Here is a 55,052-nt window from a genome sequence, read left to right as displayed (position 1 = left end):
AATCCCGTTGTGGACCACAGCCACCGGTCCCGACTTATGCGGATGCGCATTCTCGACCGAGGGCACCCCGTGCGTCGCCCAGCGAGTATGCCCGATGCCGCTTTTGCCGCGCAGCGGGTTGTGGACCAGCTCGTCCGAGAGGTTCACCAGCTTGCCAACGGCGCGGCGGCGGTCCAACTCGCCCCCGTTGACCGTCGCGATCCCGGCGCTGTCATAGCCGCGATATTCCAGCCGCCGCAGCGCATCGACAAGGATCGGCGCGACTTCATTCTTTCCCAGAATGCCTACAATTCCGCACATTACTTTTTCTCCTTGAGCGCACGCAGCCGGGCGAACAGCTTGGTCGCCATGCCGGTTTTATTCTCCTGACGGGCGCGGGAGAGGGCGATATCCCCCTCCGGCACATCCCGTGTGATCACGGAACCGGAACCGACCAGCGCGCCCGCGCCAATCGTGACCGGGGCGACCAGCGCCGAGTTGGACCCGATGAACGCCTCATCGCCGATCTCGGTGTGGTGCTTGAACACGCCGTCATAATTGCAGGTGATCGTGCCCGCGCCGATATTGGCCTTTTTGCCGACCCGCGCATCGCCGATATAGGTGAGGTGATTGACCTTCGCGCCCTGGTCGATCTGCGCGTTCTTCACCTCGCAGAAATTGCCGACCTTGGAATCCTCCGCCAGTTCCGCACCGGGGCGCAGGCGGGCGAAGGGCCCGACCGTCGCACCGCGCGAGATATGGCATCCTTCGAGATGGCAGAAGGGCAGGATCGTTGCGCCGCTCTCGACGGTCACATCGGGGCCGAAAACGACATTCGGGCCGATCTCCACATCGCGGCCAATCACGGTGTCATAGGCGAAAAAGACGCTGGCCGGGTCCGTCAGCGTGGTGCCGTTCACCATCGCCTCGCGGCGCGCCTGATCCTGAAACGCGGCTTCGGCGGCGGCGAGATCGAGACGGGAATTCACCCCCATCGTCTCCGCCTCATCGCAGCGCACGGCGGCGCAGCTAAGGCCCTGCTCGCCGGCGAGGCCCACAATATCGGTCAGGTAATATTCGCCCTTGGCGTTCTCGTTCCCCACCTTGTCGATCAGCTCGAAAAGCAGCGGCGCAGGTGCGCAGATCACGCCGGAATTACAGAGACTTACGGCGAGTTCTTCAGGCGTCGCTTCCTTCGCCTCGACGATGCGGGTGAGCGCATCGCCTTCCATAATCAAACGGCCATAGCCGCCCGGCTCCGCCGCCTCGAACCCCAGAACCACCACGGACGCACCCGCCGCGCGGGCTTCGGTCATCGCGTCAATCGTCTCCGGGCGGATAAAGGGCGTGTCGCCATAAAGCACAATCGCATCGCCCTCGAACCCGTCGAGCGCCGCACGCGCCTGCGCGACCGCATGGGCCGTGCCAAGCTGCTCGTCCTGCCGGGCGATCCCGACGCCCTCGTCAAACGCCTTGGCCGAGGCTTCCACCCGGTCACCGCCATGGCCCACAACCACGACCGAGCGCGCCGCATCCTTGCCGCGCATCGCGTGCCAGAGCATCGGCGCGCCCGCGACCTTGTGCAGCACCTTCGGCAGATCCGACTGCATCCGGCTGCCTTGCCCTGCGGCGAGAATGATAAGTGCCCGTTCCATAACCACCTGCTTTATCGTTTCGGCTGCTATAGCAATGTGGCGATGATGCGGGAAGAGCGCTCACGCTCATATCATGTTTCGGTTTGTTGCGGGCTGTGGCATGAGGGTGGGATGAAAACCATTCTCTTCGATCTCGACGGCACGCTGGCCGACACCTCCGCCGATCTCATCGCCGCCGCCAATCACTGCTTTATCACCGAAGGGTTCGATGCGCCGCTCGATCCGGTGGCCGATGCGCTGACCGGCATGCGCGGCAGCTATGCGATGCTGAAACTCGGGAGCGAACGGGTCGGCGCGGACCTGACCGGCAAGCGCGGGCTGCTGCTGGAATATTACGACGCCAATATCGCCAATGAGACGCGGCTTTTCGACGGGGTCGAAGCCGCACTGAGCCAGCTTGGCGGCGCGGGCTACAAACTCGGGGTCGCGACCAACAAACCCGAAGGGCTGGCCGAAAAGCTGATCGGCCTTCTCGGGATCGACCACCATTTCGGCGCGCTTGTCGGGGCGGACACGCTGCCCGTCAACAAGCCGGACCCGCAGCATCTGTTCGAGACGGTCCGCCGCGTCTCCGGCGATCTGTCGCAATCCATGCTGGTTGGCGACACCGATACGGATGTGAAGGCCGCGCGCAATGCGGCGATGCCTGTGGTGCTGGTCGGATTTGGCCCGGAAGGTCAGGGGCTTGCGCGGCTGGAGCCGGACGCACTCTTTGACCATTACGACGCCCTGCCGGAACTCGTCGAAAAAATCCTTCCCTGAATCGCAACTTTGCGCTACCTTCACAACTGAACAGTCGTTCATAAGAACGCGATGAGGGAGTGAAGATGTTTACGCAAAGCCTGAAATTTCCGCTCGATGAAGAGACCGAAGCCCTGCGCGAGATGGTGCATCGCTGGGCGCAGGAGCGGGTGAAGCCGATCGCCGCCGAAGTCGATAAGACCAACGAGTTTCCCCATGAGCTGTGGAAGGAAATGGGCGATCTGGGCCTTCTCGGCATCACGGTGAAGGAAGAAGATGGCGGGGCCGGGATGAGCTATCTCGCCCACACCATCGCGGTGGAGGAAATCGCGCGGGCGTCGGCCTCGGTCTCGCTTTCCTATGGCGCGCACTCCAATCTCTGCGTCAACCAGATCAAGCTGAATGCGAATGCCGAGCAGAAAGAGAAATATCTACCGGGGCTGATCTCGGGCGAGCATGTCGGCGCGCTCGCCATGTCCGAAGCGGGGTCCGGCTCCGATGTCGTCTCGATGAAGCTGCGGGCGGAGAAGAAAAACGACCGCTATGTGCTGAACGGCACGAAATACTGGATCACCAACGGCCCCGATGCGGACACGCTGGTCGTCTACGCCAAGACCGACCCCGAAGCCGGCCCGAAAGGCATCACCGCCTTTATCATCGAGAAAAGCATGACCGGCTTCTCGACCTCGCCCCATTTCGACAAGCTGGGGATGCGCGGCTCGAACACGGCGGAGCTGATTTTCGAGGATGTCGAAGTGCCCTTCGAGAATGTCCTCGGCGAAGAGGGCAAGGGCGTGAATGTCCTCATGTCCGGTCTCGATTACGAGCGCGTCGTGCTGTCGGGCATCGGCGTCGGGATCATGAATGCCTGCCTCGACGAGTTGATGCCTTATCTCCACGAGCGCAAGCAATTCGGCAAACCCATCGGGGATTTCCAGCTTATGCAGGGCAAAATCGCCGATATGTATGTCGCGATGAACACCGCGCGGGCCTATGTCTACGCCGTCGCCGCGTCCTGCGATCGGGGCGAAGTCACCCGTCAGGATGCGGCGGGCTGCGTCCTCTACGCGTCCGAGCAGGCGATGTTCCAGGCGGTGCAGGCCGTGCAGGCCATGGGCGGCGCGGGCTACATGAACGAGACCCCGGTGAGCCGCCTCATGCGCGACGCCAAGCTGATGGAAATCGGCGCGGGCACCTCGGAAATCCGCCGGATGCTGATCGGCCGCGAGCTGATGAAGGTCACCGGTTAATGCGCCATTGGCTGGCACTCCTTGCGATCTGCGCCTCGCCCGCGGCTTTTGCCCAAGGCGATGCGCCGGTCGAGGGCTTTGATCCGAAAATCGCCGAGATTTGCGCGGATCAGGGCGGGGAGGACTGTGTCGGCCTCGCGGCCAGCCATTGTATCGAGACCTCGGAGATCGGGTTTTCCAATGTCGGCATGGGCTTTTGCGTCGGTGCGGAACTGGACTGGTGGGACACGCGGCTCAATGCCGTTTACCGCGAGTTGAGCGAAGCCGAGGCGAAAAGCGACGCCGAGATCGCCGAATTGGGCGGCGCGCTGGCTCCGAGTTCTGCGCCCGACCTCAAAGCGATGCAGCGCGCCTGGATCGCCTATCGCGACGCGCTTTGCGAGAAATACGAGGCGTCCCAATGGGGCGGCGGCTCCGGCACCTATCTCGGCGTTGCCAATTGCATGCTGCACGAGACCGCGCGGCAGGTGCGTGTTCTAGAAGGTTATATGAGGCAGAAAGATGAGCGGTGAGGGTAGAACCACGAAACGGAGCTTGGGCCAGCGCTTTTCAGGCTTCGCTTGCCCGAATTGCGGGTATTTGATGACCTTCTTCATGCTGCTTTCAACTCTGCGAACCGCGCCCTTCCCGCGATCTAAAGAGGCGATAACCTGCCCGCAATGCGCGAGCCATGTGCGTCTTTCGCACCGCTTTCCGTGGATATTAAAGTCTCTCATGCTGGGCCTGCTCTTGATGGTGATCTTCTTTCTCATGTTCACGCCATTCATGATGTCAGGCACAGCACCGCCTCCATTGCTCATCCCTCTAGCGCCAATTGTCGCGTTCATTGCGCTGCTGTTCGTCATGAGCGTCATCCGTAACCGCCTCTACAAAGTGGAGCTTTTGCCATGAAACTCAAATCTTCCCTCTCCCCGCAATCGGATGATTTCGCGGCCAATCGCGACGCGCATCTCAAGGCGATGGAGCCGATCCGCGCGGCGGCGGAGCTGGTCATGGCGGGCGGCGACGAGAAGGCGCGGGAGCGGCACCTTTCGCGCGGCAAAATGCTGCCGCGCGACCGGGTGACGGCGCTGCTCGATGCCGGATCGCCCTTCCTTGAGGTCGGCATGACAGCGGCCCATGCGATGTATGACGGCGCGGCCCCCGGTGCGGGGGTGATCGCGGGGATCGGCGTGGTGCATGGTCAGCAGGTCATGATCGTGTGCAACGACGCGACGGTGAAGGGCGGCACCTATTACCCGATGACGGTGAAAAAGCACCTCCGCGCACAGGAGATCGCCGAAGAGAACCGTCTGCCTTGCATCTATCTCGTGGATAGCGGCGGCGCGAACCTGCCCAATCAGGACGAGGTCTTCCCGGATCGCGACCATTTCGGGCGGATCTTTTTCAATCAGGCGCAGATGTCGGCCAAGGGCATCCCGCAGATCGCGGTGGTCATGGGCTCTTGCACCGCGGGCGGCGCTTATGTGCCCGCCATGTCCGATGTGACGATCATCGTGAAAGAGCAGGGGACGATCTTCCTTGCCGGTCCGCCGTTGGTCAAAGCCGCGACGGGCGAGGATGTGAGCGCCGAGGATCTGGGCGGCGGCGATGTGCATACGCGCCTCTCGGGCGTAGCTGACTACCTTGCCGATAATGACGCCCATGCCATCGCGCTTGCCCGCGACGCGGTGCGCAATCTCAATTTCCAGCCAGCACATGGCCCGCTGCTCGCCAGCCCCGAGGACCCCGCTTACGACCCCGATGAGCTGCTTGGCGTGGTCCCGGCCAGCCTCTCGACACCTTACGATATTCGCGAGGTGATCGCCCGGATCGTGGACGGCTCGCGCTTTGACGAGTTTAAGGCGCGTTATGGCGAAACGCTGGTCTGCGGCTTTGCCCATGTCGGCGGCATCCCGGTGGGGATCGTGGCCAATAACGGCGTTCTTTTCTCGGAAAGCGCCACCAAGGGCGCGCATTTCGTCGAGCTGTGCAGCCAGCGCAAAATCCCGCTGGTGTTCCTGCAAAACATCACCGGCTTCATGGTGGGCCGCAAATATGAGAGCGAAGGGATCGCCCGCCACGGCGCGAAAATGGTGACGGCGGTGGCGACGACTTCGGTGCCGAAAATCACCATGCTGGTCGGCGGCTCTTTCGGGGCGGGCAATTATGGCATGGCCGGGCGCGCCTACAGCCCGCGCTTCCTATGGACATGGCCGAACAGCCGCATCTCCGTCATGGGCGGCGCGCAGGCGGCGGGGGTTCTCGCCACGGTTCGCCGCGCCGGGATCGAGCGTAAGGGCGAGAGCTGGAGCGCCGAGGAGGAGGCCCAGTTCAAAAAGCCCATTCTCGACCAGTTCGAGGAGCAGGCGCATCCGCTCTACGCCTCGGCCCGGCTCTGGGATGACGGGGTGATCGACCCGCGCAAAACCCGTTCGGTGCTGATCCTCTCGCTCCGCGCCGCGCTGAACGCCCCGATTGAGGAGACACGCTTCGGCGTGTTCCGGATGTGATGGAGCGAAACGGGTTCATTCTGGGCGACTCGCGGGCGCTCAACACCGCGCTGCTGGAGCAGATCCGCACGGGCGCGAAAACCGCAAGCTGCGGTGCCTTGCGCGATTTCGAGGAAGATGGCGAGGCGCTGCCCGAGGTCGGGCGGCGGGATATGGCGCTCGATTGGGATGCGGAGCCCGCGCTGGTCGTGGAGACGACAGCCGTGGAGATCCTGCCGTTCAGTGCCGTCATCGAGGATTTCGCCAAAGCCGAAGGGGCGGCGGATCTCGCAAGCTGGCAGGCCGACCACCGCGCCTATTTCGAACGCAATGGCGGGTTTGCGCCCGACATGAAGGTGGTTTGCGAGCGGTTCAAGCTGGTGGAGGTGTTCTCATGATCGAGATCATCACCGCCGACATCACGGGCCTTGAGGTCGATGCCATCGTCAATGCCGCCAATGAAAGCCTGCTCGGCGGGGGCGGTGTGGACGGGGCGATCCACCGCGCTGCCGGGCCGGAATTGCTGGAGGCTTGCCGCAAGCTGAATGGCTGCGCCACGGGGGACGCGAAGGCGACGCCGGGGTTCAACCTGCCCGCCAAATGGGTGATCCACACGGTCGGCCCGGTCTGGAAGGGCGGCGATCAGGGGGAGGCGGATCTGCTCGCCTCCTGCTATCGCCGGTCACTGGAGGAGGCGGAGGCGCTTTGCGCGCAATCGGTCGCTTTTCCCGCGATCTCGACCGGGGTCTATGGTTACCCTGCGGACGAGGCCGCGCGGGTGGCGGTGCGCGCCGTGCAGGATGCAAACCCCACCCAACACATCATTTTCTGCTGCTTTTCCGAAGACAGTGCGAAGGCGCATCGCGCCGCGCTGGAGGAGGTCTGAATGTTTACGAAAATCCTGATTGCCAACCGGGGCGAGATTGCCTGCCGCGTGATCGAAACCGCCCGCGACATGGGTGTGCGGACGGTCGCGGTTTATTCCGATGCGGATGCGCGGGCGCGCCATGTGGAGCTGGCCGACGAGGCCGTGCGCCTTGGTCCGCCGCCGGTGGGCGAGAGTTACCTCAAGGGCGATCGCATCATTCAGGCGGCCAAGGACACCGGCGCGCAGGCGATCCATCCGGGCTATGGGTTCCTCTCGGAAAACCCCGAATTTATCGCGGCGGTCGAGGCGGCGGGTCTACGCTTCATCGGTCCGTCGGCGGATTCGGTCCGTAAAATGGGCCTCAAGGACGCGGCGAAAAAGCTGATGGAAGAGGCCGGGGTGCCGGTGGTGCCGGGCTATCACGGGACCGAGCAGGACGCGGATTTTCTGGCCAAAGAGGCGGAGCAGATCGGCTATCCGGTGCTCATCAAGGCCCGCGCGGGCGGCGGCGGCAAAGGGATGCGGCTCGTTGAAAATTCGAAGGATTTCAAGGCCGCGCTTGACGGTGCGCAGCGCGAGGGTGAGGCGAGTTTCGGCGATGGCCGGGTGCTGATCGAGAAATTCATCACCTCGCCGCGCCATATCGAAATTCAGGTTTTCGGCGACGATCATGGCAATGTGGTGCATCTTTTCGAGCGCGATTGCTCGCTCCAGCGCCGCCACCAAAAGGTGATTGAGGAAGCGCCCGCACCCGGCATGACCGAAGAGATGCGCGCCGCCATGGGCGATGCGGCGGTGAAGGCCGCGCAGGCGATTAACTATTCCGGGGCCGGGACGATTGAATTCATCGTGGACGGCTCGGACGGGCTGCACCCGGATAAATTCTGGTTCATGGAGATGAACACGCGCCTGCAGGTCGAGCATCCGGTGACCGAGGCGATCACCGGGCAGGATCTGGTGGAATGGCAGCTTCGGGTCGCGAGCGGGGAGGAATTGCCGCTGGCGCAGGAGGAACTGGCCATTGACGGGCACGCCTTCGAGGCGCGGCTTTATGCGGAGGATGCGGCCGCCGGGTTCCTGCCCGCGATTGGCCGCCTCGATCGGCTGGAATTTCCGTGGGATGCGCGGATCGACACGGGCGTGGATGAGGGCGACAGCGTGACGCCGCATTACGACCCGATGATCGCGAAGGTCATCACCCATGGCGCGGACCGGACCGCCGCGCTCGATGCGCTCGCCCGTGCGCTGGCGGAAACGCGGGTCGCGGGGCTGACGACGAACAAGGCGTTTCTCCATGCGCTCACGCAGCATGGGGGCTTCCGCGCGGGCGAGGTCGATACGGGGCTGATTGGCCGCGAGCTGGACGCGCTGACGGCGGAGGATGATGCGAGCGATGCGGCGATTGCGCTGGCGCTTCTCGTCGCGCGCGGCCATGCCCATGCGGGCTATCATGATGGTGGATTGGACGGGCAATTGGCGGGCTTCCGCCTCTGGTCCCGCCCGCGAGAATTGGTGCGGATCCGCCGGGGCGAGGCCGTGATTGACGGGTTCATCCGCCAGACTGGTCCGCATGATTATGTGGCGATGTGGGAGGACAAGGAGGTCGCGCTCTCCATGCCGCAGTATCAGGAGCGTGGGCAGGTTTGGGTCGCCGGGCGCGCCCATGATGATGCGTTTTTCGCCCGCGAAGGCGGGGATATCACGACCTTTCTGGAAGGTGTGACGACGGTGTTCCACTGGGTCGATCCGCTGGAGCGCGAGGATGAAGCGGGCGGCGGTGACCGTGTGATCGCGCCGATGCCGGGGCTGGTGAAGCTGGTTGCCAAAAGCGGCGGTGAGACGGTCGAGGAGGGCGATCTGGTGATGGTGCTGGAGGCGATGAAGATGGAGCATTCCATGACCGCGCCGCGCGCCGGAACGCTTGGCGCGCTGCCGGTGAAGGAAGGCGCGCAGGTGACCGCCGGGGATCTGCTCTTCGAGATGGAGCCGGAAGATGGCTGATATCCGCATCTTCGAAATGAGCCCGCGGGACGGGCTTCAGAACGAGAAAAAGCAGATCGCGACGGCGGATAAGATCAAGCTGGTCGATCTGCTGTCCGGCTGCGGGTTCAGCCATATTGAGGTGACGAGTTTCGTCTCGCCCAAAGCGGTGCCGCAAATGTCGGACGCGGCGGAGGTGATGGCCGGGATCGCGCGCCACCCCGACGTGACCTATGCGGTGCTGACGCCGAATATGCGCGGGTTTGACGGCGCGCGGGCGGCGATTGCCGACGAGATCGCGGTGTTTGCGAGTGCGTCCGAAGGGTTCAGTAAGGCCAATATCAACGCGACGATTGCCGAGAGTCTGGAGCGGTTTCGGCCTGTGATGGCGCGCGCGAAAGAGGAGGGGCTCAAGGTGCGCGGCTATGTGTCTTGCGTGACCGATTGCCCTTATGACGGGCCGGTCGCGCCCGCGCAGGTGGCCAAGGTGGCCAGTGATTTGCATGAGATGGGCTGCTACGAGATCAGCCTTGGTGATACGATTGGGGCGGGCACGCCGGAGACGATTGGCGCGATGCTGGACGCGGTCACGCAAGCCGTGCCGCCGGCGGCGCTGGCCGGGCATTACCATGATACCGGCGGGCGCGCGCTGGAGAATATCGCGGTGTCGCTGGAGCATGGTTTGACGGTGTTTGACAGCTCGGCGGGGGGTCTTGGCGGCTGTCCCTATGCGCCGGGGGCGAAGGGGAATGTGGCCACGGAAGCCGTGGTCGCGATGCTGGAAGAGCGCGGGCTAAGCGCCGGGATTGACCGCGAGAAACTGAACGTGGCCGCGCAATTTGCGCGCGGTTTGCGAAGCTGAAGGGCGAAGCGCCGTCCCCGGCGTCGAGCCTGGACGGCGCTGCCCGGCGAGCCGGGCGCGAAAGGGGAGAGGTCTCATGAGGTATCAAACGATTACGCTGGATGTGGACGGGCGCGGCGTCGCGCTGCTGACGCTCGACAATCCGGAGAAGCATAACGCGCTCAGCCCGCAGATGATTGCGGAGCTGACGGAGGTTGCGGGCGAGATTGGCGGGCGCGAGGATATTCGCGTCGTGGTGCTGACCGGCGCGGGCAAGAGTTTTTGCGCGGGCGGGGATCTGGCGTGGATGAAGACGCAGATGACCGCGTCCCGTGCGCAGCGGATGAGCGAGGCGCGCAAGCTGGCGGATATGCTCGGCGCGCTCAACCGGTTGCCGAAACCGCTGATCGGCAAGGTGCAGGGGCAGGCCTTTGGCGGCGGGATCGGGATGATGTCGGTCTGCGATGTGGTGATTGCCGCCGAGGGGCTGAAATTCGGGCTGACGGAAGTGCGGCTCGGGATCATTCCGGCGACGATTTCGCCCTATGTGCTGGCCCGGATGGGCGAGGGTCACGCGCGGGCGGTGATGCTCTCGGGCGGGCTCTTTGACACGGCGCGGGCGCAGGAATTGGGGCTGGTGGCCAAGATGGTGGCGCCGGACGCGCTGGACGCGGCGATCGAGGCGGAGATCAAACCGTATCTTTCGGCCTCGCCCGTGGCGGTGGCGGCGACGAAAAAGCTGATCCGCGATGTGGGCTATCAGGTGCGCGAGGCGGAAATCGACGCGTCGATTGAAGCGCTTGCGGATGTTTGGGAGACCGACGACGCGATGGAAGGCGTCTCTGCGTTTTTCGAGAAACGCAAGGCGCGCTGGATGCCGGAGTAAGGTTACTCCGCCTTCGGGGCGAGGGCTTTGAAGGCGGCGGGATCGGCGGGCAGGATGTCGCGCAGGGTCTTGTCGTTCAGCTTGGCGATGAAGGCGCTGCGGGCGTCGACAAGATGGTGGCGAAGACCGCAAATCTCGGTGATGCGGCAGCCATTGCTCTTTTCATCGAAACATTCCACGAGATGAAAATCCGGCTCAAGCTGCGACACAATGTCGCCGACCGGGCGGTCGAGCGTCCCTTTGGCGAGCATGATGCCGCCGCCTTTTCCGCGCGATGTGACAACCAGACCGGACAGCGAGAGCTGATGCACGACCTTCACGATATGGTTGTAGGAAATTGAATAATAAGCGGAAATCTCGCGCGCGCTGCAACGGCGCTCGGCATGGATGGCGAGATAGATCAGGCTGCGCAGCCCATAATCAGTAAAATTCGTCAAACGCATAGGTTCAGCCATAACGGCATCGCCTCGTGGTTGTAAGGGGGAAACAGGGCTGCTATTGAATATGTATTAAGAATGCAGATTAAGGAATCTCCCGATGCTGAGCCAAGAGACAATCGCCACAGTGAAATCGACCGCGCCGGTTCTGGAAGCGCATGGGGAGACGCTGACGCGACATTTCTATGCGCGGATGTTTACCGAGAACCCGGAGGTGGCGCCGTTTTTCAACCGCGCGAACCAGCAAGCGGGCACGCAGCAGCGGGCGCTGGCCGCCGCGATTACCGCCTATGCGGCGCATATTGATGATCTGGAGGCGCTTGGCGGGGCGGTGGAGCTGATCGCGCAGAAACATGCCTCGCTGATGATCAAGCCGGAGCATTATCCGATTGTGGGCGCGAATCTGCTGGCGTCGATCCGGGAGGTTCTGGGGGAGGCGGCGACGGATGAGATTGTGGACGCCTGGGCCGAAGCATACGGATTTCTTGCCGATATTCTGATCGCGCGGGAGGCGCAGATTTACGCGGACACGGCGGCGGTGCCGGGCGGATGGGAAGGGTTTCGGCCCTTTACCGTGGCGCGCAAGGTGCCGGAAAGCGCGAATATCACGTCGTTTTATCTTCAGCCCGCAGATGGCGGGGCGCTGCCGGAATTTGCGCCGGGCCAGTATATTACGGTGCGGGTGCCCACGGCGGACGGGTTGACGACGATGCGGAATTATTCGCTGTCGGACCGGCCGGGGCAGGCGCATTTGCGCATATCGGTGAAGCGGGAGGAGGGCGCGCCGGATGGCTATGTCTCCACGCATCTGCACGACTCGGTGGGAGAGGGCGACCAGATCGAGGTGGGGCCGCCTTGCGGGGAGTTTGTGCTCAAGAACCCGGAGGGCGACTCGCCGTTGGTGCTGATGGCGGGGGGTGTCGGGATTACCCCTCTGATGAGCATGATGCTGAGCGCGCTGAAGGCGCAGCCGGATCGCGAGATCGTTTTCCTCCATGCGGTGCGCAACCCTGAGGTGCAGGCGTTTGCTCCGGAGATCGCCGCATTGGCCGCGCGCCATGACGGTTTGAAGGTGGTTTTTCAGTATAGCGAGGCGATGCCGGCGACGCTGCCGGGGGCGGTCGAGATGGGAAAGGGCTTTGTTAACGATGCGTTAATTCGCCGCATCGCGCCGGAGACAGAAGCAGATTACTACTTTTGTGGCCCTAAACCATTCATGAGCGACGTTCACCAGTGCCTCGCGGCGCGCAGCCTCCCCCCCGAACGCGTTCACTTCGAATTTTTCGGGCCGAAAGAGGGTCTTGAGCGGCTTTAGTGAGCTGGCCGCTCTGGATAATGGGCGCGGCAATGGTGGGTATCGCCGCGCCTGTTCTGCTTTACTGAGGGATCTGCATATGCCGCACACGGGCACCGCGCTCGATGGAGGCGGCGTGGAGGCGATCCACTTCTAATTCATAGCGAATTTCTTCGAGGAACCGCAGCTCCGCCTCGTCCGTGCGGCCATCGGCGGCGACCACGTCGCAGGCCATGGCATAGGCGGTTTCGTTGAAACCTTCGGGCAGGGCCGGGCGGACGAGACCGAAGAGCGCGTCGAGACCGTCCTCTTCCTCGAACAGCTCATACACCAGATTGGCCACGGTCCCGATGCGGGCCGGATCGTAATCGGCAAAGACCGGGAAGTGGTTGACGATCCGCTCGATGGTCACAAGCTCGGCGGTGGCGATATGTTCGTTGGACACAGAGGTGGCCACCATGATGGCGACGAGGGCGTCCTGGGCGCTCAATTCAGTCATTTCAACTCTCCTTTGCCTTTGGATTTATTGACGCGAACGCGAAGCCGCAATAGGGAGAAGCCAATCTTACAATGGAGAGAGTGATGACCGAAATGCGCGATCTGGCAATGGCGGCGAAGGCGTGGCCTTTTGAGGAGGCGCGCAAGCTGGTCAAACGGCTCAACGGTAAGACACCGGAAAAAGGCTATGTGCTGTTCGAGACGGGTTACGGGCCGTCGGGTCTGCCGCATATTGGCACTTTCGGCGAGGTGGCGCGCACGACCATGGTGCGCCGGGCCTTTGAGATGCTGTCCGACATTCCGACGAAACTCATTTGTTTCTCGGATGATATGGACGGGTTGCGCAAGGTTCCGGGCAATGTGCCGAACCAAGAGGAGATGGCGCAGGATCTCAATCTGCCGCTGACGGTGGTACGCGATCCGTTTGGCACCCATGACAGTTTCGGAGCGCATAACAATGCGCGGCTGCGGGCGTTTCTGGACCAATATGGGTTTGACTATGAGTTCGCCTCGGCGACCGAATATTACAAATCCGGCCGCTTCGATGAGACGCTGCTGAAGGCGCTGGCAGGCTATGAAAAAATCATGGAAATCATGCTGCCGACGCTGGGCAAGGAGCGTCAGGCGACCTATTCGCCCTTCCTGCCGGTGAGCCCGAAAACGGGCCATGTGCTGCAAGTGCCGACGCTGGAGCGCAATCTCGACAAGGGCACGATTGTCTATGAAGAGCCCGATGGGGAGCGCGTGGAAGTGCCGGTGACGGGCGGGCATGTGAAGATGCAGTGGAAGCCCGATTGGGCGATGCGTTGGGCCGCGCTCGATGTGGATTACGAGATGTCGGGCAAGGATCTGACGGATTCGGTGACGCTGGCGAGCAAGCTCTGCAAGGTGATGGGCGGGCGGCCGCCGCAGACCCTGACCTATGAGCTGTTTTCGGACGAGGACGGGCAGAAAATCTCCAAATCGAAGGGCAATGGCATTTCGATGGAGGATTGGCTGACCTATGCGAGCCCGGAATCGCTGTCGCTCTTCATGTATCAGAAACCGAAAACGTCGAAGCGGCTCTATTTCGATGTGATCCCGAAATCGGTGGACGAATATCACCAGCATTTGCGGGCCTTTGCGGGGCAGGAGCCGAAGCAGCGTCTGGAGAATCCGGCGTTCCATATCCATGGCGGGGATGTGCCGGCCTCTGATATGGAAGTGTCGTTCTCGATGCTGCTCAACCTCGCCTCGGCGGCGAGCGCGGAGGACAAGGATCAGCTTTGGGGCTTCATCCGCCGCTATGCGCCGGAGGCGAGCGCCGAGACTCATCCGGGGCTCGATGCGGCGGCGGGCTATGCGGTGCGCTATTTCAATGATTTCGTGAAGCCGAACAAGACCTTCCGCGCGCCGAGCGATCAGGAGCGGGCGGCGCTGGAGGATCTGGCGACCCGGCTGGCGGCTTGGGATGGCGGCGCGGACGGCGAAGAGCTGCAAAGCATGGTGTTTGCGGTCGGCAAAGAGCATGGGTTCGAGCCGCTGCGGGACTGGTTCACGGCGATTTACGAAGTGCTTCTGGGCGCATCGCAAGGGCCGCGTTTCGGCGGGTTCATCGCGCTTTACGGTGCGCCGGAGACGGCGGCGATGATCCGCGAGCGACTCGGCTAACCATTTCTTAACCTTCTTTGGGTATTTCTCTTCGACGCGAGAGAGTGTGGGGACGATCGGCATAGCGTGCCCTCACCCCTCGCGATTTTTATGCAGAGAGTAATACGATTTCATGCCCAATTTTGCGGGCAAAGACCGGGCGGTTAACCCCCTTCTTGCGGCATGAGCAAAAGGGGTTGTTATGGTTCAGAATACAGGGTTGATGCCGCCGGCATTTTCGGACGGGCTTATCAAATGGTCGGCGCGGGCCGATGGCGGGACAGAGCGGACGCTGGCCGATCTGGAGGCCATGGTGATCCCGTCGGACAATGAGTTCGGCACCTGTCTGGAGGTGCGCGCGGCGGGCGGGGTGCAGCCCATTCGGGCCGTGGAGCGAACCCTAGTGCAGAGCGGGCAATTTTTGCGGATCACGGCGCGGGTCAGGGCGGTGAGCGGGGGCATCCCGTCGGTGCGGATTGCCGCCTGGGCCGGAGACACCCGCGGCAACCATGTGGCGGATATGGACGAATATGGCGCCTATGGCCGCCCTGCCGAGATGGGTGGTGTGGTCGAGGTGACGGCGATGGTCGGGATCGGGGTGCGCTCCGGCTTCGACATGCCCTGGACCAGCGATGTGCGCTATGCCCATTTCGGCATCGATGTGAATGTGAAGGCCGGGTCGCTCTACCGGGTCGATGACATTGTGATCGAGGATGTGACGGCGCTCTATCTGCGGGAGCTTCTGGACTTCGTGGATGTGCGGGATTTCGGCGCGGTCGGCGATGGTCAGGTCGATGACCATGCGGCTTTTGTTGCAGCGGACAATGCAGCAAAAGGCAAGACCGTGGTGGTGCCGGAGGGGATTTACAAAGTCTCGCGGAACCTCACGATGCGCTCGCCGATGCGGTTCACGGGCAAGCTCGATATGCCCAAAGCGGCGGTGTTGTCGATTGGGCGCAACTTCGATTTCCCGACTTATGCTGCGGCTTTTGGCGATGACACGATCGGGCTGGAAAAGGCGCTGCAGGCGCTGTTTCGCAATGGTAATCATGAGGAGCTGGACCTCATGGGCCGGCAGGTGCGCATCACGCGGCCGATTGATGTGGCCGCTGCGGTCGGCGATGTGACGAATTTTGCGCAGCGCCGGGTGCTGCGCAATGGCGCGCTGAAGCGGGTCGGCACGACGCCGTGGAATACGCGGGTGAAATATTCCTATGCGCGGTATAACGCGAACAAGCCCTACGAGCTTTTCGACGTGGGCAATGTGGACAAGATCCAAGTCGGCTCGCTCATTGAGGGCGTCGGCGTCGGGCGCGAGGTGTATGTGCGGGCGGTGTCGATCCGCGACAAGACGATCACGCTGAGCCAGCCGCTCCACAGCGCACCGGCGCGGCAGCAATACACCTTCCGCCGCTTCCGCTACATGCTGGATTTCTCGGGCTTTGAGCGCATCAGCCGGTTCCGCATTTCAGGCGTGCAGTTTCTCAACCAAGGCCGGGGCAGCGGCTATATGCTCCCGCCCGAAGGGATCGCCAACGAGATCAACGAATGTTGGTTTACCAGCCCCGAAGATCGCGCGATCACCTCGATCGGGGAGGGGTGTAACGGGCTCTCGATTGAAAGCTGCCAGTTCGTCTCCAGCGAGGGCAGCAAGCTGGCGATCCAGCGCCGCAGCATCGCCTTCAACACCAACAAAAACGACATGAAAATCCGCGACAACCGCGCGCTCTATTTCAAACATTTCGCGGTGATGGCGGGCGGCGGCCATCTGGTTTCGGGTAATCATTTCTTTCAGGGTGACAGTGGCACCGCCGGGGGGCGCACGGCGGGTCTGATCATTGGCGCGACCAATTGCAAAACCTCGCTGATCGGCAATTATGTGGACAATTGCTGGATCGAATTTACCAATGAGTTTGATGAAACGCCCTCGGGCGACAGCTCGCTCGCCTTTGGCAGTTTCGCGATTACGGGGAATATTTTCACGGCGCATAAAATTCCGTCCTGGTTCTCCTTCATCCATATTCGCCCTATTGGCACCGGGCATTCGCTGGACGGGATTTCCATTACGGGCAATAATTTCAAAGTGTTCGGCGGCTCGCCGATCAACCGGGTGGACCGGGTGAATTTCTCGGGCGGCCGGATCGACCACAAGAAATCTCGCGCGATTGACATGCACAGCAACACGTTTTTCGGGGTCGATCAGCGCACGCAGAGCCCGCAATCGGTGAAGGTCTCCTCACGCGGGCGGTTGTTGCGTTATTGGAACTCCGGGCCGGTTATTCTGCCGTTTTTCGGGGAAACGCTGACCTGCGATGGCTTCGCGCCGATGGGCAAGCTGGAGGCGCAGGGTGGCGCGCCCTTGCCGGATATTCAGACCTCATTTGGCAAGCGCGGCCATTATGTACGGCTCGATTGGGGCAAGGAAGTGCGCGGCGAGGCGGTGGTGCGGATCCGCTCCGACAAGATCGACTAAGCGCCGCGGGGGAGGGTCAGAAGGCCGATCCCCGCGAGCAGAAGCGCAACGCCGCTGGCAATCGTGCGGATCACATTCCAACGCTGCCAGCGGGGCGAATACTCGGCCCAGATGGCGGCACCGTTGGCGGAGATCTCGTCCGGGGTGACCTGGGCGAGCGCTTCGTTCATCGGGACGTTCACCGCCAAGGTGAGGATCACCCCGCCGACGAGGTAAATGAGCCCGCCCGCGGCGAAGGCGGTCATGGCGGTGCCCGCGCCGCTGCGATGCGCGGCATAGGCGGTGATCAGCATGACAAAGGGCGTGGCGAAGAAGGCGGGGGCAAAGACAGCGTTGCGCACGGAGGCGTTCATCGCTTGCATCGCCGGGATGGCGATCTCCGGGTTCGCCGTATCGAGGCCCCACATGGTCGAGCAGACCCAAGCATAGAAAAAGCCGAAGATCGCCCCCGAGAGGATCAGTGAGAGCAGGCCGAGAATTTGGGGCAGCGCCATGGTTATCTCCTGTGTCAGGCTCGCGCAGCATAGGCCGCCATCGTGACGGTTTTGAGGCGATATGCGCGAAGACTTCACGGCTCGCGCTTTGTTTTGTATCTTTGGGGCAAAACAGGGGGACACGCCATGGAAATCACGACACAGCAATCCTGCCAGACCGTTCTATGCACCTTCGAGGTGACGCCCGGCACCGCCGATGATGTGATGGAGATGTTGCAGGACGCCTATGCCGAGGTGATCAGCAAGCAGCCCGGTTTCCTTTCGGCGAGCCTCCACATGAACGACGCGCATACGCGGATCGCGAATTACTCGCAATGGGAGGGGCGCGACGATTACAAGGCGATGCTGCGAACCGATGAAATGCGGGCGCGCAACCGCGATATTCACGGGCTCTGCAAGAGTTTCGAGCCGGTGATGTATGAGGTGAAGGGGGTGTATTGAGGGCCGCGGCCCTAATGCACCAGATGGCTTTTGTTCTTGAGATGTCGCGCGGCGAGGCGGCGGGCTTTTTTGCCGGGGATGAGCGGACGTGCGGCGGGCGCAGGGCGGCCGAAATGCAGGTGCCGCAACTCCGGGAAGATCGCGAAAATCTCGGCCCGCGCTGACGGGCTGAGGGATTTCAGCGCTTGCGGGCCGGTGTAAAGGCTCTCGGTTTCCGCGCCATTGGCGAAGATGATTTCATGCCGGTCGCAGAGGATGTGGAAATATTCGACCTCCTCCAGATCCTCCGCGCGGGCGATGCCGTCGAGTTCCAGGAGCTGTTTGGCGGCGACCAGCACCTCCTCGCTGTCAAACATTCGCGCCGCGATTTTTGAGCGGACCAGCAGGCGGTGTTGCGGCGAGACGATGAGGTCCGTCTCGGGGATCTTGTCGTCGAGCGCGCCGGCGCTGATCCTGATGGGCTGGAAATTCGGGAAGGCTTTGATCTGCGCTGCGGACAGGCGCTGCCCGCCGATCCAGCGGATCGGTTGATAGCCGTGATCGCGGGTGCGGACGCGGTCGCCCTTGGCGAGATTTTCGACCGGGACATGGCCCTTTTCCAGCTCGATCCACGTGCCGCGGGCGAAGCAGACGATCTCGGTATTGTCGATGGTCCGGCGGGGCGGCGCGCCGTAGTAATTGCTGCCCACATAGCTGTCGAGCCGGATGGATTTGATGTTGAGATCGCTCAGATCGGCGGCTTCATTGGTGAAGATATCGCCGTTTTGTAACTGCACGAAATGGATGCGGCGGGCGACCTCTTCGCCGCCCTGAAGGGTGACGGTCGCGTCCCAGAGAAACACGCTGTCGATCTTGGAAGCGACGGTGCCGTCCCCGAGATTATAGACGAACCGGTCGGCCTCAAGCGGGTTCGGCCGGCGGCCCTCGATGTCGTCCTCTTCGAGCCGGATGCGGCCCTCGCGAATGGTGTCGTCTTGCAGGATATCGGTCACCGCCATCTGGTCGATGGTGTATTCCTGACCCGCGCCCCACCCGGCGACGGCTTCGTTTTCATTGCTGAAATTCTGGCGCGAGGGCGTCGACTCGACGGGGTCGAGATCGGCGTAATTGCCCATATAAATCTGGGTGACGCTGTAAACGGGCATGGCTGTCCTCAAGGGTGTAAGGGCGCTTCGGGAGGCGCCGAATGTGAGGGCAAACTACGGATCGCGAGGAGCGTGCGGTTAAACTTAGTTTAGTTAATGGTAAGAATTCTTGCTGAAATATGAATTTTTTATTGCGGGGGGGGAGGGGTAAGGCCGGGGTTTGACGGGCGCGCTGTCTTGCCGGGAGATGGGCTTTGCCTGAGAGGGGTAGCGGGGCGAAACGTCTCCCAAAAACCGGGGCGCGGCCCGTGGCTTAGGAGCGTTTCTGCTGGTCTAAGCCGTCGGGCGCTGTGTCGGCAACGCCCGCTACGCCGCGCCGGTTCACCTCGCCGCGCAGGCGCAGGATGGCGGGGATGCGGGCGGGCAGGATCGCAAGCGCGCCGCATTCGCGCAGGCTGGCTTTGAGGAAACTGCGGGGATGGGTGCCTTTGAACGGCGTCGCGCTCCCCTTGGCGTAGAGGCCGAGGAGCCGCGCGGTGGCCCGTGCGCGCGGCAGGTGGTAGGCGTCGCTGATCAGCAGCACATCGCGCGCGCCGAGACGGCGGAGGATCGGCAGCGAAAAGGCGATGTTTTCGATGGTGTTGGTGGCCGCGCCTTCCTGATGGATCGCGTCCAGCGGGACGCCCGCATCCGTGAGCAGCCGGGCCATTAAGGCGGCTTCGCTCGGCGGATGCGCGCCAAGCCCGCCGGAGCAGATCACCGCGTCGATCTCCCCCGCATGGTAAAGACGGCTCGCCTCCGCCACCCGCCGCCGCAAAGTCGGCGAGGGCCGCCCGCCAGGCCACACTGCGGCGCCGAGGATGAGGCCGACCTTAGTCATCGCTCTGCCCATCCCTGACCCGAAGTTTGTGATCGGGATATTTCTTTTGCCATGTCTCGATCAGAAACAGACAGAGGACGCTTGACGCATTCACCGCGAGGCGCGCAATTCTTGCATCAACACGTTTCGTTCCGGCACGTTTGCCATGCGCGTCGCCCCCGTGGGTGCGCAAAGAGCCGATACCATCGACGACGCTTCCGAGCGCCGACAAGATCGTCCGCACATCATTGGCGATGTCATCGCTGATATCTGCCTTGCCGGGTGACAGGCCCAAGGGCTCACGAACGGCTTTGTAATAGGCGTTCATCTCCGATTTCTTTTTGGGCAGGGGAAGATCGCATTCGAAGAGGATAGATTTGAAAACGCTCTCCAGAACCGCCCGCGCGGCGGTGAGGGCGTCCTCGGGGTCCGTATCGACATTCGCCAAGGCCCTGTCGATTTCCGCTTCAACCGTGTCGAAGGTCCAGACCGACGCTAGATGCCGGAGTGACGCGGTGGAAGCATGCTCTTGGCCCTCTTTCAGGCTCTCGAGAAATTTCTCCAATTCCTCGCATTCGATTGCGTAGGCGTTGGCGAGAATATCCGCGTATTCGGGATCGCCGTTCAGGCTTGCAAGCTGAAGTTCCCTTTCTATCTTCTCGATTTGATCGGCATGTTTGAGATCCCATAGCTCTTGGACCAGCTCTGCAACAACGCGCGGCGGTGATAGCGCAATGAAGGCCATGAATCGCTTGGCTTTCGACTTGCCCGATTTTGCAAAGCGATCATCATAGATATCGACTTGAAAATGATCCTCGAAGAATTCCGCAAATGTGCGATCTGAAAAGTTGAGGATGTAGCCGGGTTGCGTCTCAAACGTCGCCGTTAGCCAATTTCTCTGCCAATGCTTCAGCTCCATCCCTTACCCCGACCGTTTCCGCCGTTTCACGCCGCCCCTTTGCCCCGGTCGGCCGGCGGTGGAGCGGCCGGTTTCGGACGCGGCGGCGACGGCTTGTTGGCGGGCCATGGGGTCGTCGGCGACGGCGAGGTCGACCGCTTCGAGACGTTTGATCTCGTCGCGCAGGCGCGCAGCTTCCTCGAAATCGAGATCTTCGGCGGCCTTGAGCATCTGCTTTTTGAGCGCGTCGAGATGGGCGGCGAGGTTCGCGCCGACCTGCGCATTGTCGATTTTCGTCGTGATGCGGGACTGGTCCGTGTCGCCGTCCCAGAGCCCTTCCATCACATCGGCGACGTTCTTTTTCACCGTCTCGGGGGTGATGCCATGGGCCTCGTTATAGGCGAGCTGCTTGGCGCGGCGGCGGTTGGTTTCCTCCAGCGCGCGCTCCATCGAGCCGGTGACGCGGTCGGCATACATGATCACCCGGCCATCGGCGTTACGCGCGGCGCGGCCAATGGTCTGGACCAGCGAGGTTTCTGAGCGCAGAAAACCCTCCTTATCCGCATCGAGAATGGCGACGAGGCCGCATTCGGGGATGTCGAGACCCTCGCGCAAGAGGTTGATCCCGACCAGCACATCGAAGGCCCCGAGGCGCAAATCGCGCAGGATTTCAATGCGTTCGATGGTGTCGATATCGCTGTGCATGTAGCGGACCTTGATGCCCTGTTCATGCAGATATTCGGTGAGATCCTCGGCCATGCGCTTGGTGAGGGTGGTGACAAGCGTGCGGTAGCCCTTGGCCGAGACCTTGCGGATTTCGTCCAGGAGATCATCGACTTGCGTGTTGACCGGGCGGATTTCGACCTCGGGGTCGAGCAGGCCGGTCGGGCGGATGATCTGCTCGGTGAAGATGCCGCCGGTTTGCTCCATTTCCCATTTCGCGGGGGTGGCGGAGACGAAGATCGACTGCGGGCGCATCGCGTCCCATTCCTCGAATTTCAGCGGGCGGTTGTCCATGCAGGAGGGCAGGCGGAAACCATGTTCCGCCAGCGTCGATTTGCGCCGGAAGTCGCCCTTATACATCGCGCCGATTTGCGGGACGGAGACGTGGCTTTCATCCGCAAAAACAATCGCATTGTCGGGGATATATTCGAACAGGGTGGGGGGCGGCTCACCGGGGGCGCGGCCCGTGAGGTAGCGCGAATAGTTCTCGATGCCGTTGCAGACCCCGGTGGCCTCCAGCATTTCGAGATCGAATTTCGTGCGTTGTTCGAGCCGTTGCGCCTCCAGAAGCTTGCTCTCCGCCTCAAGCTGTTTGAGCCGGATCTCCAGCTCCTTCTTGATGCCTTTGATGGCGGTCTGCATGGTCGGGCGGGGCGTGACATAGTGGGAGTTGGCGTAGATGCGCACCTGTTCGCGCTCGCCGAGTTTCGCGCCGGTGAGCGGGTCGAATTCCGTGATGCTTTCCAGCTCATCCCCGAAGAAGGAAAAGCGCCAGGCCATGTCCTCCATATGGGCGGGCCAGACCTCCAGCACATCGCCGCGCACCCGGAAGGTGCCGCGCTGAAACGCCTGATCGTTGCGGCGATATTGCTGGGCGACGAGATCGCTCATCACCTTGCGCTGGTCGTAACTCTGGCCCGCGGTGAGATCCTGCGTCATGGCCGAATAGGTTTCGACCGAACCGATGCCGTAGATACAGGAGACCGAGGCGACGATGATCACATCGTCCCGCTCCAGAAGCGCGCGGGTGGCCGAGTGGCGCATCCGGTCGATCTGCTCGTTGATCTGCGATTCCTTCTCGATATATGTGTCGGTCCGCGGAACGTAAGCCTCGGGCTGGTAATAGTCGTAATAGGAGACGAAATATTCGACCGCGTTCTCCGGGAAGAAGCCTTTGAACTCCGCGTAAAGCTGGGCGGCGAGCGTTTTGTTCGGCGCAAGGATGATCGCCGGGCGCTGCGTCTCCTCGATGATTTTCGCCATGGTGAAGGTCTTGCCGGTCCCGGTCGCGCCGAGAAGGACCTGATCCTGTTCCTCCTCGCGAATGCCCATGGAAAGCTCGGCAATCGCCGTCGGCTGGTCGCCCGCCGGTTTGAACTCGGTGTTCATTTTGAAGGCCTTGCCGCCTTCGAGTTTGGGCCGCGTCACCTCGGGCGGGCGCTCGACCGGCATATTGGTGTTGTTATGGCCCATGGCTGTCTCCTTCTTGCTTTCTCAATGTGGTCTTTTGAGGGAACAAATCAAGACCGCCGGGGCTTGCGCGGGCGGCGCGCTTGGCGGTAAAAGGAGGCAAGCCAAAGGAGTTCGGTCATGCGCGCAAGAATTTATCGTCCGGCCCGGAATGCCATGCAGTCGGGGACCGCCAAGACGAAGCATTGGGTGCTGGAATATGTGCCCACGCAGGCCAAGCCGATTGACCCGCTGATGGGGTGGACCGGGAGCCATGATCCGAGCCAGCAGATCCGGATGCGTTTTGACAGCGAGGAAGAGGCGGTGGCCTATGCCGAGAAGAACGGCATTGAGTTCACCATCGCCCAGCCGAAACCGCGCAAGATGAATGTGCGGCCCGGCGGTTATGGCGAGAATTTCGCGACCAAACGCCGGGGGCCGTGGACGCATTAAGTGGGCGTTGACGTGGACGCGGTGATTGCGCCAGCCGACCCGCGCGAGGCCCGTTTTCAGCCCATCCTTCAGATCCATCAGGCGCATTGCGAGGCCGAGACGCCGATTGGCAGTTGTCACCGGCTCGATGCCGCGAATCTGGCCGCGCCGGAGATCCGCTTTTATGCGCTGACCGTGGGCGATGATGTGCGCGGCATGGCGGCGTGGAAGCGGCTCACCGCCGATCATGGCGAGGTGAAATCCATGCATGTTCTGGGCGCGCATCGCGGGGCGCGCTACGCGGATGCACTTCTGGCGCGGGTGGTCGCGGACGCCATGGCGGCGGGGATAAAACGCCTGAGCCTTGAGACCGGCGCGCAGCCCAATTTCGCACCGGCCCGCGCGTTTTATGCCCGGCATGGGTTTGCGATCTGCCCGCCCTTTGGCGACTATCGCGAAGACCCGAACGCCGTCTTCATGACAAAGGCACTTTGAGCGCCAAGCCCCATTGCAAGGGCGCGCGCCTTGCGGCAAAAGAGCCGCAGCGGTCCCATAGCTCAACTGGATAGAGCAGCTGACTTCTAATCATATTCAGCCCACCACATAGCTACTCATGCTGACCGTAAGTGATTGAAAACAAAAAACTCGTGTCTCATTGTGACCATATCTGCTACCCTCAACACCTAGGGAGAAAGAGACATGAAGAGACATTTGACCGAGCTTGCTATCAAGCAACTACCATTTGAGAAACGTGGAAGCGTCAAATACTGGGACACAGTGCAGAAAGGCTTTGGCGTACGTGTCTCACAGTCTGCTAAAAGCTACTTTGTCATGTATGGCGAGCGCAGACAGCTTCACACCATTGGTGCGTTTGGCTCTGTAAGCCTCTCTGACGCACGAAAAGAAGCAAGACGATACATTGACCATGTTCCTACTAAAAAACGCTTAGAATTGACTACAGAGGCTCTGACAGCCTATCTGAAGGAGTGTGTGGGACGCTTAAAGCCTAAGACAGTGGCAATGTACCGCCACAACCTCAAAACACGGCACAAATACATCAGTGACATCAAGCGTGCAGACATCAACCTCACCAATCCGTATGAGGTGGCGTCATGGAAGGCATTTTTCAATTGGTGCATCAAGAACGACATCATAGACCGCAACCCGCTACAGTTTGCGTCTGCGGTGACACGTAAGCGAGACAGGGTGCTCACCATAGGCGAGCTGAAAGCGATATACGGCTACCACAATCCACCGTTTTCAGACCATGTGAAGCTACTACTGCTGACAGGTATGCGCCGTAGTGAGCCGTCACACGTTGAGGTGCAAAACGACCTTTTAATCGTTCCGCCAGAGCACACCAAAAACGGCAAGCCATTGGTGACACCATACCTGCCACCTATGACCGTCCCTGTGCCGTTTAATGGTTGGAGCAAGGCGAAGACTGCCATGGATACGGTAGTGCCGTTGCCACACTGGACACTGCACGACCTGCGCCGAACCTTTGCCACCATACATGCACAGCTAGGCACGCCGATACACGTTGTTGAAGCATTGCTCAATCATGTGTCGGGTGAAATATCGGGACTCAAGGCAATATACATTCGACATAATTTCCTTGCGGAAGCAAAGACCGCACAGCTACGGTATATAGACCATTTACAAAAAGAGGGAGTTGTACCGTGTTTAAGTGGTTGATTTTTCTGTTTCCGTTGCCCGCCGCGTTTGTTGGACTGTTTCTCGGCAGTGGCGAGGATAAAATGTATGGCTTTGTGGCACTGCTTATCTCTGCCTATGGTGCGTACTTGATATACAAAAAGCATTTCGCTAAGTATTAACGGCTCGGGTCAACTGAGCGTGCGCACGCTCCTAACATGGAGTACGCGCATGTCTCGCCTTTTGACGAAAAAAGCCGTGTGTCTGAAAGTTGGTTTTTCTCGCGCTCACATTGACCGTCTAGCGAACGATGAACACTACGCACACCTTGGGTTTCCCAAACCGTGTCGCATCGGGTTCAAAGTCCTTTGGTCGGAGCAAGAGATTGACGAATGGATAGAAGCACAGTTGGCACAGCGATGACTCCTTTGTGGAGTGGAGGGGATAGCTTTCGGGCTGTCCCCTTTTTAGTACAAAAAATACCCGCACTGTGGCGGGCATCTTTTGATACACAACATATTCCCTCTACGCCCGACACAAGGTCAGACGCTCAAATTCATATACCAATCTTACGACTGGCGTAGAGGGAACAGTCTTTAGGTTCTTTTGACAAGTTTTCACTTGCACTATCTATCATACACGAGTACACAGCAGTATCAATCACACACATGGGGATAACTATGTCTACGCTCGATAAAATCAAAGAGCTTGATAAGCAAAAAGAAAAACTGCTCGCAGAAGCGAAACAAGAAGCACTGCAAAAAGCAGAAGACGCGGTAGCTGAACTCAATAGCCTCGGCTTTCAGTATCAACTGGTACAGTCGGGATTGTCTACCTCTGGTACTGGCAAGCGCCGTACAGGTATCAGAAAAGACGTACTGTCTGCGGTGCAGTCAAAACCGTCTACCCGCGCCGAGCTTATCACGTCCTTTAATGCCGATGATGACAAATCGCTACAGCAGTCAATCAGCAATGCGTTGGCAGCGCTCAAGAAAAGTGGCGAATTGACCTTGAACAACGGCACATATACAGCGAAATAACGCTACCGTACAAAGAGCTATAGGTTGGCAATACGTGACCTGCCTATAGCGCGACTTATACCGTCTCATATATACCATTCCGCATCACAGTGCCGTCAGGCTCACGCCATGACCCAACGCCTTTATATGTCTCAAAGACACAAGCCATAAAGGTAAAAGTCATTGGGTCATGTCGCTTACGCTTAGACGGACACAGTGAGCGGACTACGGTACAATATAGACAGTATGTTCTTTAACGGTACAGTGAGAGATACTGGTACACGCACGACACACGTCACTGCCGTTATTGGCTTACTATACCGTTATGGCGCATCATCACGTGATAGGTGGCTCTGGCATGGGCAAATCCACCTTACTCAAACAAGACATTCTTGAAGACATTACAGACGGACATGGTGTCCTATACATTGACCCCCACGGTCACGATACAGACGAACTGCTACAGTACATTCCACGAAAACGTCGCAATGACGTTATTCTTTTTGACCCCACACAGTACAGTATTCCGTTCAATCCACTGGCGATAGGTGGCGAGACACCTTTCATCGCATCAGCCTTTACCGATAGCATCAAAGACGCATGGGGCTATCGAGATATAGCTACGCCCCGCATTGACAGTTTGCTCTATAACAGCGTGCATACACTTATCGACAACGAGCAATCATTGCTTGGCTTGTATTTTCTTATCACCTCGCAACCGTACCGTGAAAAGTGTGCGCCAAACATCACCGACCCTATGGTGCAACGGTATTGGCAGTGGTATGCCGACCTCAATGAAAAAGACCGCTTCAATATCTCCGAAAGTACACTCAACAAAGTGCAGATATTGCTATCGGACAAGCGTATAAGACACTCTATCGGACACAAAAAGACACAGCTCAATCTGTCTGATGTCTTTAAGGGCAAGATTGTGTTTGTGCGTATTCCGCAAGGCGCACTTGGACTGAGCAAAACATCTTTAATTGGCTCACTGGTACTGTCTAACTTTCACCTTACAGCGCTCTCACAAGCTCCAACAACAACCCGCGTCTACGTAGACGAAGCGCACCTCTTTTCACCGTCTGTGCTCAATGAAATGCTATCGGGTATACGAAAGTTTGGTGTGCGCTTGAAGCTCTCACACCAATACATGCACCAATTGGATATGAAACTGCGTCATTCAGTGCTGGCTAACTGTGCGAGCTTTGTCTTTCGATGCTCATTTGAAGACATGCAGTACTTCCCAAGCTATGAGTACCGCACCTCGCCGTATGAGCTGTTTGAGCTACCGCCGTACAATGCCGTGGTGTTTGGTGACGGCAGACCATACGCAATCTCCACTACCGCCTTTTACGCCGAGCCGTTCCCGAAGTCAGAGGCTCATATCCGCACGCGCATGGTCAATCAACTCATTCGCTCACCTAAGACTGTTGACAGCCTCTTTTCTCAATTCTAGCCTTTTGTGAGGGATAGGAGGGAACATGCTTAAATATATGATTGCGGGCTTTTTAGCCTTGAGCGCACCTGTGTCTGCGCAGGAGTGGGGGAGTACTCAGACAGCAAGAGATATTGAAGGTGGTTTATATAAATGGCTTGAAACCTTTGAAGTCAGGTCTGGAGCGTGTCGTATAACATTTAATCAGATTAGTGTTCTAGTGGTTTTCACATCGCCAAATAGCGCAAGAGGCATTTTGGAAGCTAATGTGTTTTGTTCGCAAAAGCCAGCAAAAATTGAACCGTTCTATATGGATATTCATTATGTATCCAACTACCAAGAATGGTTTGGATTGAGGATTTACGACCCAGAACCTTCTTTTTCTACTAATAGTTGGAATATAAATTGGAATTTGAAAGAGGGGTACGAATGAAAGTAGATATTACGCACAGTGAGGTGAAAGAGGGACTGGTCATGCGCAAGACCTATCCTGTGGTGACAGTTGCCGTGCAATTCACCGAAAAAGAGAAAGCTATCATCAAGAAAGAAAACATCAGCAGGGACTTCATCACGCAGTCTGTGCCGATAAATGCACGCAAAGACCGTGACGAGCGCATCTACTACATGACCGCGCACGACTTGATGAAAAAGCCATACAGCTTTCGTGCGCGCGACAGTGTGGAAGCACACGCCTTTGAAGACGAAGCTATTGAGGGATTGCAATTGCTCGCTCGCTATTTTGAAGCATCAGAAGTGGAGCGAGAAAACAAATCGTTTGAGCTGTGAGAGAGCTTGAGGAACTGTTTTTCTGGGGAGTGGCGACAGGTGTCGCGCTCCTCATTTTCTTTTTTGCGGTAGTATACTTCGCACCATTTGCTATTGCGGGTACGGCACTTGTCGCAGGTGGCGCGTACTGGCATCGCTCACGCAAAGAGCGACAGGCACGCCAACGTACCAGAGCGCTAGAGGAAGCATACACCGCACCTAAAGACATAGACCTTTCGCGTTTCACGGCAAACATACAAGCACAGCTTGCGCCGATTGTGGCAGAGCTTACCCCACAGCTACCACCTGCACCGCATGAGCACGATAGCGTAGAGGGAGCGCGCTACCGTGAGGCGCTGTCCACCACGCATGACTTTACCGCCTTGCAACACGTCTTTGATATGGTGCTGTCTGTATCTCCGAATATCGAGAGTGAAGTCACTGCGCCAGTTACGTATCTGCACAGCAACCTGCCGTATTTAGTACAAGATGTTGCAGGTGAGATAGTAGAGAGCAGACAGTTTACACAGCTAGCTAAAAAGCTAGAGCATAACTTTCAGCGTGCGCGACAGGTATACCCCTTTCAGTATGAAAAGCCTGATATTTTAGACGTCTACTTTACTGGCACACCACTGCGCCAACTGTTTGATGTGCAAGTGCCAATTGTCATACCAGACGAATTGCGCTTTGAGCATACTTACCTGCTTGCGAGTTGTTTGCATGCAGATACACCAATTTATGACCCTATAGATGAAACCAATTACACTGTAAAAAAACGATACGAGCTTGGCGTCCCATTTCACGTGTTCTCAGTTACCGCCGATAAGCAAATAGTAGTTGCTAAAGCAGAGCCACCACGCCGTTTTTATCGTGCTCAGATGTTTAATCTTACAAACGGCACTAAGAAGCTTTCCGTAACTGGCGACCATCTCGTTTGGTACGGCGACGGATATGTGAAAGTGCGACACCTTCACGAATACGGCGCTTGCCATCTTCCGACCATTTCGGACACTTCCCTTTTAAGGTTGCAGCAAGATGTTCAGCATTTGTTTTATACAAGCGAAGATTGCAGAGACGATTATCATTTTTCTTACCATTTATGTGGTCAACAACTTCCGTCTTTTTCAGGTAGCGACCTAAATGTTTTTCCATTACAAGGCGATGTTCGCGAACTTTGTTTGAAGCATTGCGATATGGGTGTTTTGGAGAATACACTAGAACATAGCCTGATTTATCAATTTCCCTACCACCCTTCCATGCAGGATTACGTTCACCTTGGCTGTAATACGCACGTGAACGAATTGGGATTTGGTTTTCAAGCAAGTACCGACGAATTGTCTTTGAGTCACATGTCATCAATTCTTCTATCGCCTTTTGGCTCAGACCTTTCTTATAAAGTGAAATCATCTTATTTATTTTCTCTTGGTTCCATTTTTTCATACTCACATGATAGCATGTGGTGGGCGGAACCGAGCACGGACGATGTGTATTACGATTTTACGGTACCAGTGCATCACAATTATCTTGCAAGTGGCATCTTCCACCATAATTCAGGACATGGCAAAACGCAGTGCATGCAATACAACATCGTGCAGGACATCAAAGACGGCAAATCTGTCATTGTGATAGACAGTCAAAATGAGATGATACAAAAAATCCTCAACATGGATATAGACAAAGAGCGTATTGTCTACGTGAACCCCGAAGACATCGAGCACCCTATAGCACTTAATCTCTTTGCTACTGGCAAGGAACGCTTTGAGCAATACAACGCCCAAGAAAAAGAGCAACTGCGCACGTCTATCATTGAGCTGTATGAGTATGTGCTGGCGTCTATCATGGATACGTCACTATCGGGACAGCAGAGCGTTATCTTTCGCTACGTGACACGTCTGTTGTTGGAGATACCTGATGCAACACTGAAAACCTTTTTAGATGTCTTAGAGCAACCAGCCAGTGCGTACAGTGAGTACATCGACAAGCTCGATGATGTGGCAAAATCATTTTTCTATAATCAGTTTGACGATAATGAGTTTAAGCGTATGCGCAAGGCAGTGATACGGCGCTTATATCTGATACTTGAAAACAGCACCTTTGAGCGCATGTTTTCACAGCCAGAAAGCACGCTCGACCTTTTTGAAGAAATAAATCAAGGCAAGGTCATATTGGTGAACACCTCACAGGCGATGCTCAAAGAGCAAGGACTGCGCACGCTTGGCAGGTTCTTTATTGCACTGTTGGCGCAAGCTAGTGCCGAGCGGGCGCTTTCAACGTATAAGCACCCGACCATCTGCTACATAGACGAAGCGCACGAGTATTTAGATAAAAACATCAGTGTCCTACTCGCTCAAGCCCGCAAGCAACGTATTGGGCTTTTCATGGCGCACCAGTATCTAGGACAAGCCAGTAATGACGTACGACAGGCACTCATGGCAAACACCAGTATCAAGCTCGCAGGTTCGATGTCTAACGCAGACGCGCGTGCTATGGCGTCTGAGATGAACGCAGACCCCAAGCTGATACAAACGCAAGCACCGCACCATTGGACACTCTACGCTAAAGGTGTGACCGCACAGGCTGTCCCTGTCCGTTATCCTGTGGGCTACCTTGAGCGCCAAGAACAGCGCGGAGACTTTGACATGCTTATCGAACACCAGCGCCTTACCTATGGCGTTGCGCCAAAGCCCAAAGAAGCGCCAGAGCCAGAAGAAGACACCGAAGAATGGAAGTGGTGACGCAATTGTGACCTTGTACTCATAAGGTACAAACACACTCACTGTACACATCACTACTCATAGCGCTGTTTGGTAGCTGTACTGTTCCGTGGCATATATCTCCTATAGCAAGGGAGGTATGTATGTTGGACGAACTCGAACAGCTCTGCACGCAAGGCGGTGTGTACGCTCGCTCTAGCGATAGCGAGTATTTCATCTACTGTGTTGGACAAAGCATCGTAAAGCAGAAAGCGTTTGTTGCATTTGCGTTGGCACATGACATCGGCGCAAAACCGTTGCAAGGGTGCTATAAAGGCGTCCCAGAGCAGTCTTTCATCTCGAACATGAGCGACTATCCACGCATTGTGTCATGGCTCTTAGAGGAAGAAAGCATATTGCATCTGCATAGCCACAACTACAGCAATGAGCCAAAAGCCACACTGCGGTACATGAGTGGTGAGGCTATCGAGCTAGGACGTCTGCGTGCCGTAAGTCGCAAAACAGCACTGCAACACCAGAGTTGGACGTACGACTATCTCTATGAGCAGTACTTCGTTACGGTATAATAGGGATATGCGCGGACGAAAACATCGTCTTACTCCACGCCGAGAGCAACGCACCAAAGCATGGCGCTTCACTGATAGTGACCGCAAAGTGCTTGAGTGCCTTGCCCGCTATCGCTATTTGCGCTCTAGCTCTGTCGGCTTGTTGACTGGACTGCCTGAACGCACACGCAACTATTCACTGCGTAAGCTTTTTGACCGTAGGCTACTGGATAAGCCCAAGAGCCAAGCTATCGGCTATAACTCATTAAATGACCCAGACATTTACGAAATCACACAAAAGGGGTCAGAGTACCTGACAAGACACTACCCAGAAACTACGAACCTAATACGCCACCGTGGCGATATGCCTGTAAAACAGTTTCGCCATGCGATGATGATATGCGACACACTGTCTGCGATTGAAGCAGGTGCGACACAGGCGGGCTATCGGTTTATCTCCGCGGGGGAGATTATCGAACGCTCACCTGTAGAGCGTCCGATGAAACTATCTGCATGGCTACGAGGCAAGCAAGTGTCTTTCATACCAGACGGCATGTTTGGACTGGCGAAAGATGACAACTACCAGCTTTTCTTTTTAGAGGCGGAACACTACAACCCCTTGAAGCCTAAGAAACTCAACCGTGCCAGCTTTTACAAGAAGATATTGCTCTATGGCTCGCTGTCAGAGACAGATACACTCAAACGGTTTGGCAAAAAGCGTTTTCGTACATTGTTTGTCTTCCCGAATAAGACGCGTTCAGAAAATGCACAGGCTATTGTGGCAGAGGAATACAAACAGTCGGCTATGTTCCTCATGACGCACGTACCAATTCAAGAAGAACGCTTTGAAGCACCTGAACCGTTCCCTGAACTATTCACAGTACCGTGGCTACGCGGCGGCTTAGAGCCTAAAACTTTGGTATAATACACACAGACAACCGTGGAGGTTACTGTGTCCTTTCTCAACTTTGACGAAATCAAGAACAGCTATGCGATTGAAGACGTCGCACAGTTGCTCAGTCTAAAGCTCACCAAAAGTGGCAACTCATTGCGGGGCAAGTGTCCCGTGTGTGAAAGCAGTGGCGACAGAAACCTTGTCATCACGCCGAGCAAAAAAGTCTACTACTGCTTTTCAGACCAAAAGGGTGGCGACGTGATAGCTCTCGTCGCACACATCAACGGAATTGGCGTCAAGGAAGCCGCACAATGGCTTACAGGCGACAACAGCCCCAACAACAAGCTGTCTACCAAAGACACTCCGCCCAGTGAGGGCTTTAAGCCTTTGCAGTATCTACAGCATGAGCATGACGCGGTGATTGCGTTAGGCTTTGAACCCGAAGACGCACAACGTCTCGGTATCGGATATGCGCCAAGAGGTGTACTACGTGGAACTGTCGCCGTGCCAGTGAGGCTCGAAGACGGAACTATGGTCGGGTATATCGGTATCACCGAAGCAACCTTGCCCAGTAGCTGGAAATGGTAACTATAGACCGCCTTAGCTGGCGGTTTTCTTTTATCCCTACGTGTTTGACGTGTTGTCAAAATGTGTGTGGTATAATGCAAGTGGTGGAAGCGACCGACCACCGCGCCCCGAATAGTTTGTATTTCTAACAATTCTCCTTGCGCACAAAACCAGAGTGCAATTCTCTGGCGGGGCATATGGCAAAGATATTATTCTTTGATATAGAGACTACTCCCAACGTCTCATACACATGGGGAAAGTATGAGCAAAACGTGTTAGCGTTCGTCCAAGAGAGCGAGCTATTGTGTTTCGCATACAAGTGGCAGGGAAAGCCCACGAAAATAGAAACGGTAGAAAATCAAACAGAGCGCCAACTAGCACAAAAGCTTTGGCGTCTTTTTGATGAGGCGGACATCATCATCGGTCATAACGGCGATGCGTTTGATATTAAATACTCAAACGGACGCTTTCTCTATCACGGCTTTCAACCGCCATTGCCGTATAAGACAGTCGATACACTCAAGATTGCACGACAAATGTTCAAATTGAACTCAAACAAGCTTGATGACTTAGGAGAAAAGCTAGGACTGGGGCGAAAGGTGCAGACAGGTGGCTTTTCACTCTGGCTTGGCTGTATGGCAAACAAACCTAGCTCATGGCGGAAGATGCGCAGATATAACAAGCAAGACGTTGACCTGTTGGAACAAGTGTATGACCGCCTAAAAGGCTGGAAGAAATCGCACCCCAATCTCAATTACATAGACGAGATAGAGCGACCAGCGTGTGCCACCTGTGGTAGTGAGCAGGTAATCTCAAAGGGGGTAGATAGAACCTTGAAAACACCGCGCCAGCGTTGGAAATGCAAGAGCTGTGGCGCAAACCAGTATGCATTAAAAGATAACCCCTTACGTACATGAGAGATGAAATTGAACAAGCACTCTTTGAAGCGAAAGACAAGATGCTCGACTACTCCGAGGTAGATGAAGAAATCTTAGACCGCTTTATTGAGTTTGCTATGGAAAATGTGGATAACGCAGGTTTTTAAGCACGCACCTTGATACAATGCATGTATGAGCACCGATGAGCGATTGTTTTGCCAAGCTACCATAGACAGTAAAGATAGAGAGATAGCAGAGCTAAAAGGTGCTGTGGCATATTGGCAGGAAGCATTCAAAAAAGCGTCAGAGCCAATTTTGATAACGGAAGAACCGCACATTGTAACGATGAAATGCCAAGAAAAGCTTGAGAACATCATAAAGCAACGTGACGAGTACAAAGAGAAATATAAGACATTAAAAGACTACTACGACAAAAACGTAGTGACCGTATTTAAGAGCCGACATGATTGAGATTTGTACCTATTGCAAGAAAGAAGCAGACTATATGTCTATCATGGACGGTAAATGGATTTGTGTCAGTTGCCGCGCGAAGAAAGAGCGATATACTTTGTAATATGGATATTAAAGAAACACTAGAAGAACGAAAGGTGACACACGGTAGCTTTGTTGATAATTCTGAAGTGTCACAAGCTATCAAGCGCATCATACACACCTCTACTAACGGTGATACCTTTACGAGTGTACAAAACGAAGCACTTGAAATGATAGCGCATAAGATAAGTCGTATTTGCGCTGGTAATCCCAACGAGATTGACCATTGGCGTGATATAGCAGGGTATGCAAGCCTTGTCGCAGATGAATTGGAAAAGACACAGGCGCAGTAGTGTTGTATAATGTTTGTATATGTATACATCTTGTAATAACTACCTCGTTGTTTCAATCAACGACAAAGACATTGAAAAGGATTATGTGAAGCGTTTGAAAGACGCAGACCGTAGTACTAACTCTATTATCACAGAGGTGACAGTGTTATCAGCGCCCGAAGATAAGCAGGAATTGAAAGACAAGACCGTTGTTGTGCATCGTGGACACCTTGCACTGCTTACTCCTAATGATAAAGCTAAAGAATATGCACTCGCTGTTGAGTATGTTCTAGCGGCTAAACTGTAGTATGGGTGGACGTCCGCTAAAGTTTGAAAGCGTTGAAGCTCTCGAAGAGATGATTGAGAGCTACTTTGTTGATTGTGACCAAAGCAAAAAGCCGTACACAGTTTCAGGGCTAGCAGTATGGCTAGATACGTCACGACAGACGCTTATTAACTACGAAGACAAAGAAGAGTATTTTGACACTATTAAAAGAGCAAAGGCACGATGTGAGGCATGGGTTGAAGAAAATGCACTCATGAGCAAAACGAATGCCACGTTTTCAATTTTCAATCTCAAGAATAACTTTGGCTGGAAAGATAAGACAGAGCAAGACGTCACGTCTAACGGTGAAAGCATTGTGTTGATGCCTCAAGAGGTAATTGACCGTGTAAATGGAACTACACCAGAAGCAAAGTGAGTTTATACAAAGCAATAAACGCTACAAACTACTAAACTGGGGGCGTCGTTCAGGTAAGACGTTTGCTGTTGGCTATGAGGCATTTATCACTGCGTACAGCAAAGATAAAGCACGCATTGCATACTACGCACCTACAAGCGAAGACGCGCGTGACATTGCGTGGGGTGACTTTGTAGACCTGTTTGAGCCTATTACAATTAAGACGAACGAAGTACTACTCGAAATCACTGTCAAGAATAAGTTTGGTGGTACGTCACTTATCAAGCTGTATGGGTGGGAAGCGGTAAAGAACCGTGACAAAGGACGTGGGGTAGAGAATGACCTCGTTATCTTAGACGAGTGTGCTTTCTATCCGATGTTCAAGGAAAAGTTTGAAAAGGTGATTGAACCGACGTTGCTCACGTCACTTGGACGCTTGATTGTCACCTCTACACCTAACGGCTTTAATCACTTCTATGAGCTGGTGACAGAGGCACAGAGCGATGATGATTGGTACTACTCGCACGCCACCTCATACGATAACCCGCACAACCCAATAGAAGAGCTTGAAAAGCTAAAGGCTAAGAAAGGTGAAGACGCCTTTGCGCAGGAGTATCTTGCAGACTTTCGACGCCTTGAGGGACTTGTCTACAAAGACTTTGATTTTAACCGTCACGTTGTAGATGAGCTACCGCAAGAGCATTTGATTGTAGACCGTATCGGTTTCATCGACTTTGGATACAAGAACCCCGCCGCTATCGGTACTGTGCTTGTTGATAAAGACAGCAACTACTACATCACCGATGAGTACTATCAGACAGACAAGGTGCAGGACGAACTCAATCAAGAGATGTTGTCGCGAAAGCTTAATAGCTGGTATCCCGACCCCGCAGAGCCAGACCGTATAGAAATGATGCGCCGAGCAGGATTGCGCACCAAAGAGGTATCGAAAGACGTCAAGTCAGGTATCGGAACAGTGTCGCAATTGTTTCGTGAGAATAGGTTGTTTATCCACAATGGGTGCAAGAACCTCATTTTCGAGCTGAACTCATATCGCTGGCGACAGAGCACAAATAGCAACATCAACTTAAACGAACCCGAAGAGCCTATCAAAGAGAATGACCACATGCTCGACGGCTCACGCTACGTTTTGCACAACTATGAGAACGTACGAAAGCCCAACCACGACCTCGATAACTACTATCGTGAGGCGCGGAATAATTCTAGCTATCGGGCTGGCGTGGTATAATTTCTAAAACTATGAACATTTTTCAATATGTGCGAGACCAAGAGTTTTCGTATAAAAATGACACTATAGAGGTAGTTGAGGGGTACAGCTTTTCTATGTACGACACCTTGCGTCTTGTCGAGCTGTACTGGGCGAACAAATACAAGGAAAAGTATGTTGACCCCATTCTCGGAGAGCTACCATTTGACACTATTGTAAAAGCGCCAACTCTTAAAGAGGCGGAAGCTACTGACTTTGACTATAGCGATGTGTTGTTACCACCAAAGAAAGGTGTGTATGAAGCTCGTGTAAAAGCGATGTTTCAGCAGAAAGCTACCCGTGAGTACATGGACGAAACAAACTTCTCTAAGTTTCTTAATGAGTTTTGTCTTACACGTGCGAAGTATGGTGGTGTGCTCACTAAAGACACCAAAGACGGTGAAAAGGTGGTGAACTGGCACAATGTGATTGTTGACCAAACAGACATCATGTCTGGGGTGATTATCGAACGTCACCTATACACGCCAGCTGAGCTTAAAGCGAAAGCAGGGACGTGGGAGAACGTAGATGATGCACTCGCGCTTGCTGAGGAAGTAAAAGAGAACCGCGACGACCATGACAACGAAAGTCTCGGACACTTTATTGAAGTCTACGAGCTACACGGTGAGTTGCCTATGTCACTTATCGAAGAAGACGGCAACCCGCACGAGTTTAAGCGCATGATGTTTGTGCTTGCAGGTGTCAATGACGTTGATACTGACGAAGATGATAATGAAATCGAAAACGGTATCATTTTGTACCAATCAGAAGAAAAGAAATCACCATACAGATACCTCGCACGTAATCCAATTGCAGGGCGTGGACTAGGTGTTGGTGTTATCGAAGACCTGTTTGAACAGCAAAAGTGGCACAACTTCACTCTTTCAGAAGAGCTGCGTATCGTGACTATCGCGGGCAAAGTGTTCTTTGAAACAAACAACGAAAAAGTGCCTCGCAATATGAAAGAGCTAGACCATATGACGGTCATTCGTAACTCTGATGATAATGAGTATTTCAGACAAGTAAACACCGCGCCAGCAGGGTTGCCGTCACTACAAGCAATCCGTGAAAACTTAGACGTGAGCCGTCGAGACATCACAGGTATGCACGAGGGTGTGTCAGGTGAACAAACAAAATCAAACACGCCATTCCGTCTCGCCGCGCTACAGTCAATCGAGGGGCACGCACGCTACGATAAATACCGTGAAGAAATTGGTATCTTCCTAGAAGAGCTGATCACCGAAGACGTGTTGCCAAAAGCACTCAAAGCGTATCGAGAACGTGACGAAATCTACACGTCATTTGATACCAGTGAGCTAGCACTGATTGATACTGCTATCACTAACACATTCATCAAAGATGAAATCCTTGAGGGACGTGTGGTGTCACCAATGCAGATTGAAGACTTTAAGCGAGAGCTAGGACGATATGGCTCAAAGCGGTACGTCACTGCTATCAAAGACCTGCTAAAAGACGCCGACGCGTCTGTGCGTGTCATCACGACCAATGAAAAGCGCAACCGTTCAGTATTCTTTGAGACACGTGTATCGCTTATCCAGCTACTCGGTGTTGAACACCCATACAGTCAAGCAATGATACGCTCAATCATCACTGAAAGCGGTATCACCGAAGACGAGCTACAACTTGCTATCGACCAGCAGATACCAGCGACAGGTAATCCGTCGCAAGTGCAAGGTGAAGAGTTAGCGAAAGAAGAGCAGTCACCAGTTGAACAAGTAGCATAATATGACCAAAGAAGAACGCGACCAGTACCTAAAAGGGCTGTCACAGGCTCAAATTGACGCTCTAAAGGCCCTTTTCTCTGATTTGGGTGATGCACCCCATGAGGGTGTGGATTATCGCGATATAGGCGCATTTTACGTCGCACGTGCTAAAATAGAGAGGAAGTTGAAGACACACTTCAAATACATAAGCAATTTGTTGACTGATGAGGGGGAGTAAGACCCCTACACCAGTCCGTAAATGACTGCGTTATAAGTTTCGCTCACTTACGAGCAGTATAAATATCCCACCATATGGAGAAATATGAGAATGACTATCAGAATGATACTGATACTTCGACAACTGACCAGACGACGACAGAAGACACAAACGAACAGGTAGAAGCTAACACATCAGACAATGAAACATCTGACAGCACGCGACAGAGTGATGATGAACCGACAGGGGACTCTCTCAACCGAAAGCTCGAAGAACTCGGACTCGACCGAGCGGAGTACTTCAAGCTCAAAGGTAAAAAAGACGGCGAAGAAAGTGGCGAAAGCCGTAAAGAAGACCGTACGTCGCAAAAAGAAGTAGCTTCAAATGACGCACTACTCGCTCGACTAGAGAGCCGAGGTGTCATGGACGCAGACGACCAAGACTATGTGATTAAAACCGCAAAAGCACTTGGTGTCTCACCAGTAGAAGCCTTGAACGATGCAGTCGTAAAAGACAGGCTAGACTACAATAAAAAAGCGAGAGCTAACGCAGAGGCTACAGGCGAGAGCAATCGTACCAGTGCACGCAATCCTAAGAACTCGGTAGAGTACTATCTCAAGAAACCAGACATCAAACTGTCTGCAATTGAGGATAAGGATTTGCGTCGAAAAGTGATGCATGCGCGAAGTGCGCAAAAGAATAAAAACGTAATGTTCCGAAATTAGCATCACAGTAGCCATATATTCACTAACTAATAATATATGGATTTCACAGGAGTAAATAAAGAAGAGTGGACTGAGTCCCTACAAGAGTTTTTAGAGGAGCCAAAACTTTGGAAAGAAGTATTTGATGTGATGTACACGTCTACAAAGACGTTCCACATGCCATACTTTGACCAAGGAACCGCCACCTCCTACAATCGTGGTTCACAGTATACTCGTTCTGTTCCCGAAAGTGTTGATGACATCATGGTTATCAATGACTCAGCAATTCTCCCTTATTTCATCGACCGAGCTGACCTTGCGCAAAACGGTTACATCGATGAGGTAGAAATGGCACGTGAACAAGGTATCGCGCTTGATGAGCAAATGCAGCGTCAAATCTTTACTGACATTCACGCAAATGCAACAGACTTTGATGATGGAAACATGGGCGGTACAGGTGGTACTGCTATCACGGTCACTGGTGGTGCAGCAGGAAACATTGGCGACCTTTTCCGAAAGGCTCGTACTGCAATTGCATCAAGTAAAGGTGGTCTCAAGGCACTTAACAGTAAAAAGCTAATGGCTATTGTTCCACCAGAAATCTACGAACATGCCGTATCATATGCACAAGCTAACGGCTTCCAGTTCGCAGATACGTCACTCGAAAGTGGAAAGGTCCCAGTAATTAATGGTTTCAAGATTTACGAAAGTAACTTACTTGATACTACAACTGACTCTGGTTCTGTTCACTGTATCTTTGGTGTAAATAAAGCTATGAAGCTTGGTATCTTGAACACAACGTTCGGACAAGTGGTAACTGTAGATGACCCAGACAACCGTTCAGGTGTTGGTGTCACAAGTCGCGTTGACTATGGGGTAAAACTTCGTAACAACGATAAAGAGCACGTTCTTGACGTTCTAGTTGCTACATCATAACCAACGTCCCGCTTTCTAAGCGGGGGATAGCCCACATGGTATAATGTGTATTATCCCCCTCTATGAAAACTCAAGCACAGTACATCACAGAATTGCGCGAAGATTACACAGGCGACACAGTAGGCTCACTGTCTGATGCACGTGCGGTACGTGCTCTAAATCGCGCTATAGACAGTTATTCATACCTCGCCGCGACCTCTAGTGGACAATGGCAAGGGGTATCAACTCCAACAACAAACCGAACAGAGTACACGCTCGCCACAGGTGAGACGTCTTTGACGTTCGATGAAAGTGTCATGAGTATTGAACGTATCGACATCGAAGAACGCCCACTCAAGCGTGAAGAAAAGATATATACAGACGGTACAGGCAAGCCAACAGCGTACGAACTACATGGCTTCACTGCTCACTTTGATACAGAGGCAGACGCAGAATACACAGTGACGGTCTTTCATCGTAATGCGTTCCCACACTTAGTTGAAGAAGATGAGAACAGCACTGTCGGTATTCCGTACTTTCATGATGAGTATATTCTTGCGTACGCGGCACACAGTCTCTCTTTGTATACAAATGATGAGCACCGTATCGCGCTAGAGCGAAAGATTGAAGTCAAGAAACGTGAGATTACAGACCTCTATGCACGACGCACTGAAAGCGAGTTATCAGCTAAAGCAAATGCCCCTGCATGACGCCCGAAGAGCAACGACAGTTTGAAGAGCTACAGCAACTTGTTTTCGCGATGCGCCACGGTCAAGACAATGAGTTTGTTGAAGCGATAAAACGTATCTATGGCAACTAAACGACTGCAAAACATTCAAGGACGTATCACACAGCGCAATGTTGGTGATTATTTAGGTGAGCTATGGTCGAGCCGTAACATCGACATTTCATCGTCTATGGGTAAGTTGCGACTCTCACGTCCCACAGAGGTGCTTATGAACAACCTTGAGTTAGACGGTAACATTGTCGAGGCAATCTGTTTCGGTGACAGAAATATGTTTATACTCACTGATGATGACTTGTATGTGTCAGGTGGTAATTTTGATAGTTTTCTATTAAATGACGATTTGAGTGTCGGCTCTAGACCGCATGACTTAGTGCAATTTGAGCAATACGTACTTGCAGTAGGTTCTACCACTATCGCCGCCATAGACACTAAAAACAGTAACAGCATCAACAATGATTGGTGGTCAACAACTGTAAACGGTGGCGCTCTCGACTCAAGTTATCAGCACCACATGACCGTCATTCGCACGAGCGGGCAAGACACGCTATCCGTTCTAAACGGCGCGGAGATTAAATACTACAACCCCAGTGCTGGTCATTCGTCTATTTCATGGGACGAAAACCTCATTGGTATCACTCAGACGGCAGGATTGAACGAGGGGTGGGTAGGGACACGTAACGCTAACGGTTTAGGTGCAGAGGTGATTATGTGGCGTGTCGGTAACGACCAGTATTCACAAGCCTATCCAGTGTACGCAAACGCTGTGCTTTCGATGTGTACGGTGAACAACATTCCATATCTTGTCACTGAACGTGGTGAAATCAAAAAGTTTAATCAGGCAGGATTTGTGACTGTCGGTACATTGCCGATGTATCTCACAAACGAATACCTAGACGGTAGCGTGACATCACAACTCATTCAGCCGAACACACATGCGCGTCCTATTCACTCTAAAGGCATGGTAGCGGTAGACGATAAAATTTACATTTACGTAAACACTACTGGCGTAAACAATACCGCAGTCAATGAGCGTATGCCGTCTGGTGTATGGGAGTTTGACACTGTCACAAGCTCTCTAACGCACCGCTATGACGCTGGAGAGCTTCTTACAGGCGTGAGTAGTCCCCTTTACTACCACAATGATGATAACGGACGTTTTTACTTCGGCGCACGCTTAGAAAACAGCGATTACGTTTTCTTGCGTGAAGACCTTACGCCCGATGTTGTGACACGTGGCTCATTCGTAAAGACAGAAATGCAATCAAACAGTTTTGTCGATATTTTTAACTCTGAAAACGTCGCCTCTCAAATGAGTGAGGGAGACCGTATCGTGGTAAAATATAGAGAGCAAAAGGATATTTCACTACCTGTATGGGCGACACTTAACTGGACAAACAGCACGACACTTACCTCTACAAGTGACCTATCAGACATTAAAGCTGGTCATGAGTTGGAGATTTATACAGGTATCGCCAGTGGCTACTGTGTGCATGTAGTGTCTATCAGTGAAACTGCTGGCACGTATACAGTCACGGTAGATGAGCCAGTCGGTAGTGTTGGAGAGTGTCAAGGTTTTTTTGATAACTGGACTAAGCTCGAAACCATTACAAAAGATACCCCAATAAAGCGTGTAGCAATTGGTAGTCAAGCACACACCAATCAAGTGAAGTTTTATCTTGAGGGCAAAAATGGCTATCCAATCATTTCTAATGCCGTCACAAAGTCAATAAATAAAGAAGAGCTAAAATAGTATGAACCCAACACTAAATGATGCAACAGAAGAATTGCGAAGTCGCGTACAGTCGATGATTGATACACGCAACAAAGCACGCAATGAGAACATAACTGGTGCAGACATTCTCCAACAACAAAGAGCAATTAAACCGCCAGAGCCAGCGCAGGGACAGTCTGCTAATGATTTTGTGCGCACAAGTGTCACTCCAACCATTCAAGCCAATCAAGACGCTATTGTTCGTTCAGAGAGCGTGTTTGCTAAAGAGCGCGACAATGTGTTCAACCAGTTTCGTGCATTAGGTTCGGAAGAAGCACCGTCATTTTCTAGCTATTTTGAAAACGAACTCGGAAAGCTAGGGACACCCGACGCAGTAAATCAGCTTCGTGAGGCTAACAACGAGCTAGTGCGCCTTAATACGCAGTATGACGTACAGAATGTGCAGATTGAAGAGGGCAACTCTATCGGACAGGCACAGCGGGAGGTGACACAAAATGACCGCGAGCGTGCCGTAATGACCGCAGGTGTCGCCGCTCGTGCACAACTTCTCCAAGGCAACATTGAGATAGCGCAGTCTATCGCTCGTGATGCTACTAACTTCGCGTTTCAAGACCGCCAGCTACAGCTTCAAAACATGGGAGCACAGCTTGATTATCTATCTCGGATTGTTGAGGGTGAGGAAGCACAGCTCATTGCTGAACGCCAACGCTTACTGCAACAAGAAGCGGAAGAGCTACAATTCGTCAAAGACAATGTGTCTATGGCTATCGCCTCTGGTGGTGCGTCACAGTCTGAAATTGCTCAGATGACAAACCCTATGACAACAGACGAACAAAAGCTTGCTATTGCACAGTCGATTGTAGGGCGTACTGCTACCAGTGACCGACAATTACAACGCCGTGCACAGGAAGCTAGTATCGCTAATGTCTATGACCAAATGGCTCAACGGCGTATTGCTGCCGCTCAAGCCGCTCGTGCTCAAGCTGATGCTCAAGCTGATGCGGCTGAGAAAGCGAAGGCACAGAAGACTGCCGCCAGTGAAAGTGCACTTGAAATTAAACGCATCGCAGAAAGCCTCAAAGGTCATTCAGGTATGGGTGGTGCAGTTGGTGCTGGCTTCAAGAAGACTGTCGGCTCTATTCCTCTCGTTGGTAGATTGGTTGGTGGTAGTGACGCAATTTCAGGAACGGCTCGTGCGAACTTTGAAGCTGACGCAAACCGCCTCGCCAATCTTCTAACTCTTGATAATCTTGATTTGATGTCTGGTGTTCTTTCAGAAACGGACATCAAAATTTTGGAAACATCAGGCTCAAACCTCAAGAACTTTAGCATGAGTGAAGCGGCATACAATGATGAAGTTGACCGTATCATCAACACCATGACCCGCTCAATAAATGAAAATGGAATGACGACAGAACAGGCTACGTTCTATGGCTACATTCAAGATGATGAAGCTAGCGAATTAGATTATTTGTGGGATAACTTATAGTATATGGCACTTACAGCAACTGAAATTGAAATACTACGCGGAGCAAAGCGTGAGGGACTATCAAAAGAGCAAGCGCTCGCTAAGATGACGTCTTTTCGTCAACAATCACCTCAAAGTACTAGCACAGCCAGTCGTTTCTCTGACGCTGGTAGTGACTTGAAAGAGGGCTTCTTAGGAGTTGGCGACGACCTGTATCAGCGTGGAGAAAATATCGCCGATACAGTGAAAGCAGGTGCTCAAAACAAGCAGTCTGTGTGGGAAACTGGCTTACAGACAGTAGGGCAGGTGCTTGGTGGTGCAGGTGATGTGGCGTATAGAGCTGTGAGCACACCTATCAAAGCAATGATGTCACAGGACACCGAAGACCGCATCGCTGAAACTGCCAGCTCTGCAATTAACGCCACTGGACTACCAGAGTATAGAGAAAACCTAACAGAGCGTGGACAACGTAACTTTGATGCGTCCCTTGGCTTCTTAGAATTGGCAGGTGCTAAAGGTGTTTCGCCAGCAGTAAAGTCAAGTCTTAAAGGTGCTGACGATGTTCTATCAGCCGCGCGCAATGCAGTACCTAAAGCTCCTACCGTGACTGATGTACGGTCAGCTCTCCGTGATGTGCGCTTTAATCTTTCAGACATCGACCCACAAGCTGAAACAGCTATCAAACGTGCTACATTTGATGAAATCAACCGCTACGCGCAGTACGCGAAGAACGCTAAACTTGATAGTAAAAAGGCTACACCATTAGAGATTGTCGGAAGTAAAGCAGAGGAAGCGTACGAACTCTTTGATGCTTCTATTACTAAAGCGACAGAGGCAAAAAAACGTCTTATTTCTGAAACAGGAAGCTCGACACTTGCACCTGAAACACTATCTACTATCAAAACATCTATTGCAGATACGTTACGTGACCGCTTTGGTGTTACGCAAACAGAAGACGGTTTTCAAATCGTTGAGGGGCGAGCAGGGCGTCTTGATACCGCTGATGAACGTCTACTCTCTGAGTTCACTACTCGCCTCAATAGTTTAGGTGAAGCGCCTACACTGCAACAGGTCGATGACTTTATAGACGGTATGCAGTCACAACTCTACAAGCAATCAAAGACAGTATCTCGCTTGGACGCCGCCGATAGCAAGGTTGTAGGAACACTCAAAGGGCTTACAGGTGAAATTAACGGAGCGCTTAAAGAAAGTGTTGGAAATGGCTACGCTGAAATCAACGCACGCATCTCTAAGCTACTAGATTTGCAAGATGAAATCTCACGCGGACTAGGCGCTGACGGTCGAAAGGGCGGTGGATTTGTGAAACGTTTGTTCAGTCCGACAGGTGGAAACACTCGACGCATTTTTGAAGAAATCCGAAAAGAGACAGGTATTGACCTTGATAAAGAAGCAAACCTCGCTCGCTTCTTTATGGATAATGTAGGAGATAATCGTCAAAAAAGCCTACTCAAAGAATTGGACAATAGTATTAAAGACTTTTCAAAGTTTTCTTTCACAGAGCCTGCATCATGGGCAAATTGGCTACGCGAAAGAGTAGACCTTGACGCGCAAGAGCTTGCAAATGAAATTGTGCGCCGAATTAACGACTCCACCACTTCAAGATAGATATAAAAATACCGAGCGCGATGCAAAATAGGTATGCGCCGATGTATAAAGTCAGAAAACCGATGATAAGTCCCATAAATGGTATAATTGTATAAAAGTAACTATTCGTCAAGCATGCAACGTGGACAACTCAATGTAAATCAACTCCTTAAACGACTACAACTCGCCGCCGATAACCCTGAAATCGGTGTTGCTTTTGATGACAAAGACACCACAGCGTTACTTGTAGCGATACTCACACTCTTCAAAGAAACTCGCCAAGATGTCATAAATGGACGTATCAAAGGTGAAGACGGCTATACCCCACAAGCAGGTAAAGACTACCTCACACCACGCCAACAAGAGCAAGAAATTGCTCGACTTTTTCGTGATTTAGCTGATGACTTCAACAAAGACACCTCAAAACTCGCAAAGTCACTTGATAAGCGTGTCGATGACCGTTTGAAACGCCTACGTGACGGTGATGACGGTGTAGTATCTGACAAAGAGATTGAACGTGCCGCGAAAATGGCGCGAGAGCTTATCGTGCTACCTGATTTTGATGCACTGGTGATGACACAAGTAACACGAAACGGCGAAGCTATCCGTGATGCGCTTGAAATGCTCCCAGAGGGCGAAAAATTGTCTATAGAAGCTATTGAGGGACTAGCTGAAGAGCTAGCAAAGCGTGTTGAGGGACAGCTACAGCAGTATGGTGGCGTTTCACCTGCTGGCGTTGTGCAGATTGTCGCAGATTACATTGAAAAGAACGGTGGCACAGGCGGTGGCACAACCGACCACGGCGCACTTTCTGGCTTAAATGATGACGACCACGCACAGTACGCGCTAGCAGACGGCTCACGTGGTAATTTCGCAAGCACAGCGCAAGGTGCAAAAGCTGACACCGCCGTACAACCAGCTCAACTTGCAACGGTAGCAACATCAGGAAGCTACGCAGACCTTTCAGACACGCCAACGACATACACACAGGAACAAATCGAAGACCTCGTGGGCGCAATGTTTCAAAACGGCACACACTCTAACGCTTCTATTTCTTATGACGATACCGCAGGGACTATTTCTATCACCGCAAGCGGTGGTGGTACAGGTGGCACAGTATCAGAGGAAGAAGTCGAAGACTTTGTGGGCGGTTTGGTCACACAAGGCACTGGTATCTCGGTAAATTATGACGACGCCAACAACACGCTTACTATCTCGCTTGCAGGTGAGAGTTTCACGACTGCCTTGAAGAATAAGCTCGATGCAATTGAAGCAGGTGCTACTGCAAACGACACTGACGCTAATTTACGTGACCGAGGCACACACACAGGCACGCAACCCGCTTCTACAATCTCTGACTTTGACGCAGAGGTTTCTAATAACACCGATGTTGCCGCAGCAACGAGTCATACTTCAAACACCTCAAACCCACATAGTGTCACCAAAGCGCAGGTGGGACTAGGAAACGTACCCAACACCGACGCAACACAACGCAGTAATCACTCTGGCACACAGCTTGCGTCTACTATCTCAGACTTTGATACAGAGGTAGAAAACAACACAGAGGTAACTGCCAACACTACTCATCGCAGTCGTACTGATAACCCACATAGCGTCACTAAAGCACAGGTGGGGCTTTCAAACGTAAACAATACATCAGATGCTGATAAACCTGTCTCAACAGCACAGCAGACAGCCTTAGACGGTAAAGCAAACAGTTCACACACTCACTCTGCATCTGACCTTACTGCGACAGGTGGTAATGCTACGTCTTTTCTCCGCAAAGATAATACATGGACGACACCAACTAACACCACCTATTCTGAAATTACTACAGCAGAAATCGACGCTGGTACTGCTTCTACGTCGCGTACTATTTCAGGGCGACGAGCACAGTACATCGCTGATAAAAACTTTGTCACTACAACGACAGCGAACACCACCTCACTAACCCCTACAGGTGGTCGCAGACGCTCTATTGCTACAGTCACCGCGCAAACGTCTAGCACAATCACCGTCAACGCTCCAAGCGGTACAGTGGCGGCAGGTGACATGGTAATGGTGATGATTAAAGCGAACACTGCCGTTACTGTGTCATGGAACGCTGTGTACGTAGACTTTATGGAAACAAAGGAAACTGCTATCGCTAGCGGCGAGGAGTTGGTGTGTCTCTTTGTATCTAACGGAACTAACCTGCGACTAATCGCGCAAAAGAAAGTGTAGTATGGCAGTAGAAATATTTTATTTTGATGGTCACATTTCAAGCACGTTTGGTTCAGGGTGGTTCAATACCACCAATGTTTTTGATGGGAACGAAGCAACTCTTACTGAAAATACTTCTACTAGAAGCAGTATATCTTTTGAGGGTGTCAATTGCCCCACAACAGGAGGAGAGATTTCTCAGGTGCGAGTACGCGCCTACACTTACCAAGATGGAGAGCACAGCGTAGTCAGTTACGTAAAAAGTGGGGGAGAGGCAGTGTCACCTAGTCTTGGAGCAGATTACACAGGATTATGGGCTAGCGACTCGACCCCTGTTTGGGACACATGGAGGGTTATGGACGAACCCTCTGGTGGTTGGTCATGGACTAAAGTAAATGAACTTCGCTTTGAAGGGTTCTCATACGAAGGTGCACCATTTGGAAATGATTTCCAGTGGGGTGTTGGTAAGGTGGAAGTGGAAGTCACCTACACCCAACCCCCACAACCCCCAACACAAAAGTTTCTCCTCTCAACAACCCAAGCAACAGGGACACACACAAACTTCCCTGCAGCGGTAGACCTGTCTATCCTAGGCATCACCACACAAGCAGAAGCAGATAGTGTTCGTGTCTACACAGATGAAAGTAAGAGTGTGGAATTGCCGCGTGAGATTGTCTCACCGTCTATCATGTGGGTGAAGCTAGATGCACTTTCAAACAGTGACACGTACTACGTAGAGTATGACGGTGTGAGTGCTGACTATGCGGTGACTGACACGTATGGGCGTAATGCGGTGTGGAGTGACTATGAACTTGTAATGCATTGCCATAATGACATTGATAGTACTGGAAATTACACTCCGACTGTAAGTGGTGGTGCTAGTTTTGGAAATACTCCAGGAATTATTGGAGATGCTTTATACCTTGATGGTTCAAATGACAGTTGGTCAGTCAGTGGTTCTACTAATCTGACAGAGCTTGAAAATAAGGACGTGACAATAACTGCCTTTGTTAAGAATTACTTTAATACGTATTCACCACCTAGAGAAGCACCAGTTTTTGGTAATTACCCAGGTACAGGTCCTAGTCCAAATCAGTTTTTCTCTCTATCGGTAGATAGTGATGGAAATACTAAAGTTGCTTCTCGTCGAGATAATGACGCAGAGGTTATTACAACAGCTTTCGGACCGTCTGTAAAAACTAACTCTTGGCAAAAGGTTACTTTAAGAAAAAACGGGACAACATTTTCTCTTTTACAAAACGGTGTGCAACCAGTGTCTTCTGTAAGTTTTAGTACAGAAGGCAAGACGGATAATCAATTTGAATTTGGTGGCGGTGTATCTATTGTAAATCGGTATAACCAAGGGAGCTTTACTGAATTACGTTACAGAAACTCTGCGGTATCTAACGACTGGGAAGCCACCGAATACGCCAACCAATCAAACCCCGACACTTTTTGGACAGTCACCCCAGTTATAAGTAATAACGGCTTCTGGCACTTCTTTTAGTATGGCAGAACACGAAATATACAAAGCACTCATGGACATAAAAGAAGAGCAGGGGCGACAGTCTGCGGTGCTTTCTGCTACCTATGAGCAAGCAAAGAAAACAAACGGACGCGTGACAAAGCTCGAAAAGCGTGTAACACAAATGGAGAAAGCACCAAAGATTGAAGTGAAGCACGCGGATGTTGTGAAAGGCAAACCAGTCATTCAGCAAATCTTTAACAAAGAAATGCTGGCGTTGGCGGTCTTTATTGCCGCAGGAGTAGGCTACTTTGTCATTACAATCTTAGAATACTTACAAACACTATGATTTTTATTGCACTACGCATACTCATATACCTATTCGTTGCAGGGATAGCGTACAAACGTAAGTTTTACCCATTTATGACACTGTGTCTGATGTCTGTCTTTGTGGCAGGTACATCAGAGCTAGACAGCACACACGGCTTGCGCCAGCTCGTATTATCACTCCTACCACTAGGCTATCTATGGGTGGGCTATTATCTATGGCGTAACAAATAACTATGAAACATCTCTACCACCTAAAAATCGTCACTACAGACGCAGACGTTCTAAACTGGCGCACAATCAAAGCAAAGTGTGACGCTATCGAGGCTGTACTGAACACTGTGCAAAACGGACGCTTCACCGTGTCTATCGAATATCAAAAGCTACGACCAGAGGTAAATGCAGAGGGACGTATCACGCACGAATGGTTCGACGCTACACTACGCTCTAAATACGTAGACTTTACCGTGTTGCACATGACGTCTAAGCAAAAAGAGCAGTGGGGTATCAAAACTACCTTGCGCGGTTCACGCCACAATGACGCTGATGATACAGGCGAGCTGTATATGTGGGCAGACGAACACACACGGCGCGGACGCAAGTTCAACCAATTCATTGAAACAATCTTGCACGAAGTACGTCACGAATTGAAAGCAGGGACAGGTGAAAAAGACGACACACACGACTTGCATGGGCAAGACGGTACGCTACGTGAAGCCTTTGCTGACATCGACATGGCGAAGTATCGACCTATCCGCACACTTTGGGCGAAGACACTGCGAGCGGTGCTCATTCGTATCATCGAGCTATTCACCGCAATCCTTGCAAAAAAAAAGCCTCAAACGCTGACACTACCAGTACGTGATTTTGCTATCTCGCAAGCGTACGGCACGCACAATTGTAACTGGTATCCAACAACATGCCGACACATTGGACTTGATTTTGCCACCCCTGTCGGCACACCTGTATATGCTCCACTTGATTGTGAGGTGATAGCATCAGGCTACAGTGAAAGCTTAGGTAATTTCTGCCATGTACAGTATGAGTATAATGGTGAAACCTTTGTCGAACGCTGGCTACATCTCAACTATATCCCGAAGCTAGGAACGTACCGCCAAAGTGCCTTAATCGCTCACACAGGCAACACAGGGTACACCACAGGTGCGCATTTTCACATGGATATTTGGTATAATGAGGTCAGACTTGACGCTATCACATCGTCAAACTGGAACGCATTAACGATTAACCCAAAAACACATTATGGTATTGAGTAAAAACGGTGTCGGACTGATTTTGTTCGCACTCTCATTCTTTGGCGTAGAGGTAAGCGAAGACGCTGTTATTGAAACGGTGGCGGCTATCGGACAAGCTGTATCTTTCATTCTTTTGATTTGGAATCAGCTTGACCGCCCAGACGTGAAAAGCTTTATCTTCAAACGCTAATGAAAGCACTACACCACCTGCAAGGCTGGCTCTCATTCGTGGGCGCAATGCACCCGCTTATCGGCATGATAATGATTGTGCCAATCATCTTGATAGAGCTCCTAGCCTTTGGTGGTGATAATCCACATAGAACATCTTGATTGTGGATAACTACTATATATGTATATATGATTGTGTACTATATAGACAGGCATTCGTGCCACATTAAACGATAATCCAATAGGCTTATTAAACCTAAACACATTATTTTTGCAGTTATACTGACATTAGTAGTGGGAATGGCGGTATTGTCATCTCAAACTACCTCATACGAAGCTCAAAACGAGCCTGTGACGGTAGAAATAGAGAAAGAGGTAGATAGTACCGAGAAACGAATAAAGGACGCGCAAAACACCGCTTTAAGTGAGATTGAAGCGGAAGCAGACAAGCAACGACAAGCGTACATCGAGCTTGAGCTTCAAAAGATTGAGGCACAAGTGCTCGCAGATGTCGAAGCAGAGCTGAAAGAGCGTCGATTGAACCTTGAGGACAATTGAAGAGAGGAAGCGCCTGCGCGTGCACTGGTGTCGCCAGTGCGAAAGGAAGCGCCTGTGCGAGCTGTCGTAACAGCAGGGCGAGAGGAGATTGTGGCGCTGATACGTGCCACGTTTCCAGAGGACGAAGAGACAGCTATCGCGGTAGCTATGTGCGAGAGTGGGCTACGAGCTGATGCTTATAACCCCGCCAACAACAACGGCACAACAGACGGAGGGCTATATCAACTGAACTCAGTGCATGATGCGCGTCTCGCAGAGCTAGGACTTGATAAGTGGAATGTAGAAGATAACATCGCGTATGCTCGTATGCTGTACGATGAAAGCGGTTGGACACCATGGGTGTGCCACAACAAAGGATTGCACCTAAAATATCTCGCTCAAGCATAAGAAAAAGCCCCGATGTGGGGCTTTTCTCTTTGTCTACTTTTTCTTGCTACCTTTTAGACGTCCGCGCTTTCGTTTTTGTTTCACCCAGATAGGCTCGTCTACAAGGTACGTGTCGTGGTTGTGATTGTACTCATAGCCAAGCAATTCTCCAAGCGCTGTTAGCTCTTTCTGTAGGCGCAAGGCTTGCTTTTGTGACATGCGTTCGTCGCGCTCTGATACCTCTGATACCTTCAAGGTTTCAAGTATCTCTAGCATCACCTCTCGACGTAGCTTGAGAGCTTTATTGCCTAGCATGTACAGCACTACAAGTGCTAGGACAGTTACAAATAGAATTGGTGTCATATGTTATTTGTTAGAAAGGAATATCCTCTGGATTAATGTCTTGCTCTGGGTACTTTTCGTCTGTGTCACCTACTTTACTTGGCGCTTTACCGACAAAGGTAACATTGTCTGCAATTAGCTCTGTGATGTATCGCTTTTCCTCTCCAACCTCATAGGTGCGAGTTTCAGAGCGTCCCTCTACAAGTGCTTGGCGTCCTTTTGCAAGGTATTTAGAGCACGCCTCTGCTTGTGCACCAAACACAACAACATTGTGGAATTGTGCTTTTTCTTGTGTGTTGCCGTCTTTGTCTTTGTATGTGCGATTGGTCGCAACTGCGAAGTTGCAGACTTGGCTTCCACTTGGCAACGCTTTCAATTCTGGGTCACGTGTGAGGTTTCCTAAGATAATGTGCTTATTCATATTATTTTGTTACTGGTTTGATGCTAATGTACTCGTTTTCGACAGGCTCTACGAAGTCAGGTAGAGTTTCAAGCTTTTTGAGTTCCTGCGCCGCGCGTGTTTTGTCAATAGTTGTACAACGATGCTCTGTAGCCCATTTCATTGCTTCAACTTCGTTGACAAACGCATAGCCTTTGCGTGATGCAATCGAGAAATTGGCGTGCTCTGTTTTGACCGAGCGCATACCATTCTCTTTCATATCTTCAATAAGCTCTTCTTGCAGATTGTCGCGCAAGTCTTTGAGTGGTTTCATCTCAATGTCTTGCTTTTCTTTTAGCTCTGCAATCTCATTGCGTACCGCTAAGAGCTGTTCTGTTCGTTTAATATCCATATTATTCGAGATTATCGGCTAACTCTTTAGACATCGCACGCACCTCTGTGTCACTACGTTGCGATGCAGAAAGTGACTTCCAAATATCTGTCAGCTCGTCTTTAGTAGTAGCTTTCTTCAACTGCGCAATTGCATCTTTTTTCGATACGTCTGGTGTTTCTGTTTGCTCAGGCGCTTTAGCGTTATCGTCTTCAAACGCCTTTACTTCGTCATACGACGCAATCTCACCGCCTGCGAGATAGCCAGCAAATGCGAGTGCTCGCCCGACTGCCGTTGTCTCTACTTTTTCAAAGGCTTTCTCTTTGCCTATTTTGCCGAAAGCATGACCAGTAAATGTACGGTTATCATCGAGTGCGATTATCGCTTTGAAAATAACGTACCCTTCGTTGAAAAGTTGCTCTGTTTCGATAGTACCTTTTTTATGGTCGCTATGAAACTGCTCTAGTCGCGCACTTACAGGCGCATACTCTTTTCCTTTTAGATTTATTGTCTTCATAATACTATGTTATATATTAAGCCCTTTTAGCGTCATGGTGGACGTATAACTACTATACTACTTTTTAATCACTATATCTATCTTCCCCTGTGCATAAGCTTCGCGCAGTATGCGGAGTATCTTTTCACCGCTACCTGCTACCGTCACGTCTAACTGTCGATACAGTTCTTGTTTTGCTTTGATGTCACCTGTGATGTAGGCTTTAATTTTTTGTGTTTGTGTCATATTTCATTGTTATTCTATCTCTAAAATCTTACATAACTGCTCATAAACCTCTGGCTGTTGGCGTTCGAATGGCTGGGTGAGGTCTATTTCAATATTCGTAGCATCGTAATGCTCATCTACACCAGAGCCATACATTCTACAAATCCGAGCGTAATATCGACCTTTGTTATCGCGAGTGGTTTCAAGACCATACCAATATGGATTATTTTTGTAATTATCTTTATCTAACACCAACAGCAAGTGCCGTAGCTCTACTTCTGGGCTGTAGCCAGACAATGTTTCTAACTCATCTTCGTCAGAATAATACTTATGTCTGCGAAAACGATAGGACCACTCTAGCTTTTGTTCTTTATCAAGAGAACTCCCCTCCATTAAATCCCCTCTACACACTTCGTGGTTGCGGATGTGGTGGAGTAGTTTTTGTTTCACGCCCTCGTACCACCTCACTCTCATTTTTTTGTTTGGTGTCATACAACTTTCTTATTGTCTGTAGTGGTAATATCTATCACCTGTATGTCTTCTATACCTTGTCTTATATATTCTAAGTCGTACATATTTTTCATATCTTGGTCTGCTTTTTCGTACTCTTCCATAAGACTCTTCAAGTGTTTATAAAACTCCGCTATTGCTAATTCCACAGCCTTAAATGAGTCTCCTCTGGTCACAATGATTTTATAAACTCCATTTATGATTATTAGTCTTTCTATTTCTTTCATACCCTTATTTTGTTAGTGTTTTAATTTTTTTATATCTTCCGCAATACCTGCGCATACCTGTTCTTCTGTGTAGAAGGCATTTTTTGTTGATATTGCCAAACCATATCCATTTACAATGGCAAGGCATTCTTTGAGAACCTCCTCCCGCACCGCCTTTCTATCTGCTTCTAGGGTGGTGGGCAGCATTTCACGCAGTTTTTTCGGCATTTCTTCAACATCAAAATACCACTCGATAGGTTCACCATTTTGCCATTTAAACTCTGACATTTTAGTTGCCTCTTTTACAAACTCCTCCACTATTTCTGTGATTGGTTTCATACTATTTTTCACTAGCTTCTAATAACTCCAACAGCTTTTCGGAGTGTTTATCGTACGCGCTCGTCTCCGCACTGATTTCCGCAC

Annotated in this window: 66 protein-coding genes (2 of these 66 running past the window's edge); 47 read left to right on the top strand and 19 right to left on the bottom strand. The window is 53.0% G+C overall.

Annotation, left to right across the window (positions count from 1 at the left end):
- Positions 1-300 carry the 5' end (the start) of a glutamine--fructose-6-phosphate transaminase (isomerizing) gene (gene glmS / locus ACMA5I_RS10565; RefSeq protein WP_525886231.1) on the bottom strand. It extends 1,521 nt beyond the left edge of the window, so only the first 300 of its 1,821 coding nucleotides appear in the window; its start codon is at positions 298-300; the stop codon falls past the left edge of the window.
- Entirely contained in the window at positions 300-1,634 is a 1,335-nt protein-coding gene (gene glmU / locus ACMA5I_RS10560; RefSeq protein WP_525886230.1) for a bifunctional UDP-N-acetylglucosamine diphosphorylase/glucosamine-1-phosphate N-acetyltransferase GlmU, read from the bottom strand. Before glmU ends, glmS begins: the two co-directional genes overlap by 1 nt.
- A gap of 111 nt (positions 1,635-1,745) precedes the next feature.
- Between glmU and ACMA5I_RS10555 the strand changes: the two genes are divergently transcribed.
- The 10 genes from ACMA5I_RS10555 to ACMA5I_RS10510 all read left to right on the top strand — a co-directional run bounded on the left by ACMA5I_RS10555 (position 1,746) and on the right by ACMA5I_RS10510 (position 10,671).
- A complete protein-coding gene (locus ACMA5I_RS10555) occupies positions 1,746-2,396 on the top strand; it encodes an HAD-IA family hydrolase (protein WP_525886229.1) in 651 nt (216 codons plus the stop codon).
- A 65-nt stretch (positions 2,397-2,461) separates the two neighbouring features.
- Positions 2,462-3,625 (top strand): isovaleryl-CoA dehydrogenase, encoded by a 1,164-nt coding sequence (locus tag ACMA5I_RS10550; RefSeq protein ID WP_525886228.1) that lies wholly within the window; start codon positions 2,462-2,464, stop codon positions 3,623-3,625.
- Positions 3,625-4,137 carry a lysozyme inhibitor LprI family protein gene (locus ACMA5I_RS10545; RefSeq protein ID WP_525886227.1) on the top strand — a complete coding sequence of 171 codons (513 nt, stop codon included), beginning with the start codon at positions 3,625-3,627 and terminating at the stop codon, positions 4,135-4,137. Before ACMA5I_RS10550 ends, ACMA5I_RS10545 begins: the two co-directional genes overlap by 1 nt.
- Before the next feature lie 70 nt (positions 4,138-4,207).
- Positions 4,208-4,516, top strand: coding sequence for a hypothetical protein (locus ACMA5I_RS10540; protein WP_525886226.1), 309 nt, complete (start codon positions 4,208-4,210; stop codon positions 4,514-4,516).
- On the top strand, positions 4,513-6,117 hold the full coding sequence (locus ACMA5I_RS10535; RefSeq protein ID WP_525886225.1) for a carboxyl transferase domain-containing protein: 1,605 nt from the start codon (positions 4,513-4,515) through the stop codon (positions 6,115-6,117). The genes ACMA5I_RS10540 and ACMA5I_RS10535 overlap by 4 nt, the downstream gene beginning before the upstream one ends.
- Entirely contained in the window at positions 6,117-6,494 is a 378-nt protein-coding gene (locus ACMA5I_RS10530) for an ASCH domain-containing protein (protein WP_525886224.1), read from the top strand. The genes ACMA5I_RS10535 and ACMA5I_RS10530 overlap by 1 nt, the downstream gene beginning before the upstream one ends.
- A complete protein-coding gene (locus ACMA5I_RS10525; protein WP_525886223.1) occupies positions 6,491-6,982 on the top strand; it encodes an O-acetyl-ADP-ribose deacetylase in 492 nt (163 codons plus the stop codon). Before ACMA5I_RS10530 ends, ACMA5I_RS10525 begins: the two co-directional genes overlap by 4 nt.
- Positions 6,983-8,965: an acetyl/propionyl/methylcrotonyl-CoA carboxylase subunit alpha gene (locus tag ACMA5I_RS10520; protein WP_525886222.1), complete on the top strand. Its 1,983-nt coding sequence runs from the start codon at positions 6,983-6,985 to the stop codon at positions 8,963-8,965.
- Complete coding sequence (locus ACMA5I_RS10515) at positions 8,958-9,806, top strand: hydroxymethylglutaryl-CoA lyase (RefSeq protein ID WP_525886221.1); 849 nt, start codon at positions 8,958-8,960, stop codon at positions 9,804-9,806. Before ACMA5I_RS10520 ends, ACMA5I_RS10515 begins: the two co-directional genes overlap by 8 nt.
- A gap of 76 nt (positions 9,807-9,882) precedes the next feature.
- The gene (locus ACMA5I_RS10510; protein WP_525886220.1) at positions 9,883-10,671 is read left to right on the top strand and encodes a crotonase/enoyl-CoA hydratase family protein; all 789 of its coding nucleotides are present in this window, start codon (positions 9,883-9,885) and stop codon (positions 10,669-10,671) included.
- 2 nt (positions 10,672-10,673) lie between these two features.
- Here the strand turns inward: ACMA5I_RS10510 and ACMA5I_RS10505 are convergent, their stop codons facing one another.
- Positions 10,674-11,126, bottom strand: coding sequence for an RrF2 family transcriptional regulator (locus tag ACMA5I_RS10505; RefSeq protein ID WP_525886219.1), 453 nt, complete (start codon positions 11,124-11,126; stop codon positions 10,674-10,676).
- Positions 11,127-11,208: 82 nt separating this feature from the next.
- On the opposite strand from ACMA5I_RS10505, the gene hmpA reads away from it, so the two are divergent.
- Positions 11,209-12,423, top strand: coding sequence for an NO-inducible flavohemoprotein (gene hmpA, locus ACMA5I_RS10500; protein ID WP_525886218.1), 1,215 nt, complete (start codon positions 11,209-11,211; stop codon positions 12,421-12,423).
- A 61-nt stretch (positions 12,424-12,484) separates the two neighbouring features.
- On the opposite strand, the gene ACMA5I_RS10495 is transcribed toward hmpA, so the two are convergent.
- Positions 12,485-12,901 (bottom strand): tellurite resistance TerB family protein, encoded by a 417-nt coding sequence (locus tag ACMA5I_RS10495; protein ID WP_525886217.1) that lies wholly within the window; start codon positions 12,899-12,901, stop codon positions 12,485-12,487.
- Positions 12,902-12,984: 83 nt separating this feature from the next.
- Here ACMA5I_RS10495 and ACMA5I_RS10490 point away from each other — a divergent pair, with 83 nt between their 5' ends.
- Complete coding sequence (locus ACMA5I_RS10490; protein ID WP_525886216.1) at positions 12,985-14,550, top strand: lysine--tRNA ligase; 1,566 nt, start codon at positions 12,985-12,987, stop codon at positions 14,548-14,550.
- Positions 14,551-14,731: 181 nt separating this feature from the next.
- On the top strand, positions 14,732-17,002 hold the full coding sequence (locus ACMA5I_RS10485; RefSeq protein WP_525886215.1) for a glycosyl hydrolase family 28-related protein: 2,271 nt from the start codon (positions 14,732-14,734) through the stop codon (positions 17,000-17,002).
- Here ACMA5I_RS10485 and ACMA5I_RS10480 read toward each other — a convergent pair.
- Positions 16,999-17,496 (bottom strand): anthrone oxygenase family protein, encoded by a 498-nt coding sequence (locus tag ACMA5I_RS10480; protein WP_525886214.1) that lies wholly within the window; start codon positions 17,494-17,496, stop codon positions 16,999-17,001. The genes ACMA5I_RS10485 and ACMA5I_RS10480 overlap by 4 nt on opposite strands.
- Positions 17,497-17,622: 126 nt before the next feature.
- Here ACMA5I_RS10480 and ACMA5I_RS10475 point away from each other — a divergent pair, with 126 nt between their 5' ends.
- The gene (locus ACMA5I_RS10475) at positions 17,623-17,937 is read left to right on the top strand and encodes an antibiotic biosynthesis monooxygenase family protein (RefSeq protein ID WP_525886213.1); all 315 of its coding nucleotides are present in this window, start codon (positions 17,623-17,625) and stop codon (positions 17,935-17,937) included.
- 11 nt (positions 17,938-17,948) lie between these two features.
- On the opposite strand, the gene ACMA5I_RS10470 is transcribed toward ACMA5I_RS10475, so the two are convergent.
- The 4 genes from ACMA5I_RS10470 to uvrB form a co-directional block, all read right to left on the bottom strand.
- Entirely contained in the window at positions 17,949-19,082 is a 1,134-nt protein-coding gene (locus tag ACMA5I_RS10470) for a Hint domain-containing protein (RefSeq protein ID WP_525886212.1), read from the bottom strand.
- Between the two features lie 253 nt (positions 19,083-19,335).
- Positions 19,336-19,902 (bottom strand): YdcF family protein, encoded by a 567-nt coding sequence (locus ACMA5I_RS10465; RefSeq protein ID WP_525886211.1) that lies wholly within the window; start codon positions 19,900-19,902, stop codon positions 19,336-19,338.
- Positions 19,895-20,800, bottom strand: a complete 906-nt coding sequence (locus ACMA5I_RS10460; RefSeq protein ID WP_525886210.1) for an abortive infection family protein — start codon at positions 20,798-20,800, stop codon at positions 19,895-19,897. The genes ACMA5I_RS10465 and ACMA5I_RS10460 overlap by 8 nt, the downstream gene beginning before the upstream one ends.
- A gap of 3 nt (positions 20,801-20,803) precedes the next feature.
- Positions 20,804-22,975, bottom strand: coding sequence for an excinuclease ABC subunit UvrB (gene uvrB / locus ACMA5I_RS10455; RefSeq protein WP_525886209.1), 2,172 nt, complete (start codon positions 22,973-22,975; stop codon positions 20,804-20,806).
- Between the two features lie 117 nt (positions 22,976-23,092).
- Here uvrB and ACMA5I_RS10450 point away from each other — a divergent pair, with 117 nt between their 5' ends.
- The 8 genes from ACMA5I_RS10450 (at position 23,093) to ACMA5I_RS10415 (ending at position 28,279) form a co-directional block, all read left to right on the top strand.
- Entirely contained in the window at positions 23,093-23,404 is a 312-nt protein-coding gene (locus ACMA5I_RS10450; RefSeq protein WP_525886208.1) for an NADH dehydrogenase ubiquinone Fe-S protein 4, read from the top strand.
- Positions 23,405-23,878 (top strand): GNAT family N-acetyltransferase, encoded by a 474-nt coding sequence (locus ACMA5I_RS10445; RefSeq protein WP_525886207.1) that lies wholly within the window; start codon positions 23,405-23,407, stop codon positions 23,876-23,878.
- 204 nt (positions 23,879-24,082) lie between these two features.
- Complete coding sequence (locus ACMA5I_RS10440; RefSeq protein ID WP_525886206.1) at positions 24,083-25,081, top strand: tyrosine-type recombinase/integrase; 999 nt, start codon at positions 24,083-24,085, stop codon at positions 25,079-25,081.
- A gap of 189 nt (positions 25,082-25,270) precedes the next feature.
- Positions 25,271-25,462, top strand: a complete 192-nt coding sequence (locus ACMA5I_RS10435; protein WP_525886205.1) for a helix-turn-helix transcriptional regulator — start codon at positions 25,271-25,273, stop codon at positions 25,460-25,462.
- A 257-nt stretch (positions 25,463-25,719) separates the two neighbouring features.
- Positions 25,720-26,079: a hypothetical protein gene (locus tag ACMA5I_RS10430; RefSeq protein WP_525886204.1), complete on the top strand. Its 360-nt coding sequence runs from the start codon at positions 25,720-25,722 to the stop codon at positions 26,077-26,079.
- Positions 26,080-26,416: 337 nt separating this feature from the next.
- Positions 26,417-27,514, top strand: coding sequence for a hypothetical protein (locus ACMA5I_RS10425; protein WP_525886203.1), 1,098 nt, complete (start codon positions 26,417-26,419; stop codon positions 27,512-27,514).
- A gap of 25 nt (positions 27,515-27,539) precedes the next feature.
- A complete protein-coding gene (locus ACMA5I_RS10420; RefSeq protein ID WP_525886202.1) occupies positions 27,540-27,926 on the top strand; it encodes a hypothetical protein in 387 nt (128 codons plus the stop codon).
- Complete coding sequence (locus tag ACMA5I_RS10415) at positions 27,923-28,279, top strand: hypothetical protein (RefSeq protein WP_525886201.1); 357 nt, start codon at positions 27,923-27,925, stop codon at positions 28,277-28,279. The genes ACMA5I_RS10420 and ACMA5I_RS10415 overlap by 4 nt, the downstream gene beginning before the upstream one ends.
- Positions 28,280-29,158: 879 nt before the next feature.
- Here ACMA5I_RS10415 and ACMA5I_RS10410 read toward each other — a convergent pair.
- A complete protein-coding gene (locus tag ACMA5I_RS10410) occupies positions 29,159-29,410 on the bottom strand; it encodes an HNH endonuclease (RefSeq protein WP_525886296.1) in 252 nt (83 codons plus the stop codon).
- A 302-nt stretch (positions 29,411-29,712) separates the two neighbouring features.
- On the opposite strand from ACMA5I_RS10410, the gene ACMA5I_RS10405 reads away from it, so the two are divergent.
- The 23 genes from ACMA5I_RS10405 to ACMA5I_RS10295 all read left to right on the top strand — a co-directional run bounded on the left by ACMA5I_RS10405 (position 29,713) and on the right by ACMA5I_RS10295 (position 51,009).
- The gene (locus tag ACMA5I_RS10405) at positions 29,713-30,993 is read left to right on the top strand and encodes an intein-containing protein (RefSeq protein ID WP_525886200.1); all 1,281 of its coding nucleotides are present in this window, start codon (positions 29,713-29,715) and stop codon (positions 30,991-30,993) included.
- Positions 30,994-31,115: 122 nt separating this feature from the next.
- On the top strand, positions 31,116-31,538 hold the full coding sequence (locus ACMA5I_RS10400) for a hypothetical protein (protein WP_525886199.1): 423 nt from the start codon (positions 31,116-31,118) through the stop codon (positions 31,536-31,538).
- 7 nt (positions 31,539-31,545) lie between these two features.
- Positions 31,546-32,442: a hypothetical protein gene (locus ACMA5I_RS10395; protein ID WP_525886198.1), complete on the top strand. Its 897-nt coding sequence runs from the start codon at positions 31,546-31,548 to the stop codon at positions 32,440-32,442.
- 27 nt (positions 32,443-32,469) lie between these two features.
- Entirely contained in the window at positions 32,470-33,000 is a 531-nt protein-coding gene (locus ACMA5I_RS10390) for a CHC2 zinc finger domain-containing protein (RefSeq protein WP_525886197.1), read from the top strand.
- 176 nt (positions 33,001-33,176) lie between these two features.
- Positions 33,177-33,896, top strand: coding sequence for a ribonuclease H-like domain-containing protein (locus ACMA5I_RS10385; RefSeq protein WP_525886196.1), 720 nt, complete (start codon positions 33,177-33,179; stop codon positions 33,894-33,896).
- On the top strand, positions 33,893-34,024 hold the full coding sequence (locus tag ACMA5I_RS10380; RefSeq protein WP_525886195.1) for a hypothetical protein: 132 nt from the start codon (positions 33,893-33,895) through the stop codon (positions 34,022-34,024). The genes ACMA5I_RS10385 and ACMA5I_RS10380 overlap by 4 nt, the downstream gene beginning before the upstream one ends.
- A 25-nt stretch (positions 34,025-34,049) precedes the next feature.
- Complete coding sequence (locus tag ACMA5I_RS10375) at positions 34,050-34,328, top strand: hypothetical protein (RefSeq protein WP_525886194.1); 279 nt, start codon at positions 34,050-34,052, stop codon at positions 34,326-34,328.
- A 104-nt stretch (positions 34,329-34,432) separates the two neighbouring features.
- Complete coding sequence (locus ACMA5I_RS10370) at positions 34,433-34,702, top strand: DUF6378 domain-containing protein (protein WP_525886193.1); 270 nt, start codon at positions 34,433-34,435, stop codon at positions 34,700-34,702.
- 19 nt (positions 34,703-34,721) lie between these two features.
- Entirely contained in the window at positions 34,722-34,988 is a 267-nt protein-coding gene (locus ACMA5I_RS10365; RefSeq protein WP_525886192.1) for a hypothetical protein, read from the top strand.
- A gap of 1 nt (position 34,989) precedes the next feature.
- A complete protein-coding gene (locus tag ACMA5I_RS10360; protein WP_525886191.1) occupies positions 34,990-35,382 on the top strand; it encodes a terminase small subunit in 393 nt (130 codons plus the stop codon).
- On the top strand, positions 35,357-36,610 hold the full coding sequence (locus tag ACMA5I_RS10355) for a terminase large subunit (RefSeq protein ID WP_525886190.1): 1,254 nt from the start codon (positions 35,357-35,359) through the stop codon (positions 36,608-36,610). Before ACMA5I_RS10360 ends, ACMA5I_RS10355 begins: the two co-directional genes overlap by 26 nt.
- Positions 36,611-36,621: 11 nt before the next feature.
- Entirely contained in the window at positions 36,622-38,373 is a 1,752-nt protein-coding gene (locus ACMA5I_RS10350) for a hypothetical protein (protein WP_525886189.1), read from the top strand.
- A 1-nt stretch (position 38,374) separates the two neighbouring features.
- Positions 38,375-38,590, top strand: a complete 216-nt coding sequence (locus ACMA5I_RS10345; protein WP_525886188.1) for a hypothetical protein — start codon at positions 38,375-38,377, stop codon at positions 38,588-38,590.
- A 74-nt stretch (positions 38,591-38,664) separates the two neighbouring features.
- Positions 38,665-39,294 (top strand): hypothetical protein, encoded by a 630-nt coding sequence (locus tag ACMA5I_RS10340; RefSeq protein ID WP_525886187.1) that lies wholly within the window; start codon positions 38,665-38,667, stop codon positions 39,292-39,294.
- A gap of 36 nt (positions 39,295-39,330) precedes the next feature.
- On the top strand, positions 39,331-40,209 hold the full coding sequence (locus ACMA5I_RS10335; RefSeq protein ID WP_525886186.1) for a phage major capsid protein: 879 nt from the start codon (positions 39,331-39,333) through the stop codon (positions 40,207-40,209).
- 62 nt (positions 40,210-40,271) lie between these two features.
- A complete protein-coding gene (locus ACMA5I_RS10330; protein ID WP_525886185.1) occupies positions 40,272-40,898 on the top strand; it encodes a hypothetical protein in 627 nt (208 codons plus the stop codon).
- A gap of 99 nt (positions 40,899-40,997) precedes the next feature.
- On the top strand, positions 40,998-42,686 hold the full coding sequence (locus ACMA5I_RS10325) for a hypothetical protein (protein WP_525886184.1): 1,689 nt from the start codon (positions 40,998-41,000) through the stop codon (positions 42,684-42,686).
- A 1-nt stretch (position 42,687) separates the two neighbouring features.
- A complete protein-coding gene (locus ACMA5I_RS10320; RefSeq protein ID WP_525886183.1) occupies positions 42,688-44,157 on the top strand; it encodes a hypothetical protein in 1,470 nt (489 codons plus the stop codon).
- 3 nt (positions 44,158-44,160) lie between these two features.
- On the top strand, positions 44,161-45,762 hold the full coding sequence (locus ACMA5I_RS10315; RefSeq protein ID WP_525886182.1) for a hypothetical protein: 1,602 nt from the start codon (positions 44,161-44,163) through the stop codon (positions 45,760-45,762).
- Between the two features lie 87 nt (positions 45,763-45,849).
- Positions 45,850-47,964 carry a hypothetical protein gene (locus ACMA5I_RS10310; protein WP_525886181.1) on the top strand — a complete coding sequence of 705 codons (2,115 nt, stop codon included), beginning with the start codon at positions 45,850-45,852 and terminating at the stop codon, positions 47,962-47,964.
- Between the two features lies 1 nt (position 47,965).
- Complete coding sequence (locus tag ACMA5I_RS10305) at positions 47,966-49,450, top strand: hypothetical protein (RefSeq protein WP_525886180.1); 1,485 nt, start codon at positions 47,966-47,968, stop codon at positions 49,448-49,450.
- Position 49,451: 1 nt separating this feature from the next.
- Entirely contained in the window at positions 49,452-49,757 is a 306-nt protein-coding gene (locus tag ACMA5I_RS10300) for a hypothetical protein (protein ID WP_525886179.1), read from the top strand.
- 214 nt (positions 49,758-49,971) lie between these two features.
- Positions 49,972-51,009 carry a M23 family metallopeptidase gene (locus ACMA5I_RS10295; RefSeq protein WP_525886178.1) on the top strand — a complete coding sequence of 346 codons (1,038 nt, stop codon included), beginning with the start codon at positions 49,972-49,974 and terminating at the stop codon, positions 51,007-51,009.
- 31 nt (positions 51,010-51,040) lie between these two features.
- On the opposite strand, the gene ACMA5I_RS10290 is transcribed toward ACMA5I_RS10295, so the two are convergent.
- A complete protein-coding gene (locus tag ACMA5I_RS10290; RefSeq protein ID WP_525886177.1) occupies positions 51,041-51,214 on the bottom strand; it encodes a hypothetical protein in 174 nt (57 codons plus the stop codon).
- Positions 51,215-51,456: 242 nt separating this feature from the next.
- Here ACMA5I_RS10290 and ACMA5I_RS10285 point away from each other — a divergent pair, with 242 nt between their 5' ends.
- Entirely contained in the window at positions 51,457-51,714 is a 258-nt protein-coding gene (locus ACMA5I_RS10285; protein WP_525886176.1) for a hypothetical protein, read from the top strand.
- A gap of 90 nt (positions 51,715-51,804) precedes the next feature.
- Positions 51,805-52,101, top strand: coding sequence for a lysozyme family protein (locus tag ACMA5I_RS10280; protein ID WP_525886175.1), 297 nt, complete (start codon positions 51,805-51,807; stop codon positions 52,099-52,101).
- A gap of 352 nt (positions 52,102-52,453) precedes the next feature.
- Here ACMA5I_RS10280 and ACMA5I_RS10275 read toward each other — a convergent pair whose 3' ends face one another.
- The 8 genes in view from ACMA5I_RS10275 to ACMA5I_RS10240 are tightly spaced (at most 57 nt apart) and all read right to left on the bottom strand, a layout consistent with a single transcriptional unit that may run on beyond the window.
- Entirely contained in the window at positions 52,454-52,843 is a 390-nt protein-coding gene (locus ACMA5I_RS10275) for a single-stranded DNA-binding protein (protein WP_525886174.1), read from the bottom strand.
- 1 nt (position 52,844) lies between these two features.
- Positions 52,845-53,213, bottom strand: coding sequence for a hypothetical protein (locus ACMA5I_RS10270; protein WP_525886173.1), 369 nt, complete (start codon positions 53,211-53,213; stop codon positions 52,845-52,847).
- Between the two features lies 1 nt (position 53,214).
- A complete protein-coding gene (locus tag ACMA5I_RS10265; protein WP_525886172.1) occupies positions 53,215-53,709 on the bottom strand; it encodes a hypothetical protein in 495 nt (164 codons plus the stop codon).
- Positions 53,710-53,766: 57 nt separating this feature from the next.
- Positions 53,767-53,934: a hypothetical protein gene (locus ACMA5I_RS10260; RefSeq protein ID WP_525886171.1), complete on the bottom strand. Its 168-nt coding sequence runs from the start codon at positions 53,932-53,934 to the stop codon at positions 53,767-53,769.
- A 9-nt stretch (positions 53,935-53,943) separates the two neighbouring features.
- Entirely contained in the window at positions 53,944-54,405 is a 462-nt protein-coding gene (locus ACMA5I_RS10255) for a hypothetical protein (RefSeq protein ID WP_525886170.1), read from the bottom strand.
- Positions 54,402-54,650 (bottom strand): hypothetical protein, encoded by a 249-nt coding sequence (locus tag ACMA5I_RS10250; protein ID WP_525886169.1) that lies wholly within the window; start codon positions 54,648-54,650, stop codon positions 54,402-54,404. The genes ACMA5I_RS10255 and ACMA5I_RS10250 overlap by 4 nt, the downstream gene beginning before the upstream one ends.
- Before the next feature lie 12 nt (positions 54,651-54,662).
- Positions 54,663-54,968 carry a hypothetical protein gene (locus ACMA5I_RS10245; protein ID WP_525886168.1) on the bottom strand — a complete coding sequence of 102 codons (306 nt, stop codon included), beginning with the start codon at positions 54,966-54,968 and terminating at the stop codon, positions 54,663-54,665.
- Between the two features lies 1 nt (position 54,969).
- Positions 54,970-55,052 carry the final stretch of a hypothetical protein gene (locus tag ACMA5I_RS10240; protein WP_525886167.1) on the bottom strand. It continues 649 nt past the right edge of the window, so 83 of the gene's 732 nt are visible here — the last part of the coding sequence; its start codon lies off the right edge, out of view — the gene reads right to left on this strand; it ends in the stop codon at positions 54,970-54,972.

The sequence above is a fragment of the Jujubicoccus corallicola genome (assembly GCF_047345645.1).
Taxonomy (GTDB): Bacteria; Pseudomonadota; Alphaproteobacteria; order Rhodobacterales; family Rhodobacteraceae; genus JBLEFH01.
Note: the sequence above shows the minus strand (reverse complement) of the source record. Positions and strands in the feature narration are given on the sequence as shown.

Bases quoted from the DNA above. Each gene is read 5' to 3' on its own strand.
- ACMA5I_RS10470 (WP_525886212.1), bottom strand. From the start codon at position 19,082: ATGCCCGTTTACAGCGTCACCCAGATTTATATGGGCAATTACGCCGAT.
- ACMA5I_RS10530 (WP_525886224.1), top strand. From the start codon at position 6,117: ATGGAGCGAAACGGGTTCATTCTGGGCGACTCGCGGGCGCTCAACACC.
- ACMA5I_RS10325 (WP_525886184.1), top strand. From the start codon at position 40,998: ATGGCAACTAAACGACTGCAAAACATTCAAGGACGTATCACACAGCGC.
- ACMA5I_RS10545 (WP_525886227.1), top strand. From the start codon at position 3,625: ATGCGCCATTGGCTGGCACTCCTTGCGATCTGCGCCTCGCCCGCGGCT.
- ACMA5I_RS10320 (WP_525886183.1), top strand. From the start codon at position 42,688: ATGAACCCAACACTAAATGATGCAACAGAAGAATTGCGAAGTCGCGTA.
- ACMA5I_RS10410 (WP_525886296.1), bottom strand. From the start codon at position 29,410: ATGGAAAAACATTTAGGTCGCTACCTGAAAAAGACGGAAGTTGTTGAC.
- ACMA5I_RS10265 (WP_525886172.1), bottom strand. From the start codon at position 53,709: ATGAAGACAATAAATCTAAAAGGAAAAGAGTATGCGCCTGTAAGTGCG.
- ACMA5I_RS10275 (WP_525886174.1), bottom strand. From the start codon at position 52,843: ATGAATAAGCACATTATCTTAGGAAACCTCACACGTGACCCAGAATTG.
- ACMA5I_RS10420 (WP_525886202.1), top strand. From the start codon at position 27,540: ATGCTTAAATATATGATTGCGGGCTTTTTAGCCTTGAGCGCACCTGTG.
- ACMA5I_RS10430 (WP_525886204.1), top strand. From the start codon at position 25,720: ATGTCTACGCTCGATAAAATCAAAGAGCTTGATAAGCAAAAAGAAAAA.
- ACMA5I_RS10395 (WP_525886198.1), top strand. From the start codon at position 31,546: ATGCGCGGACGAAAACATCGTCTTACTCCACGCCGAGAGCAACGCACC.
- ACMA5I_RS10260 (WP_525886171.1), bottom strand. From the start codon at position 53,934: ATGACACAAACACAAAAAATTAAAGCCTACATCACAGGTGACATCAAA.
- ACMA5I_RS10295 (WP_525886178.1), top strand. From the start codon at position 49,972: ATGAAACATCTCTACCACCTAAAAATCGTCACTACAGACGCAGACGTT.
- ACMA5I_RS10465 (WP_525886211.1), bottom strand. From the start codon at position 19,902: ATGACTAAGGTCGGCCTCATCCTCGGCGCCGCAGTGTGGCCTGGCGGG.
- ACMA5I_RS10540 (WP_525886226.1), top strand. From the start codon at position 4,208: ATGACCTTCTTCATGCTGCTTTCAACTCTGCGAACCGCGCCCTTCCCG.
- ACMA5I_RS10250 (WP_525886169.1), bottom strand. From the start codon at position 54,650: ATGAAAGAAATAGAAAGACTAATAATCATAAATGGAGTTTATAAAATC.
- ACMA5I_RS10380 (WP_525886195.1), top strand. From the start codon at position 33,893: ATGAGAGATGAAATTGAACAAGCACTCTTTGAAGCGAAAGACAAGATG.
- ACMA5I_RS10425 (WP_525886203.1), top strand. From the start codon at position 26,417: ATGGGCAAATCCACCTTACTCAAACAAGACATTCTTGAAGACATTACA.
- ACMA5I_RS10520 (WP_525886222.1), top strand. From the start codon at position 6,983: ATGTTTACGAAAATCCTGATTGCCAACCGGGGCGAGATTGCCTGCCGC.
- ACMA5I_RS10270 (WP_525886173.1), bottom strand. From the start codon at position 53,213: ATGGATATTAAACGAACAGAACAGCTCTTAGCGGTACGCAATGAGATT.
- ACMA5I_RS10475 (WP_525886213.1), top strand. From the start codon at position 17,623: ATGGAAATCACGACACAGCAATCCTGCCAGACCGTTCTATGCACCTTC.
- ACMA5I_RS10535 (WP_525886225.1), top strand. From the start codon at position 4,513: ATGAAACTCAAATCTTCCCTCTCCCCGCAATCGGATGATTTCGCGGCC.
- ACMA5I_RS10450 (WP_525886208.1), top strand. From the start codon at position 23,093: ATGCGCGCAAGAATTTATCGTCCGGCCCGGAATGCCATGCAGTCGGGG.
- ACMA5I_RS10405 (WP_525886200.1), top strand. From the start codon at position 29,713: ATGTGGTGGGCGGAACCGAGCACGGACGATGTGTATTACGATTTTACG.
- ACMA5I_RS10550 (WP_525886228.1), top strand. From the start codon at position 2,462: ATGTTTACGCAAAGCCTGAAATTTCCGCTCGATGAAGAGACCGAAGCC.
- glmU (WP_525886230.1), bottom strand. From the start codon at position 1,634: ATGGAACGGGCACTTATCATTCTCGCCGCAGGGCAAGGCAGCCGGATG.
- ACMA5I_RS10515 (WP_525886221.1), top strand. From the start codon at position 8,958: ATGGCTGATATCCGCATCTTCGAAATGAGCCCGCGGGACGGGCTTCAG.
- ACMA5I_RS10290 (WP_525886177.1), bottom strand. From the start codon at position 51,214: ATGAGAGCCAGCCTTGCAGGTGGTGTAGTGCTTTCATTAGCGTTTGAA.
- ACMA5I_RS10460 (WP_525886210.1), bottom strand. From the start codon at position 20,800: ATGGAGCTGAAGCATTGGCAGAGAAATTGGCTAACGGCGACGTTTGAG.
- uvrB (WP_525886209.1), bottom strand. From the start codon at position 22,975: ATGGGCCATAACAACACCAATATGCCGGTCGAGCGCCCGCCCGAGGTG.
- ACMA5I_RS10370 (WP_525886193.1), top strand. From the start codon at position 34,433: ATGGATATTAAAGAAACACTAGAAGAACGAAAGGTGACACACGGTAGC.
- ACMA5I_RS10315 (WP_525886182.1), top strand. From the start codon at position 44,161: ATGGCACTTACAGCAACTGAAATTGAAATACTACGCGGAGCAAAGCGT.
- ACMA5I_RS10355 (WP_525886190.1), top strand. From the start codon at position 35,357: ATGGAACTACACCAGAAGCAAAGTGAGTTTATACAAAGCAATAAACGC.
- ACMA5I_RS10335 (WP_525886186.1), top strand. From the start codon at position 39,331: ATGGATTTCACAGGAGTAAATAAAGAAGAGTGGACTGAGTCCCTACAA.
- hmpA (WP_525886218.1), top strand. From the start codon at position 11,209: ATGCTGAGCCAAGAGACAATCGCCACAGTGAAATCGACCGCGCCGGTT.
- ACMA5I_RS10360 (WP_525886191.1), top strand. From the start codon at position 34,990: ATGGGTGGACGTCCGCTAAAGTTTGAAAGCGTTGAAGCTCTCGAAGAG.
- ACMA5I_RS10480 (WP_525886214.1), bottom strand. From the start codon at position 17,496: ATGGCGCTGCCCCAAATTCTCGGCCTGCTCTCACTGATCCTCTCGGGG.
- ACMA5I_RS10245 (WP_525886168.1), bottom strand. From the start codon at position 54,968: ATGAAACCAATCACAGAAATAGTGGAGGAGTTTGTAAAAGAGGCAACT.
- ACMA5I_RS10350 (WP_525886189.1), top strand. From the start codon at position 36,622: ATGAACATTTTTCAATATGTGCGAGACCAAGAGTTTTCGTATAAAAAT.
- ACMA5I_RS10435 (WP_525886205.1), top strand. From the start codon at position 25,271: ATGTCTCGCCTTTTGACGAAAAAAGCCGTGTGTCTGAAAGTTGGTTTT.
- ACMA5I_RS10385 (WP_525886196.1), top strand. From the start codon at position 33,177: ATGGCAAAGATATTATTCTTTGATATAGAGACTACTCCCAACGTCTCA.
- ACMA5I_RS10305 (WP_525886180.1), top strand. From the start codon at position 47,966: ATGGCAGTAGAAATATTTTATTTTGATGGTCACATTTCAAGCACGTTT.
- ACMA5I_RS10485 (WP_525886215.1), top strand. From the start codon at position 14,732: ATGGTTCAGAATACAGGGTTGATGCCGCCGGCATTTTCGGACGGGCTT.
- ACMA5I_RS10510 (WP_525886220.1), top strand. From the start codon at position 9,883: ATGAGGTATCAAACGATTACGCTGGATGTGGACGGGCGCGGCGTCGCG.
- ACMA5I_RS10505 (WP_525886219.1), bottom strand. From the start codon at position 11,126: ATGGCTGAACCTATGCGTTTGACGAATTTTACTGATTATGGGCTGCGC.
- ACMA5I_RS10400 (WP_525886199.1), top strand. From the start codon at position 31,116: ATGTTGGACGAACTCGAACAGCTCTGCACGCAAGGCGGTGTGTACGCT.
- ACMA5I_RS10495 (WP_525886217.1), bottom strand. From the start codon at position 12,901: ATGACTGAATTGAGCGCCCAGGACGCCCTCGTCGCCATCATGGTGGCC.
- ACMA5I_RS10255 (WP_525886170.1), bottom strand. From the start codon at position 54,405: ATGACACCAAACAAAAAAATGAGAGTGAGGTGGTACGAGGGCGTGAAA.
- ACMA5I_RS10330 (WP_525886185.1), top strand. From the start codon at position 40,272: ATGAAAACTCAAGCACAGTACATCACAGAATTGCGCGAAGATTACACA.
- ACMA5I_RS10440 (WP_525886206.1), top strand. From the start codon at position 24,083: ATGAAGAGACATTTGACCGAGCTTGCTATCAAGCAACTACCATTTGAG.
- ACMA5I_RS10340 (WP_525886187.1), top strand. From the start codon at position 38,665: ATGGAGAAATATGAGAATGACTATCAGAATGATACTGATACTTCGACA.
- ACMA5I_RS10525 (WP_525886223.1), top strand. From the start codon at position 6,491: ATGATCGAGATCATCACCGCCGACATCACGGGCCTTGAGGTCGATGCC.
- ACMA5I_RS10365 (WP_525886192.1), top strand. From the start codon at position 34,722: ATGTATACATCTTGTAATAACTACCTCGTTGTTTCAATCAACGACAAA.
- ACMA5I_RS10345 (WP_525886188.1), top strand. From the start codon at position 38,375: ATGACCAAAGAAGAACGCGACCAGTACCTAAAAGGGCTGTCACAGGCT.
- ACMA5I_RS10285 (WP_525886176.1), top strand. From the start codon at position 51,457: ATGGCGGTATTGTCATCTCAAACTACCTCATACGAAGCTCAAAACGAG.
- ACMA5I_RS10415 (WP_525886201.1), top strand. From the start codon at position 27,923: ATGAAAGTAGATATTACGCACAGTGAGGTGAAAGAGGGACTGGTCATG.
- ACMA5I_RS10300 (WP_525886179.1), top strand. From the start codon at position 49,452: ATGGCAGAACACGAAATATACAAAGCACTCATGGACATAAAAGAAGAG.
- ACMA5I_RS10375 (WP_525886194.1), top strand. From the start codon at position 34,050: ATGAGCACCGATGAGCGATTGTTTTGCCAAGCTACCATAGACAGTAAA.
- ACMA5I_RS10555 (WP_525886229.1), top strand. From the start codon at position 1,746: ATGAAAACCATTCTCTTCGATCTCGACGGCACGCTGGCCGACACCTCC.
- ACMA5I_RS10490 (WP_525886216.1), top strand. From the start codon at position 12,985: ATGACCGAAATGCGCGATCTGGCAATGGCGGCGAAGGCGTGGCCTTTT.